The sequence below is a fragment of the Emticicia sp. 17c genome, assembly GCF_037153985.1.
In the GTDB taxonomy this organism is placed as follows: Bacteria; Bacteroidota; Bacteroidia; order Cytophagales; family Spirosomataceae; genus Emticicia.
Genome location: NZ_JBBAYI010000010.1, coordinates 1 through 57,671, shown reverse-complemented (window position 1 = coordinate 57,671; position 57,671 = coordinate 1). Strand labels below are relative to the sequence as shown.

Here is a 57,671-nt window from a genome sequence, read left to right as displayed (position 1 = left end):
AAATGAAAGCCAGCTTTTTGTGCCAGCACAGCCGCTTTTACAAAATCTTCTACCAAAGCGTCAATTTCCTCATCGGCCATGAGTGGGTAATCATCTTCCAGATGATATTTTTTGTCGAGTATCGGGTGGTGATACAGTATTTTTGCCTCAAATTTTTTATGACTGTTAGGTTTGCAGAACCTACCCGAATGTGTCAGTTGCAAGCCTACCAGCAGGTCATCTGTATTACCAAATTTTTCAGCGTGTTTGTTCATAACCAGTTGGTAGAGGTCTTCAAAAGCTGGCAAGTTTTCTTCACTAATGCACAACTGATTCGGATTTGCACGCCCATCATGCCTGACAGCAACAGCCTCACAGCCCCATAATAATTTAGCTCCGCTTACAGCAAAATTCTCCCAACGGCGTTTGGTATATTCGCTAGGTTTGCCGTCTTCGGTGCCATCCCAGCCCTCCATAGGAAGTATGCAGAACCGATTGCCAATCAGTTTACCTGATTTCAATGTTAAAGGCTCAGCAAACGGCGACTCCGCGGCATCAACCAGTTCATCGTCAAATGCCAAATCAACCTGTCCATCCTCAAGATATTTCCTTAAATCGGCGGCTGTTTTTAATTGTGCTACTCTTGTATATTTAGGTTTGGACTTGGTACTCATGAGTTAAATCGTAAATTTTAGCTGTTTAAACAGTTATAAAAAGTATAATAAGTGCCGTTATCGATTAGTCTTTGTACATACAAAGCTAGTTCGCGCGCATGGTAATCTCCCCACATACTCGATTCTCCATAGGCAATTTTACTTCCCTCTGGCACGTAGTCCCAGCCGTTAGGCTGGTGGTAAATAGAATGCAATAAAATACCCTGATGTGCCGGATTTGTACTCAGGTAAGGTTCATCAAGCAGTGTATTTAATACAGTTAAGCCTGCCTGCCAATATTTTTCACCCGCTTCGGCTTCGCCTTTGGTTGTTAAATATTTGCCTAGCCGTAACAAGCCTTGAGCAGCAATGGCCGCCGCCGAACTATCAACAGGTTCATAATCATTAAAGGGGTTAGCAGGCTGGCTAAGGTAATCGCCTAGTTTATGTAAGTTTGGCGCGCCTGTATCCCAATAAGGAATGCCATCAATAGGTGTATGCTCGATATAGAAATCAGCAGTAGCACGGGCGGCTCTTAACATATAGTTTTCAATAACTGTTCTGCCTCCATAAGGAGTTAGTTCATCATCATTTAGTATATTTAAAAACTCTAACTCTTCGGCAAAACCACAAATGGCCCACGCAAGGCCGCGAGTCCAAGTACTGAATCCGGTATAGCCTTGTTGTGAATTCGGACAACGAAAATTACCATCTTTTGTATTAAAAATACTCTCGTGTGCAGTACGCCCCCAGATGTCGTAAGAATCACGACCTTCGCCATAAAACACCGAATAGTCGGCGGTGGCTTTTATGTGCAACAAGGCCCTTTCGAGCAAACTGATTTTAGCATCGCCTTCGGCCTGAAAAATATGCCCCATTTTGTGACTGAGCATCAAAGCACGACATGAACGAATGGTATCAACAAAAAGTGAATGAGGCCCGTTAAACGAATGAATAAAGCCTCCATTCTTAATTGATGTCCAGCGGCTAGCTTGTACGGCTCCCGATATTTTGAGTGCTAACTCATAAAAATTCTTTTCCCAAGTATTAAGCTCAATTCTGCCCTCTTGCATGAGTCTAAGCAGGTTACCATAAGTGCTTACATTGTTAAAACCGTGGTCGTGTACGCCTATATGGCTAATATGTGGGGCCATTACCTCTACGGTTTTACGACGCCCCATTTCCAGAAAACGGGTATCGCCAGTGGCATCGAACTGTAAAATAGCAGAACCAAACTGAAAGCCCTGTGTCCATTCTGTCCAGCCACGGGTAGTATACTTACCAGCAGCCGTAAAAACGGGCGACCCTTTAGCTACATCATAATTTTCTTCAATAGAAATAATTTTTTCGCCCGAAAACTGCCAGAATCTTTTAAGTTTATCAGCTAAATCGGAAGGGTTAAGGTGGTAATTAATATGAATCATTAGCGATGGATTTTATTTTTTCAGACTTTTTAAATAAGCAATAGTTTGGGGCACCTGTGTGGCAATATTTGAACTTTCATCTTCAATGTAATAATGCTCAACGCCTGCTTTTCTGGCTGCCACCAGAATTGCAGGTATATTTATCTGCCCTGTTCCGAGTGCTACATCGTTTTCAGGAGAAGTACCACCCGACATATCACCCTTTACACCTTTTTTTAAATCTTTCAGGTGCATGAGCTTAAAGCGGTTTCCATATTTGTTAAGCAAAGCGGCAGGGTCTTGTCCGGGGAAGAACGTCCAGAGAATATCCATTTCAAAACTTACATACTTAGGGTCTGTATGTTGTACGATATAATCGAATAAAGTACCGTTTTCGTAGGGTTGAAATTCATAGCCGTGGTTATGGTAACAAAACGTAAGCCCGTAAGTGTCTTTAAGTATTTGACCAAAGTGGTTAAAATCCTCAACAGTTTTTTGTGCCATGGCGAGGGTGAAATCTCCTTGATGCGGAATCCAAGCTACCCGTACAAAAGAAGCACCAAGTGTTTTGGCATTCTGGGCAACTTCGGCCATTTTATTTTTTAAATCATCGTACCCTACACCATACGATGAACATTTAATACCGCGGGCATCTAACAACTGACGCATTTCCTGCGCAGTTTTTCCGAACAAGTTCGAAAACTCCATGTCTGTAATACCGTGGTTTTTAATAGTATCTAAAGTAGCAGCTGCATCTTTTGCCAGACTTTTGCGATAGGTATACGATACCATACCCGGCTTTTCGGGGAAAAGCCACTTGTTTTTTTGAGCCATTAAAGGGCTGATTGCTGCAATAAGAAGTAAGACAGAATAAAATAGTTTATTCATAACAGGATGTTTTTAGGGTTGAATTTCATAAAGCCATTTTCTGATTTGCTTACCACGATAAAGCAAAACTCATGAATGGCGCGTAATTTTATAGACCATTATCTTTTAACCAGCCTTTAAAAACGGTCAGGTCTTTTTTCATGGCCGATGTAACCAATTTAGGGTCTATACTTATGGTTTTAGCACCGTTTTCGGCCCCTCCGAGGCTATACTCAAAGTGCATGGTTATAGGCACCGAAATATTGTATTGCTTTAATAATGACAGATACTTACCATAGTTAACTACGCCTTGCCCCAATGGACAGCCTTCTTTCTGTACTTTTCCATCTTTAACCACTCTTCTGAAATCTTTGATAGCAATCGATTTTATATAAGGCTCTATAATTCTGAAACCTACTTCCCAAGAAGTCTCGCTTTCGTGTGTGGCATGGTGAACATCATACTGGCAGCCCAGTAATGGCGAATTAATTTTTTTCAGAATAGGCTGAAAATCCCATATAGTTGCTCCCAGAAACAAGCCGGCGTGGTTCTGGTATTCTCCTGAAATATTATATTTCTTATTTAGTTGTGCTACGCCTTTCATTTTCTCTTCAAAAGCAGCTACTTGTGTCAGAATATCTTTTTTCATATCGAATCCATACCATCCCATGCGGTAATGTTTGATACCTAAGCGGGAAGCCGTTCGTAAAACATGCTCGGTCAGGGGGTTAGCTTCCAGAATATTAGTTACTATCATAGGTACACCTATATTGGCTTTTTTACAGGCTTCTACTACTTTGGGCAGGTCTTCTTCTACGCGCTCAGGAATTACATGTCCATCAGGCCGGACAGTCAAGTCAATACCATCGAAACCTATTTCTGCAACGGTTTCGGCTAATTTATTGTAGTCGGGAATCCAATGAAGTGTTTTTGAAAATACGTTGATTTTGGCTTCATCGGCTGGTTTTGCAAAAACAATATTATTTTTTGCAAAAATACTACCAGTTATGGCTGTACCTATAAAATGTCGTCTGTTCATGCTTAAAATTAGTAAAATAATTCTGATAGAAGTACAATTTGCTTCTCGAAAAATTTAAAGAATTATTTTATTTTCAATCAATTAAGCAGGGCTTTAAAAACAGCATGAAGTGGGCTTCACATATAGGAGAAAAGAAGAAAAGTTTCGTTCTTTGTGCTTGTATCTTACACTACTGAATATGCCAAGCATAGATTTGAATTGTGATATGGGCGAATCGTTCGGGGTCTGGACAATCGGCAACGATATAGCTCTTATGGATTATATTTCTTCGGCTAATATTGCCTGTGGGTTCCATGCGGGTGATGCCTCCGTTATGCGTAAGACTGCTGCCCTAGCCTTACAAAAAGGAGTAGCCGTGGGTGCGCACCCCGGCCTCCCTGATTTACAGGGTTTTGGCAGACGTAATATGCAACTCAATGCAGAAGAAGTGTACGATATATGTTTGTATCAGATAGGAGCTATGTTAAATATAGTAAAGGCACTAGGAGCAAAACTACATCATGTAAAACCACATGGTGCTTTGTATAATATGGCTGCTAAAGACAAAAAACTGGCTCAGGCCATTGCACAAGCCACAAAAGACAGCCAGCCAGATTTAGTTCTGTACGGGTTATCAGGCAGTTTTCTGATTAGTGAAGCTGAAAATGCCGGATTAACTACTGCCTCAGAGGTATTTGCAGACCGAACGTATCAGAACGATGGAAGTCTTACGCCGCGTTCTGAAACCAACGCCTTGATTACAGATACTGATACAGCCGTAGCTCAGGTTATAAGAATGGTTAAAGAAAAACACGTTATTTCGACGGATCGTCGGGTAGTACCTATTAAAGCTGATACTATTTGCATACATGGTGACGGCCCCCATGCACTGGCTTTTGCACAGATACTTAGCCAAAAAATAAAAACTGAACAACTACTGGTGAAAGCTATTTGAAAAATTAACCCTGAAACCCTGAAAATATAAAGATTTATTTGCTAATTCGTCCTTAATTATTCATTGCTAAATACTTACCCTAAAGATGTTTCAAAAGAATCAGAAGAAAGTACTGAATGCCTGGTGTATGTACGATTGGGCTAACTCAGTACATAACCTTGTTATTATTACTGCTATTTTTCCCATGTATTTTACTGCAACCACCTCTGAAAAAGACGCATTGGGAAACATCACTAACGATATAGTCAATTTCTTCGGCTTTCATGTAAAAAACTCTGTTCTGTACTCCTACACTATTTCTGTGGCTACGCTATTGCTGGTATTGCTAAACCCGATTCTTACCCCTTTGGCAGACTCAAGCGGACGACGAAAGTTTTTTATGAAAATATTCTGTTATCTGGGGGCAGCCAGTTGTGCGTATTTTTATTTTTTTACGCGTGACAATATTTCATGGATAGTGGTAGCTTTTGGGCTTTCAATTATGGGCTGGGGTGGCAGTATCGTTTTTTACAACTCATTTTTGCCGGAAATTGCAACAGAAGACCGCTTCGATAACCTGAGTGCGCGTGGTTTTATGCTGGGCTATGTAGGTAGTGTTTTACTATTGATTTTCAATTTGCTTATGATAATGAAACCTGAGTTTTTCGGGTTGACCCAAGCCGATAGTGACTCGGGCTTTACGGCACGGGTATCGTTTCTGACAGTGGGCATCTGGTGGGCTTTATTTGCCCAGATTCCGTTCTATTATTTACCTAAAGACCAAGTAAAACCGCTGGCAGGAAACTGGCTGAGCAGTAGCCTTCATGAATTAGGTAAAGTATTGAAAGAGGTAAGAAATAATAAACTACTGACTAAATTCTTAACAGCATTTTTGTTTTATGACATGGGTGTAATGACTGTTATTTATGTAGCTACTATTTTTGCAGATAAAGAATTGCATATTGAAAAACAAGGCTTGATTATCACACTTCTGCTTATTCAGCTTATTGCTATTCCGGGGTCATTTCTGGCTTCTTGGCTGTCTAGTAAATTAGGTAACACCAAAGCCTTACTAATTGAAGTACTAATCTGGGCGTTTATTCCGCTAGCTGCTTATTTTACAACTACCGATAAGGAGTTTTACATAATTGCCGCTGTTGTAGGCTTGGTAATGGGTGGTATACAGTCGCTTTCGCGCTCTACTTATGCCAAATTAATTCCTGAAAACACAGAAGATACAGCCTCCTATTTTGGTTTTTATGATATTGTAGAAAAAATAGCCATTGGTTTAGGCACTTTACTTTTTGGTTTTGTAGAGCAGATAACCGGTAATATGCGTAATTCGGTATTAGTTATTCTGGTACTTTTTGTTGTGGGCTTTTTGCTACTGATGCGTATTCCGTCCAGAAAAATTTATAATTGAGCAAATTAATAAAGCATTTTGTAAAGAAGCCTCTCCCAATGAAGAGGCTTCTTTACAAAATGGGTATGAATTTAACCCAATCGCCCGCTTTCAGAAGCGTAGTATTACGTTCACCTACGCTAAATAAGGAGGTTGTTGTATGTCCGATGAGTTGCCACCCTCCCGGACTTTCGAGGGGGTAAATACCTGTTTGTTTTCCTGCAATTCCTACACTTCCGGCTGGCACTTTAACTCGTGGTGTTTGTTTTCTGGGTGTAGCTATTCGTTCATCAAGCCCCCCCAAATAAGCAAAGCCGGGCAAAAACCCCATCATATATACACGGTAAGTAGGCTGGCTGTGTATTTTTATTACATCCTCAATGCTAAGTTGATTATGCGCAGCTACAAAAGGCAGGTCTTCGCCATCGTATACAACAGGAATTTCAATAAGTGTAGGCTGAGCTTTTTCTGTTAACTCAATATTTTTTAATGCCTCACTTAAATAGTTTTCTACAATTTCGTAAGCTGTATTTGCTGATTTAAAATCCTTTTTTACTTGTATCACATCGTAGAATACAGTTAATGAAGCATAGGCAGGTACTACCTCAATAAACCCATGAAAAGGGTTTTTATTAATATAATTGCAGAGTTGTGCCACCAGTGTATTAATGTTTATATCAATCACAGCACCAAAATCAATCGTGGTGGCAGAATCGCTCAAAGCAAATATTTTGTAAGGTGGCAACAAGTGTTAATTGCTAATTTATGGGTTCATTAGTTCTAAGGCTTTGGTAATATCTGACGTTGGTAACTGGCAGGTTTTATAATAACAGACGTATATCATAGTGCTGTTGTCTTTCGCTGTACGGCCTTGTAATAACGGCAGGCTTGAAGCAACTTGCGTACCTATATATACTTTATTAGGTATATAAGTTTCATCCAGTATGGCTCTTACGTGTGTCAAGGCTTCTCCTACAATAGCCACTTCAGCCGTTGGTTTTACTAGTTGGGTAGCCAATGTGGCCCAGTTTGTTAACCATTGTACTTCTGTCAAGACCAGTTTTTTCATTTTGCTTAACATCAATTTGCTTATGTCAATGAAATCCTGACGGTCAAGAATAAGCCCTAAATTATACAAACCAGTAGCCATAATAGAATTTGAGGCAGGCACTACGTTATCAAATAATTCTTTTTTACGTGCAATCAGTTCTTCACCCTGGCTATCGGTAAAATAGAAAAACTCATCTTCGGCATCATAAAAATTAGCTATGGCATAATCGGCCAGCATTTCAGCCTCTTTTAACCATTGTTCATCAAAGGTAACCTGATACAAAGCTGTGTAAGCCTCAATTATGCTTGCGTAATCTTCCAGATAGGCTATTATGGTAGCCTTACCATTTTTATAGTTATGCCATAGCCCGCGCCCTTCTTTTCCTTCTTCTGTCATCACTTTGGAAGTCATTTTTTCTTTCAGGAAATGGGCATTTTTCAAGGCAAGTTCTAAAAACTGAGGTTCGTTTATATACTTATAGGCATCAACCAACCCTTTAAGCATAAGGCCATTCCACGAACACAGAATTTTGTCGTCGAGGCCCGGCCTTACTCGTGTATTCCGGTATTCTAATAATTGAGTAAACAGTTTATCCCATTTTTTGTTGTCTACACCCCACAGACGTTCTTCCAGATGCAAAATATTATGACCGTGTTCCCAGTTTCCCTCTTCACTTATAGCAAATATTTGATTAAATTCTTCCGACTGCTCGGCCAAGAGGTAATCAATTTCTTCTTTCGACCAAACATAATATTTACCTTCTTCTCCCTCGCTGTCTGCATCTAGTGCCGAGTAAAACCCACCTTCCTCGCTGGTCATTTCTTTGCTAAGCCAATTAATAGTTTGTGCTACACGCTCTTTATAGAGGTGGTCTTTGGTTAAAGCATACGCTTCGGCATAAAGTGAAACCAGTTGGCCGTTATCATACAGCATTTTTTCAAAATGAGGCACTTTCCAATCTTCATCTGTCGAGTAACGCGTCCATCCTCCACCTAAAACATCATAGATACCTCCCAGAGCCACGCGGTCGAGCGTTAAATTCAGTTGAGCCAACGCACGTTCATCCTTCGTAATAGCATAATAGCGCAACAGGAATTTCCAGATACTTGGCATCGGGAATTTTGGTGCGCGGTTCATGCCTCCCTTTTCATAGTCAAAGTCACGACGAAGGCGATTAAAAATAACTACCAGTTCGTCTTCACTAAATACGAGTTCGTCTTCAGCCTGCAACTGATATTTCTCCGATTCTTTAAAAAGCATATTTTGCGTGAAGCCCTGCGCCGACTCCTGCAATTTATCATAGTTTTCATCGAAAGCCCTCTTTATACTTGCCACCAGATTAGCCCAGTTTTGCGGCGGGAAATACGTACCACCATAGAAAGGCTGGGCATTAGGCATCAGGAATACATTGAGCGGCCACCCTCCACGAACACCCATAGCTTGCAACGATTCCATATAAATAGCATCAACATCGGGGCGTTCTTCGCGGTCTACCTTTATACATACCAGATTTTCATTCATTAAATCGGCTATTTGCTTATTCTCAAATGATTCACGTTCCATTACGTGGCACCAATGACAAGCCGAATAGCCAATGCTTACCAATATAGGCTTGTTTTCGGCTTTGGCTTTTTGCAAGGCTGCTTCGCCCCACGGATACCAGTCAACAGGGTTATGCGCGTGCTGCAACAGGTATGGACTCGTTTCGTGAATTAATTGATTGGGCATATATCAAGAGGATTGGTTTTGATGTTAGAAACATCGGAAACGTTGAAGTTGTTCGATTGTGGTATTAATTTGTTAGTGGTTTTCTATACTATGGCATACAACTATGCTTAAATACCTAGTTTCTGAAAACCAGAAGAATTATTTTTGGCTACTGTTTTATAAATTTCTTCGACTGATTAAGCACCTTGACAAAATAAAGGCCGCCCGGTAGATGATTGATTGACACGTTTTTAATGTTTTCTCCTTGTACCAGTGTGATGGTTTCTTTGCTTAGCAGCCTTCCCTGAGCATCAAGAATTTCGAGTTGGCTGGCTTGCGCCTTTATGCTGTTTATAGCAATCTGGAGGTTATCCTGAGATGGGTTAGGATAAATAATAAAGGAAGACACCGGCAACAACGGCTCATTGCTGAGTAGTGTCATATCAAATTTACAAAGAAAAACTTCGTACCCTTTAAGGGTGATGTTTACTTTCCAGTTGTTATAAGTGGCTTCAACTACTACCACTTCGTTTTCGTCTTTGGCATAAGGGTTATGCGCTGCAACCAGAAAATCAGTTCCTTTAGCCACTCCCCGCCAGATAGGTTTACGGCTATCGACATAACTATGAGCAGGTTGAGGAATAACTAACTGATAATCACCCGTAAACATTTCCTTGTATAAAGAAAGCCTATACAACCCATTTACGAAATACTCGTATGCGGCAAAGTTCTCATTATTGGTAAACAAAGCGGGGTCGTCCCACAACCAGAGGCCAGTTGCTCCTGAAAAAAACGGAAAAATAGCCGTGGCTTCAGCCATAAATGGCTTTACAAACTTGCGGGCGGCATCGGTTACGTAACTGTATCGAAGCCACACAAACGGTATTAGGGGTTTATCAGGCACCCATGCTTTATTTGCTTCAATCTGAAACAGCAGATAAGCCAGATAATCAGGTGCTAATGGATGTGGGTAATCATAATAATAATAAGCCGATGGGCTTAAAAAATCTTGGCGGTTAAGTACCTCTCCCCCTATTTTATTGGCTGAAAAATCATAAAACAGATAGTTGAGCAAGGTGGGGTCGGTAGTCCATTTTTGCCATGAATTACCCGGAATATTGATATAAGTATTTAGTATAGGCGTATCTGAATAACCTCCTATCCGAGACGATTTATTAGCTTTTGTAAACCCGAATGCTTCGGCGTATAAAGCCTGTAAGTCTCGCTTATATTGTGTAATAAATGTATTATTATCAAAATTGCGATATGCCAGAGGGGTAGCTGGGTGAGTTTTCAGGAGAAGAATAGAATCATTAGATTTTATTTGACGCTCAATGTCGGGCACTAGTAAATCAATTTCAGGCATGGTTGAAAGTTCGTGTTGCCATTTAGCTTTATACAAGCCTATATCGTTGTTCCATGGGCTACGCACACTCTCCCACGGTTGTCCTGTGCCTGTATAAGCCACACCATACCACACTAAGGCCCGCTGATTTTTAGGAAGACTGGCATCGGCCGCTTCAAAAGTAGCCAGATGGCTGAACCCATGCTTAAGGGGTAATCTTTGCGTATCACCAAAGCGAGGCCCACCATAAACAACCTGAAAAGGCAGGGTGAATTCTGGGAATTTCTGCCATTCGATAGTTTTGTTCTGTGCAGTAGGGTTTAGTTGAAAAGTGACAGGCCCACAAGATTGGCTATAAGACTGAAATCTTCCTCCAAAAAAGAATATAAAAAATAGCAAGCAGACCCAAATGCTACGTTGCTTTATCAACTGGCTTCCTGTTACAGCACTATCAGGTACTACTGCCAAACTGCCATAGAACTTTCTACTTATAAACTTTCTTTCTACCATCAATACAAAAAGCTGATTGCAGAAGGCTTTCGTACGTGGAAGAATTGTATCCACAAAGCTATGTAAGTATTTTAGTAGATACATAATAGGGCTGTCGGCGTGTTTGATATATAGCAACCAGAAACTATTGTTTTTTTAATTCATCAAAAACAAAACGAATAGAACTATAAGAGTTTAATAAAGATTGTTGAATTTGTTTTTCGTCCATCCAGCGTAACTCTTCAATGCCTTCTTCTAGCTGCGGCTTCATTTTCGAATCGTCGGTACATTCCATTCTATACCATTTGGTACGTTTTAATATTTTATTACCACCCATGGCATAGGTATGCCAAGTTGTACATATTTTTTCGCCTAAAGTTACAGTTATGCTACATTCTTCTTCTACTTCACGTACAGCCGTTTCCTTCGACTTCTCATCATCGTCACGCTTGCCTTTGGGTAAATCCCACTTGCCTAGCCTGTACATCATCAGTATTTTATTTTCTTTATTAAATACTACTCCTCCGGCAGCTTTTACAACTTTATAATAACTTTTTATCTGGTCTTCAATAGCAAGTTTATCTTCAACAACAAACACTACCGACTGGTATTCGAGCCCTTTAACTGTACCTATGAGGCGAAAAAACTTCTCAATAGTACTTGCCGAAGCATTCAGGACAATCACATGGCCTTTGAGTTTTTTTTCGTTCAATGGTTCCAGACGTGCATCCAGAATGGTGTCAAAATCGCCACCGTGCAGGTTATGAAATTTTTTATTACTTATTACTTTTACAGGTTTGTCGTCGATGAAGATAACCATTTTTTTTGTTCAGGCAGATTTGATTCAGGCAACAAAGTTCGTAAATTTTTTGGAAGTAAAAGAAGCCATAAAAAAATTATAATACAGATTTCGTTTAGAATATCTATAAAACATATTATTTTGCAATCTAATCACCATATGGCCCACAAAACTTTTGGGTCAAAAATTTTAAATGGAAATTCTAATTATCCTTTTTTTAGTGATACTCAATGGTATTTTCTCCATGTCGGAGATAGCCTTGGTGTCTTCCCGCAAAACAAAACTTGAAATTTTAAGCAAAAATGGCGATAAAAGAGCCCAAGCGGCCCTTGACTTAGCAAATTCACCTAATCGTTTTTTATCAACTGTTCAAATCGGAATTACCCTTATTAGTATCTTAACAGGTATTTTTTCGGGTGATAGCCTGACCAGCCACTTAAGAACCTATTTAATGGAATGGGGGCTGGCCGAACGTTATGCCGATGAAATTGCGGTTGGGTTAGTTGTATTGATTATCGGCTTTGTTCAATTGGTTTTAGGTGAGCTAGTACCTAAACGTATAGGCATGGCGAACCCCGAAGCTATTGCGAAAGTAATGGCTGCACCCATGAACATTTTATCGAAAATCACCTCGCCGTTTATCTGGTTACTTACTAAGTGCAGTGACTTGATTTTTAAGATTCTGGGTATTCAGATGACTGAAAACTCCGTAACAGAAGAAGAAATCAAATCTATGATTCAGGAAGGGGCAACCGGCGGAGCTATCGAAGAAATAGAGCAGGAAATTGTACAGAACGTATTTCATTTGGGCGACAGAAAAATTACAACCCTCATGACAAGCCGGAATGAAATTACTATGCTTGACGTTGACGACTCTGTGCAGGAAAACAAAGCAAAAGTAATGGAGTACAAGCACTCTGTGTATCCGGTTTGCAAAGATGGAGTCGATAATATCATAGGCTTACTTTATATTAAAGACCTGCTAGGAAAAGACCTAGAAATGGAGCTTCAGAATGTAGATGCCTTACTGAAAGAGCCTCTTTTTATTCCTGAAAATAACCATGCGTATCAGGCATTGGAGAAATTCCGCGAGGAACGTATTCATATAGGGATTATTATAGATGAATATGGCAGCGTATTGGGTATTATTACACTGAACGACATACTCGATGCCCTCGTAGGAGACATTTCAGTAGATAATGAATTTAGTTATGAAATTCATGAGCGTGAAGATGGAAGTTTTCTGGTTGATGCCTCTTTACCTTTCGACGATTTTCTGGCGCATTTTGACATCCAGATTAACAACAGAAAAGAATATACCGGCTTTGATACCTTAGGCGGGTTTGCCTTAAATATTCTGAAAGAAATACCCGATACTGGCGATAAATTTGAATGGGGTGACTATGAATTTGAAATCATTGATATGGATAAAAATCGTATCGATAAGATTCTGGTCATGAAAATTCCTCAGGATGAACAATAAAAGTAATTGAACTGGTAATCCCTCCCTATTGTCATGATTAGGAGGGATTACTTATAAAAATACCTACTGATTTTATTTTTTTAACACTCGCACATGAATATGAGGGTATAGCCAGTTTTAAGAAAAAATTATTTTAAACATAGCACTTAATCAATGAATACTTCCCACAAAATTGCTTCGTTTTTATTATCAACTAAAGCTGTAAAATTAAGTCCTGATAAACCTTTTAAATGGAGTTCGGGTTGGAACTCACCTATTTATTGTGACAACCGCGTAACATTATCTTACCCGGAAGCACGCACGTTTATAAAAAAATCGTTGGCGAAGGCCATCAAAAAGCATTTCCCAGAGGCTGAACTTATTGCCGGCGTAGCAACAGCGGGTATTCCACAAGGTGCTTTGGTAGCCGAAGCCTTAAACCTACCCTTTGCGTATGTACGTCCGAAACCAAAAGAACATGGCATGGGGAATCAAATAGAAGGTCGTATTGAAAAAGGACAAAAAGTTGTAGTAATAGAAGATTTAATCTCGACCGGAGGCAGTTCGTTAAAAGCTGTTGATGCACTTCGCGAAGCTGGCATTGAAGTAGTAGGCATGGTAGCGATTTTCACTTATGGTTTTAAAGTGGCCGACAAAAACTTTGCCGATAAAGGGCTAAAACTGGTAACACTAAGTAATTATAACGCCCTGATTGACGAGGCTATTAAGCAGAGTTATATTTCTGTTGAATCGTTGGAGTCTTTAAAAAAATGGAGAAGAAAACCTGAAATTTGGGGCAACTGATAAAACTCTTTCGAGTTACTATATAACACAACACACCCCAAATAGGCCAAACTTGTGTATATTTCGGGGGGTGTTTTGTTTTGTTTATACTAAAACAAAAATATATCGGACTAATTGCAAAGATTAAAACAATTAAAGACGGGTAAAAAACCCTTATATTTCTATTATGGCTGCACACATGAAAAGTTGATGAATTAGTTTATTGGGTAGGTGTTATCCTTTGAAGTTTACTCTCCCAATACCTTAATATTGCTTTCTCAGGTTTTCATCCTTGTAAATTAATAAGAATTCCTTCCTTTTCTCTTTGCCAGATATGCTTCCATCTCAGCAAGGCTTAGGGCATTAAGGGTCATATCGGCCGTTAAACCGCCTTTTCTTGCCACAGCTACACCATAGTGCATATCGTGGTAGCCTTCCATTTCGTGGGCATCAGGATTAATACTGAGCATTACTCCTTTTTCAACAGTGTACTGAATCCATCGCCAGTCTAAATCCAGACGGTATGGGCTGGCATTAATTTCTATTACAACACCGTTTTCGGCACAACAATCAATAACTGCCTTGTAGTCGACCGGATACCCTTGGCGAGACAATAGCAAACGCCCAGTCGGATGACCAAGTATGGTCGTATAAGGATTCTCAATGGCTCTTATGAGCCTTTCGGTGGCGCGTGCCTCATTCATACTCAGGTTTGAATGCACAGATGCCACAATATAATCGAAACTAGCCAGTACTTCGTCGGGGTAATCCAACGAACCATCGCCCAGAATATCTGACTCAATCCCTTTCAAAATTTTAAAGGGTTTCCCACCAGCAGCATTTAGTTTTTTATTGAGTTGTTCTATCTCGGCGTGTTGTTGTTGTACTTTGGTAATAAGCAAGCCTGAGGCGTATTGCGCTGATTGTGAGTGGTCTGCAATGCCCAGATACTCAAAACCTAGTTCCTGACAATAAGTGGCCATTTGCTCGAGCGAATGCCGCCCGTCTGAATATGTAGAATGGTTATGCAAAATTCCTTTCAGGCTTTGCCATGTTACTAAATCTTCGTTCTTATGTTTTTGAATCCAGTCAAACTCAAAATCACCTTCACGCATTTCCGGCACAATGTAAGGAATCCCGTATTTGCTATAAATCTCTTCTTCGCTACTGAGGTTTTCTGCTTTACTGATTTTAAGCAAGGTTTGCCCGTGTTCGTTTTTTCGTTTGAGATGGTTCACATCGGCCGAATAAACAAATTGCTTATGCACAAACTGGCTACTGGCTACCCATTTGAGTTCCAGAACAATTTTGTTGTCGAGGTAACGGCCCCGCCATGTAAAAGGTGATGATGTTTTTACATCTTCCACAAAACTTTCAGGCAAGTTTCTGAAAAAGCCGTCAGGCGTCGGGTCTGTATTGCTTACCAGAAATAAAAGTGAATCAACGATTTCATTTTTACGCCTTACCTGACCCGAAATCTCAACTCGTGTATAATATTTTTTGAGTTCTTCCAGAATTACCTCTGCCAATGCTTGTGCTTTGTCCATGCGTAGCTTTCCGGCCTGACTTTGTACAAAAGCAATTGATTGTAAAATTGATTCCTGTGTTTTACCCCCAAAACCTTTTACTTTAGCTATGGTGCCGTTTTCGCAGGCAATCTGTAAGTCGTTGATATTATCAATACCTAATTCTTTCCAGAGTATTTTTATTTTCTTTACACCAATGCCTTTAATTTTAAACATATCAATTACTCCCTCAGGCGTATTGGCCAGCAATTCCTGTAATTCTTTCAAGGTGCCAGTACTCACAATTTCTACTATTTTTCCTGCCATCATCTTACCTACGCCCTGAATTTGTGTAAGCTGCCCGAAATCTAAAGAAGAAAGTTCTCCCGTATATTTATCCAGATAAAAAACTGCATTGGTATAAGCTCTTATTCTAAATTCGTCTGCATCGTGCAATTCCATTAACTTTGCAGTAATTTCGAGTGTTTCTACTATATAGGAATTAGTAACCATGTGTATATGTTTATTGAAAATATGTCTGACTATTCAAATTCAAAATAAGCAATAAATTATGAGAAAGATACTGTTTTTTGTACTAATTTCTGTAACTGCAATGGCGCAGAATCCGGTGTTAAAAATTACTATCAAAGGTTTTGAGAATAACAAAGGGAACCTCATGCTAGAGGTGCTTACGCCACAAAAAAAGCCTGTTAAACGTCTGGTCTACCCTATTACCAATAAACAAGTATTGATTGAGATTAACGACTTAAATACGGGGCAGTACTCAGTAAGGGTATTTCATGATGAGAATGACAATAAAAAACTGGATACTGGTATGTTTGGAATTCCGAAAGAAGGTTGGGGGATGTCGAATAATGTAAAGGCTGTTTTAGGCCCGCCTGATTTTAATGAGAGTCTATTCTGGCTAAAGGAAGATAAGACGTTGGAAATTATTTTAAAATAAGAACCATTAACAGAATATTTCTTTTCCTGAAGGTATACTATTACTATCAGGAAAAGAAATATTGGTGCTGAAGCAATGCTTTAGACTGCAACAGGGGCTTTGATGGCCGGATATGGGTCGTAATCTTCTAACTTGAAATCTTCATATTTGAAGTCAAAAATACTTTTTATCTCGGGGTTAATCCACATTTTAGGAAGTTTACGGGGTTCTCTTGACAACTGCAATTCTACTTGTTCAAGGTGGTTCAGGTAAATGTGGGTATCGCCGCCTGTCCAGATAAACTCGTAGGGTTCAAGGCCGCATTCCTGCGCAATCATCATAGTTAATAAAGCATAAGAGGCAATGTTGAACGGAACGCCCAGAAACACATCGGCACTACGCTGGTATAACTGGCAAGATAATTTATTATCGGCTACATAGAACTGAAAAAGCGCGTGGCAAGGCATAAGTGCCATTTCAGAAAGCTCACCTACATTCCATGCAGAAACAATAATCCGGCGTGAATCAGGCGATTTCTTCAATGTATTAATTACTTCTTTGAGTTGGTCAATACTACGGCCATCGGGTGTTGCCCAACTGCGCCATTGTTTGCCATATACAGGCCCAAGATTACCCTCGGCATCAGCCCATTCGTCCCAGATTGACACATTATTTTCTTTCAGATAAGCAATGTTGGTTTCTCCTTTAATAAACCATAAAAGCTCATGAATAATAGATTTGGTGTGTACTTTCTTGGTAGTAACAAGCGGGAAGCCATCCTGAAGATTAAACCGCATCTGATAACCAAAAACGCTGATTGTTCCTGTGCCTGTGCGGTCTGTTTTTTGTGTTCCGTTTTCAAGAATATGACGTAGTAGGTCCTGATATTGTTTCATGGGAGGTTTTGCCTATTTAGGATTATTTTGCAAAGGTAGTAAATCTGTTGATAATGGTTAAAGGATATTTTGTTATTACATCCCCGCAAATTTGTAGTGACAAGATGTTATGTTGCCACCACAAATTTTATCTGGGTTTATTAAGCCTTCCAAATCTTTCAGAAAAGTTTTTACAGGAAAGCAATAGGTGCAGCCAAACATGAATCTGGAATATCAAACGATTCAACAAGTGGGACAGCGTCAGTTCTTATCTCCCAACAAAGCTGATTAACCAGTTTTCTGATAGCTTTTGTTTTTACTGGCTCCATGTAGCCTTCTTCCAAATACCAGCCTTTATTTTTTTCTATTTGAGACAAAGCAAATAATTGCTTTAGTTTACCAAGAATCACCTTCACGCTTTCGTCTTCAATAAGGTTTACAGCTGATTGAAACTGCTCAAGCATCAGTCGGTCCAGATAAGCCTGAGCTACGTCGAGCATCTGGTGTTGGGCCACATTAAAAGCATCATAAGCATCAAGCCCACCATCAATAAGTTTTTTCAGACGCTTGGCAGCCGAAGCCAGAATTACTTTCTCGCGGTACTCAAAGGCGTTTTTATGAAAAGTATCATCAAGCAGATGCGCTTCGTCGGTTTTTCGGGTTGCCATCGGGTTTTTCTGCATAATTACGGTCTTGGTTTGTTCGTAGACGTAATTTAGCATACCGAGGCTATCCATTTTTTCAAACGTTTTTCTGAATTCAGCCAGACGGCTTTTTGCTACCAACTGCATTAATACAGTATTGTCGCCTTCAAACGTAGTATAAATTTCTGTATCATTTTTGAGGGCATCAATACGGTTTTCAGACAAATACCCCTTACCTCCGCAGGCTTCGCGGCACTCCTGCAAAATATCACGCGTACTCCAAGTTACATAAGATTTCATGCCCGCAGCTAGAGCCTCAATTTCCTGCATTTCCTCTTCGGTGCGCTGCAAAAACCGATTCGTAAGGTATTGCAAACCAAAGTGCATGGCATAAGTCTTGGCCAATAACGGAATAAGTCGGCGTTGGTGCATACGGTAGTTCAAAATAGGCACCTCCGAGCCACCCTCTGGCCCGAATTGCCGACGTTGGTCGCCATAGGTAATAGCAATGGTAAGCCCCGACTTAGCCGCAGAAAGTGCCGAACGGGGTATTCCGATTCGGCCACCGACCAAAGTACCTAACATGGTAAAAAAGCGGCGGTTATCGCTCGGAATAGGACTTTCAAATTCGCCGGCTTCGTTTACAGAAGCAAAGCGGTCGAGCATATTATCCTTAGGTATCGATACGTTATTAAAAGAAATTTTGCCGTTATCTACTCCGTTAAGCCCCATTTTATGCCCACAATCGCTGATGGTAACACCATTGAGTACATTTCCATTTTTGTCTCGGATAGGCACAACAAAAGCATTTACGCCGTAGTCTTTGCCATCAATTATTAATTTGGCAAAAACCGTTGCCATTTGGCCGTGGCGGGCAGCATTTCCTATATATTCTTTCTGAGCATACAAATGTGGTGTATGAACTGTAAATGTTCTGGTATCGTGGTTATAAGTAGCCGTAGTTTCTATTCCTTTTACGTTCGACCCATGATTGGTTTCAGTCATGGCAAAGCATCCGGGTAGTTTCAACGACCCAATATCTTTCAGGTATTCTTTATAGTGTTTCTCTGTTCCTAAAAACATCACACTCATGCCCCATAACCCAAACTGCACGCCAAATTTTATTACCAGACTCAGGTCATGATAACTCAGCGTTTCCATAATAGCAAAATAATCGGCTATGTTCTCGCCACCGCCATAGGCTTTAGGATAAGCCATATTACCGAAATTTTCGTCAGCCAGTATCTTGCACCACTGATACACTTTTTCACGATAAACCTCAATTTCAGTCGATGTCTCATAGGCAAATTCAGGGCGGCTGATTACACTTTTTACCTTTTTAATGATAGGCGCGTAGGGGCCGTCCAGTATTTCGGTCAGTTTTTGTGTATCAAAACTACTGGCTGTATGATGAACCGACGTAAAGGTATTTCCAAAGGTCTTAAACTGGCTCAAGGCCTCTTCGCCAGAAAGCCCTAGTGTCAATTCAAGATTGCTAAAAACTGGTTCTAAATCAATAATGGTTTTATTGTTTTTTGACAACCACACCGAAATATCAAATATATCTTTTGCTTCTGGCAAAGCCTGTATTGCTTCTTCTATTTCGGTTTTCCATTTAGACAGTTGCTCTCTTGAAGGCGGATTGGCCACATTAATATTGGCCAGTAATTCGCTTTGTTCTTCTTCTGTAAGCCACGGTTGGTTATCTATAAATTCTCTTAAGGCTGTTAGTTCTTTGTAGGTTAGCAGGTCGTCAGACCAAACCAGATAGAAAAGAGGCAGAAATGCCTTCAGTTTTGTTTTCTCCATGAAATTAAATGCTAAGGTTGTGTTAATTGATAATGGTAAATATAGAAAATTAATTATGAAAGCAACGTTATAAGCGGCTGAATATTCTATTAACTCGATTTATTGAATCTAAAAACAAAAAGTGGTCCTCGTGTATATCGGGGACCACTTTACTAATAATAAAAACCAGAAAAAATATCTATATCAGGCAATTTTCGGGTTATATAAGCCCTATTAATGTGCTTTTTTATCACAACACGCTTTACCCTCTTTCTTGCACTCTTCTTTCATTTCTTTGGCACATTCTTTCTCCATAGCCTTATTGCAGCATTTCATTTCCTGTTTTTGTTTCTTTCGTTTGTTTTTACCCCAATCGAAGGCATTAACAGTTGAACCCACAAAAACAGCTAAAAATGCTAAAGCTAGAATACGACGAAACATTGAGGTTTTCATAAATAATGATGATGTTTATAATTAAAAACACGTTTTTACAATGTAATTACAAACACTATGCCAAATGCCTCAGGTAAAAAATGCTCCGCCTATTCAACATTTAGAGAGTATGAATGCGTGATTTCGGCCGAAGGCGACAACTGCGCCGTAGCAGAGCAATATTTTTCCATCGAAAGTTTTATTGCTCTTTCTATTCTTTCAGGGTCAATAGTGCCTTTAAAAGCAAAATGTACATTTATTTTTCTGAATGGCTTCATTTCTGTACCTTCAACCTGCACGCGCTCTCCTTCTACCGTTATTTTCAAATCTTCAATTATCTGACGTTGCTTTTTCAAAACCAGTATCACATCAATGGCTGTGCAACCGCCCAAGCCCATTAATAGTAGTTCCATGGGTCTGGCTCCAAGATTATGCCCGCCTATATCAACGTTGGCATCTATGTGATTAGCAACACCCGATGCACCTTTCGCTTCAAAATGGAAGGCATCGTCAACTCTGACTAATTCGACTTTCATATTTTTTAATTTTGTTGTAATGAACTGGCTAAATTAATTACCAATGGTTTAATAGTAAAAACCATTAAAGCAGTATTTTGTAACCAATGGCAAGTTAATTTAATTTATCAGATAACACCTAATAGTCTGCCTAAAGTTTCCAGAGTAGTCCAATCGTATTATTTAATTGCTAAAGCCATATCCGATTTTTTTGGCTACAACAAAAGGCGTTTTGGCTACACCCATGCAAATCCGTTTCCTGAATTTTGCATCATTAAAAAATCAGACAATGAAAATAGTAGTTACAGGTTCGTTAGGACACATCAGTAAGCCATTAACACAGGCGTTAGTACAAAAAGGGCATTTGGTTACTGTTATCAGTAGCAAACCCGAACGGCAAAAAGAAATTGAATTATTAGGAGCAAAAGCTGCCATCGGGCGAATGGAAGACCCTGCTTTTTTAGCAGAAACTTTTCGAGGTAATGATATTGTGTATGCAATGGAAACACTGGGGCCAAATAGTTTCTTTGACCAAAACCTTGATTTTGTTGCAGCTTTGACCCAAATTGGCAACAGTTATCGGCAAGCCTTGCAGGAATCGGGTGTAAAAAAAGTAATTCATTTGAGCAGCATTGGTGCGCATCTGGAAAGCGGGAACGGAATACTGGCTTTCCATTATGCCGTTGAAAAAAACCTGAATCAGTTGCCGGCCGATGTTTCAATCAAATTTATGCGTCCGGTTGGGTTTTATTACAATATGTATGCGTTTATACCTACCATAAAAACACAGGGGCTTATTATCTCGAACTATGGAGGTGACGAGAAAGAACCGTGGGTAGCACCAGAAGACATTGCTGAGGTAATTGCCGAAGAAATAGAGCAACCTTTCAACGGCCGTGAAATTCGTTACATAGCCAGTGATGAAGTATCACCCAACGAAGTAGCCCAAGCATTAGGCCAAGCCATTGGAAAACCAGAGTTAAAATGGATGGCTGTTTCGGACGAACAGTTTATGAATGGATTAATAGCCATTGGCATGAACCCGCAAACTGCCCGAGGTTATACCGAAATGAACGCAAGCAGGCACAGTGGATTGTATGATGATTATAAGCGAAACAAACCTTTGCTTAGAAAAATTAAATTAAAAGATTTTGCCAGACAATTTGCATTGGCGTATCAACAGGCATAAATTATTTATAAACTTTGGCAAATACAAAAACATACCGAATCAAAACCATAAGCGAATTTCACCAGTTACGGGGTTTACCTAAACCGGAGCATCCGCTTATAAGTGTACTGGATTACAGCCAGATAAAACATTTATCAACGCAGGAAAGCTACAACCTGATTCTGGATTTTTATTCTATCTCATTAAAACGAAATTCTGCTACTAAAATAAGATATGGCCAGCAGGAGTATGATTTCGACGAAGGTGTTATGTTCTTCATGGCTCCCGGTCAGGTATTTGGCATAAGCGTTGATGTCAATGTTATTTCTCAGCGGTCAGGATGGATGTTCCTCATTCATCCTGATTTCCTGTGGAATACGTCTCTGGCAAAAACCATCAAGAATTATGAATATTTTGGCTATTCGGTTCATGAGGCCCTGTTTCTTTCTGAGAAAGAAGAAGCCGTTATGAATAATCTCATCCAGAATATTCAACACGAATACCAATCTAATATCGACAAGTTTAGCCAGCAGATTATCATTTCTCAAATTGAAACCCTTCTGAATTATTCCGAAAGGTTTTATCATCGCCAGTTTATTACCCGTAAGAAAGCAAATCATCAGGTGCTTGACCGTTTGGAAAAACTCCTGAACGATTATTTTGAAAGCGAAGACTTACTAAAAAATGGTCTGCCCACGGTTCAGTTCATTTCTGATACCTTACACATATCGCCCAATTATCTGCGTAGCTTACTTAAGGTATTAACTGGCCAAAGTACTCAACAACATATTCATGACAAACTGATTGAAAAAGCCAAAGAAAAACTATCAACCACCGATTTGTCAGTAAGTGAAATAGCCTACGATTTAGGCTTTGAGCATCCGCAGTCATTCAGTAAATTATTCAAAACCAAAACGAAACTATCTCCCTTAGAATTCAGGCATTCTTTTAACTGATATTAACCAAACATCTGCTTAATTCAACGGTGTATTTTTATGAACAATACTCCGGCAGTTTTTACCAATTCTGGCGGCTAAACTGCAACAATCCAGCTACTTTTTCGTTGTCTGTTTCTCTATTCTTCTGGTTTATTAATTTCAATTTTGAAAGTTTTTTAAGAAATTGCAGTTTCAAACGGCTTTTTAAACCAGCCCTACCCCACTTAAGTGCGCTTACAGAAGCCTTCTTTTGTGGGAAACACACTAGTTTTCTAAAGAAAGAGCAAAAAAAACCACCAAAATGGCGAAATACAATTCATTAAGAGAAATTCAGGAGGCAATCAGCAAACAAGAGACATCTTGCGTAGAATTGGTAAAATACTATTTGCAACGAATTGAGGAAAATAAAAATCTTAATGTTTTTTTGGAAGTATATGCCGACGAAGCTCTGAAGAAAGCAGAAGAGGTTGATGATAAAATTAAAAATAATACTGCCGGTCGGCTGGCGGGTATGGTTATAGGCATCAAAGATGTGCTGGCTTATCAGAATCATGGCTTACAGGCAGCTAGCAAAATATTAGATAAATTCGAGTCACAGTTTACAGCTACGGCTGTGCAAAGAGTAATAGACGAAGATGTAATTATAATAGGCCGCCAGAATTGTGATGAATTTGCCATGGGTTCATCGAATGAAAATTCGGCTTTCGGGCCTGTGCGCAACTATGCCGACCCTACACGCGTACCGGGGGGGTCATCGGGTGCTTCGGCTGTGGCTGTTCAAGCCGATATGTGCTTGGCCTCGTTAGGTTCCGATACCGGTGGTTCGGTTCGCCAGCCTGCTGCTTTTTGTGGTGTTATAGGCGTAAAACCTACTTATTCGCGGGTGTCGCGGTGGGGGCTCATAGCCTACGCTTCCTCATTCGACTGTGTAGGCCCCATTACACGAGACATCGACGATGCAGCCCTGCTACTTGAAATTATTGCCGGTGCTGACGAGTACGACAGCACAGTTTCGACCCTGCCAGTACCTGAGTTTTCTAAAAATCTTGCACCAAAAACACATTATAGGGTTGCTTATATGCGTGAAGCCCTCGAAAGTGAGGGACTCGACGAAGATGTGAAACAACAAACTTTCGAGAAAATAAACTGGCTTAAAAGTCAGGGACACATAGTTGAAGCTGTTGACTACCCATTGCTGAAATATCTACTTCCTACTTATTATATACTTACAACTGCGGAGGCGAGCTCGAATCTTTCCCGTTTTGATGGCGTTCGTTATGGCCACAGAGCCAGCGGAGATAAGATAAAAAATCTTGAGAATTTGTATAAAAAAACCCGTGCTGAAGGCTTCGGTGCCGAAGTCAGAAGGCGCATTATTTTAGGCACTTTTGTATTAAGTGCAGATTATTATGATGCTTATTATACGAAAGCACAGAGGGTTCGTCGTTTAATAAAAGAATCGACAGATAAGATATTATCATCTTATGATTTTTTAATTTCGCCTACTACTCCTACACCACCTTTTAAGATTGGAGAAAAATCGGAGGATCAGTTGCAAATGTTCTTAGCTGATATTTTTACAGTGCAAGCGAACGTGATTGGAAATCCGTGTATTTCGATTCCGAATGGTCAGAGTACCGACGGTTTACCAATCGGAATACAAGTGCTTGGCAAGAATTTTGAAGAAAGTGAACTACTCGCTTTTGCAAAATTATTGCAGTAATAATAAGCCCAAAGGCTATTGAATGATTTACAGATTTGGTTCAAAATGCTTTCTTTTCTTCATTATAGGAAAAGATAAAACATCCATTTTGAAGCAAAAAAATCAAATCAAAATGCTCAAAAAGGTTTTATTATTTTTTCAGAAAAATTTGAAAATATCAAAAAAAACTTACAATTACTTGACAAACAAGAGGTTATGGTTTACTTTTGGAAAAGATTGCTTTCCTACATCCATAACAAAAGCTAAGGTTTCTTAGTAAAAGAGATTTTAATTATGACATTATTGAAGAAGTTTCTCGTCCTATCGAGCCTAATTGGTTGTGCCAGTTTTGCCTCGCAAGCCCAGTCCGTAATCCCTCAAGAAGCTATCACAGTTTCATCGGAAGACACTCTCGCTGAAAAACTTCCCGCAGTTGAAGCCTTCATTCCTTCAGCAGATATCAGCAGAGTACGCGAAGGTTTTCAGAAAATGCAAAAAACCATTCCTTTAGAGTACAATGCCACGGTACACAGTTTTGTAGATTATTTCATCTACAAAAAACCGAGCTTTACCAAGCGTATGCTTGAAAGGAAAAATTTTTATTTCCCGATTTTCGAGAAATACCTGGCCAAGTACGAAATGCCTGACGAACTAAAGTATCTATCACTAATTGAGTCAGGGCTTAATCCTAAAGCCATTTCAAGAGCAAAAGCCGTAGGTCTGTGGCAATTTATGAAACCCACCGGAAAAGAACATGGTTTACGCATCGACGAATATGTTGATGAAAGAATGGACATTGAGAAGTCTACGGATGCTGCTTGTCGGTATTTCAGACAATTATACCGCATATTTGGCGACTGGGAACTAGTTCTGGCTTCTTATAACACTGGGCCGGGTAATTTAAGAAGAGCGATTCGCCGTGCCGGAAATATTACTAACTATTGGCAGCTTCACCCTTATTTACATAAAGATACCCGTACTTACGTACCACAATTTACGGCCATCATGTATATGATGCACCATGCCGATGAATATGGAATTGCTGCGGAAGACTCATTAACACTTACTCCCAGAGAGTTCCAGACTGTAACCATCGATGGATATGTGGATGTAGAGGCTTTCTGTAATGCCAGTGGTATTAGTATTGATGATATTCAATTATTGAATCCGCAATTACTCAAAGGCTATGTGCCTGCTTGGAACCGTGGGTTAGAACTTAGAATCCCCGCCGAAAGTTTAGCTTTTTTTGAAGCAAATCGCCAGATGATTCTCGATTCGGCTGCTAAAGACCACGGGCCAGCTATGCTTGCCAGTAATGAACCGGGGGTAATTGTTATCGGAGGCAAACAGCCCTCTATCAATGATGATGGAGAGGGTGACGAGAAAGAAAGTTATGAAAAACCTGTGCGTGTTGACGACGAAGTTAAAAAAATAAGGAAAGTCAAGAAAAGAGTTTATACCGTTAGACGGGGCGATATACTTAATAAAATTGCTGATAAGTTTGATGTAGATGTGTATGACATCAAAGTCTGGAACAAAATGAAATCTTCGAAAATTATGGTTGGCCAAAAACTGGTGATACTCGATGATGACAACGAAGAAGTAGCAGAAGTAGAACGCACCATTAAAGATGAAAGAAAATCGAGGAAAGAAATTGAGCGTACAAAACCTAAATACCATGTAGTTCAGAAGGGAGATACGCTATGGAAAATATCTCAACGCTATGGTGGGATTTCTATCGAAAAACTTAAAAAAATGAATGGCTTACGCTCAAATAGCGTAAAAACAGGCCAGAAACTAAAAATTAGCTAATAATATAGGTTTACAATAATTTAAAAGAAACGGTATTGGGCGCACCCAATACCGTTTCTTTTTTTAGAGTTTTTTGTTAAAATCCGTCATGACCGCGCCTGTACTTGAAATCAAAAAAGACAACGTTGATGACAGGATAGTAGCAGAGTAAAATTACTTCATAAGGAAAGAAGCTATCACGCTTTCAATTCTACGTATCGGCACTAGAAAAGGTTTGTCAGTAATAGTTACTTCTATTTTTGACTCTGGGTCATCAGGTTTAGACAAAACCAAATAACTGCCTTTTACATCGCCAATGGGTGTATCAATACTAAAGATACCTTTTGTGCTATCTCCGTTGAATACGCCGCCTTTCTCTGTGATGGCACTTGTTGCACTAATTACAAACTGATTAGAAGTGCCCGGATAATCAATATTAAATGATGAGGCCATAGTTTGATTGGGGTTTTAGTCCACCAAAAGCAGTGGAAATTATGAATAAAAATGGCAGGCATCGCTTTACTTTATACAACTGCATAAGTGCTCCGAGCCGTTCAGAACGGAGCCAGTTTGAGTAAAGGAAAGCAAGCCTGCTTAATTTCTTATAATTACCTCTATAACAATTTTACCAAGTCATTTAATTTCAATAACGCCTCGATTGGAGACAAAGTATTGACATCAATTGCTTTTAATTTATTTTTGAGTTCCTCCAGTTTGGGGTCCTGAGGCTCGAAAAAGCTCAATTGAATATTATTTTTTGGAGCTTGCTGAATCTTTTCTTTATTGTCTTCCTTGATGTGGTCCTGTTCCAGATGATGCAGGATTTCGTTGGCTCTCAACACCACCGACTGGGGCATTCCGGCCATTTGCGCCACATGGATACCAAAGCTGTGTTCGCTCCCTCCTTCTTTTAATTTCCTTAAAAATACCATTTTTTTGTCTACTTCTTTCACAGCTACGTTAAAATTTTTAATTCGGGGGAAATCTTCAGCCAGCTGATTCAGCTCATGATAGTGTGTAGCAAAGAGTGTCCAGGGTTTATTTTTCGGATGGTTATGCAAGTATTCGGCAATACTCCAGGCAATACTAACACCGTCATAAGTACTTGTTCCACGGCCAATTTCATCCATTATTATCAGGCTTCTATCACTCAGGTTATTCAGGATACTGGCTGTTTCTGTCATTTCAACCATAAAGGTAGACTCCCCACGAGATAGGTTGTCGCTAGCACCTACTCTTGTAAATATTTTATCAACAAGCCCTAGTTCTGCACTCTGAGCGGGTACAAACGAACCTACCTGAGCCATTAATACTATGAGGGCTGTTTGGCGCAACAAGGCTGATTTTCCTGCCATGTTTGGGCCAGTAATGATAATTATCTGCTGCGACTGGTCGTCCAGAAACAAGTCATTAGGCACGTAGCTTTCGCCCAACGGTAGTTGTTGCTCTATTACCGCATGGCGGCCTTCTTTTATATTAATTACTTTATTATCAACAATCTGTGGTTTACAGTAGTTGTTTTTTCGGGCTATTGTTGCAAAAGAAGCAAGCGCATCAAGTACCGAAATGATTCTTGCATTTTGTTGAATCTGGCCTACAAACTCACCAGCGGCTAGGACCAAATCGCTGAACATTCGTTGTTCTATTTCAAAAATCTTGGTTTCAGCCGTCAGGATTTTATCCTCATAAATCTTTAATTCTTCCGTAATATACCTTTCGGCATTTACGAGAGTTTGCTTGCGAATCCAGTCGCTGGGTACTTTACTTTTGTGCGCATTTGACACCTCAAGGTAATACCCAAATACCTTATTGTAAGAGATTTTAAGCGAAGGTATTCCCGTACGTTGCGACTCGCGATTCTGGATTTCAATCAGAAAATCCTTTCCAGAAAAAGCAATCTTGTGAAGCTCGTCAAGCTCGGCATCAACGCCTGACTTTATCATGTTTCCCTGATTTATCACAACTGGCGGTTCATCCCGAAGTTCGCGCTCTATTTTATTGATCAGATAGTCACAATCTGTAAGCTGGTTTACATATTTCTGTAAAATTGGAAATTGCTTACCTCCTAGCTCGAGTAGTTTCTTGATAGGTATTATCTGGCTCAAAGCTCTTTTAAGTTGAACCATCTCGCGCGGGTTAATTCTTCTGACAGCCACCTTTGAGATAAGCCTTTCCAAATCACCGATAGGTTTGAGTAATAGCCCGAGGTTTTCGGCTATTTCATCATTTTTCACAAAGAAATCAACTGTATCGAGGCGTTCCTGAATGAGCGTTTTTTCTTTTAATGGCAAAACGAGCCATTTTCTTAGCAGGCGCGCACCCATTGGTGTAACGGTCTGGTCAAGAACCTGAATAAGCGGAACCCCACCTTCATGCTGAGCAAAAACCAACTCCAGATTACGAATCGTAAATCGGTCGAGCCATACGTATTTATCTTCATCGAGGCGTGTCAGGCGCGAAATATGCCCTACTTCTTTATGCTCGGTATCAGATAAATACCTTAATATAACCCCCGCGGCTATAATTCCTTCTGTCAGGTTTTCAACCCCGAACCCTTTCAGAGAAGCTGTTCTGAAATGAGTTGTCAGGAGTGTATAGGCAAAATCATATTTATAGGCCCAATCTTCAAAGGTAAACTCATTGAATTTGTCACCAAATAATGTATGAAATTCAGTACGATATTTTTTACAGTAAAGCACTTCTGACGGTGCAAAACTCTGGAGCAATTTATCAATATAAGCAGTATTTCCTTCGGTTGTGAGGAACTCACCAGTCGACACATCCAGAAAAGCTACTCCGAAATAATCAGGTTTGCTAAAATGAATCGAAGCCAGATAATTGTTCTGTTTGGTGTTAAGCACGTTATCGTTGAACGATACTCCGGGGGTAACCAGTTCGGTTACGCCACGTTTTACGATACCTTTAGCGGTGGCGGGGTCTTCAAGCTGGTCACAAATAGCTACGCGCTCTCCTGCTCTTACAAGTTTAGGCAAATAACTATCCAGCGAATGATGCGGGAATCCCGCTAGTTCTTCCTGCGCGCCGCCATTGTTACGGCGTGTTAATACAATACCAAGAATTTTTGAGGCACGAATGGCATCTTCGCCAAAAGTTTCATAAAAATCTCCTACCCTGAACAAAAGCATTGCTCCGGGATACTTAGCCTTAATCTGGTTATATTGGCGGTTGAGAGGAGTCTCTTTTACTTGCTTGATTAATTCTTCTTTAGACGGACGTGCCACTTTAAACGTAATTTATTTCCTAAATCACCAAAGTTACACATTTTTATTGAGGGAAGCCAAGAGAGGAACCAACAAATTAGTATTTACAAAGTAAGCGTAGTCCATTGCCTAAACCCTTCTCCTCTGTGTAAACTGCTAGTTATTAGAGGAAAAGGGATAGGAATAGGATTGATTGAAAGGATACAATTATTTAATAAATACGATTACCATGCTTATGCTCTCAAGGCATATTTATTAATTTTCTGGAATAACTCTTTCGGGTTGAAAGGTTTGGTTACGAAGCCATTCATACCAACCTGATAGACTCTATCCTGAGTATTAAGCACAGAGGCCGTAAGGGCAATAATAGGTGTTTTTTTGTCGAATTTTCTTATATTTTCAGTAGCTGTATAACCATCCATTTCGGGCATTAAAAGGTCCATTAAAACTATTTGATAATCATTTTTAGCCAGCTTTTCAACGGCTACACGGCCATTGGGGGCTGTATCGTAGTGCATACCCCATTTTTCCAGAAATCTGGTTGCAATTTTTACATTAATAGGGTAATCTTCTACAAGTAGCACCTTCGTACCTTTCAGGATGTGTTCGTCAAGCACTTCTTCAGTACCACAAACTTTGTTTTTCTGCGTTGCAGTTTTCAGTTTAATACTAAAATAGAAATTCGACCCTTTACCTATTTCGCTGTCTACATTGATTTTACTACCATGTAGTTCAAGCAGTTTTTTGGTGATGCCTAAACCTAGGCCAGTTCCACCAAAACGGCGGCTGATGTGTTTATCGGCCTGTGTAAACTTCTCAAATATCGACGAAAGGTTCTCCTTCGCAATACCAATGCCTGTGTCTTTCACAGATACATCAATGGTTACTTCTTGGTCGGTATAACTATTCAGAAACAATTCAATAGTTATGCTGCCTTCGTCGGTAAACTTCACTGCATTGTTCACAAGGTTATTCAGAATCTGACTCAACCTGAGGGGGTCACCAATCAGTTGTTCAGGAATATCCTCATCATAATTCAGATGAATTTCTATTTCTTTTGAAGCGGCATGCACCTGAATCGATTTCTTGATGTTGGTTACCAAATCTTTGATATTAAAATCAATACTTTCGAGTTCAACTTTGCCTGCTTCAATTTTATTAAAATCAAGAATATCATTAATGAGTACATAAAGATTTTCAGTAGAAAACTGTAAAATCTTGAAATTCTCAGCCATTTCGGGGCTATGATTTTCTTGTTGCATTAGGTAAGTCATGGCTACAATTCCGTTGAGAGGTGTCCTGATTTCATGGCTCATCATTGAAAGGAACTCAGTTTTGGCATTAGAAGCCCTAATAGCTTCTTCTTTTGCTTTTCTTAACTGAATTTCGATTCCCTGCTGATAAATCAGTAACTTCTTGATAAATACTGCCAGCTCGAACAGGTTGTCTTCGTCGAAGTCGGGTAACCTGTAATTTTTTGGCAAATCAAGTTTACTAATCCCCTCGATTAGCTTGTGAACAGATTCTCGTCTCTGTTCAATTTCTTCTTGCAATTTTCGGTTGATTTCTGCATATTTTCTTTCACTAGGGCGAACTAAGGCTTTTAGCTGTTCTTTTTCATTTTCAAAGGTGAAACATAGTTCATTGACCGACTTCAGGAAGCCTGACATGAATTTTTGTTTTACATAGTTAGGAGGTAAATGCTTATTAATCAACTCAGTCAGCAATTGATGGTAACTTTCGGCATCCATAACATTTTTCATACTCTTCAGTAATAAAGAATTTAAGTTATAATTACTGTAAAGAATAATAATACATACGTATCATTATTGCTTCATTGAATGAAAGCACTTTAAAGGAATGGGTTGGTCTTATAATTTACCTTAATCAAAATAGGATGGCCGTTTTATAAAATTCAATTGGAAGCAACAGAAGTAGAATATTATTGAGCTTATTACACCAGGTAATGCCTTATTAAATAATTAATGAGTCTGCATTTAAGTAAATTAAATACAGATTTGCCGGCTTTTAATAAAATACTACAAGGGTAAAATAATTTTTTACTTTTGGTAACTTCTAAATGAATGGCTGTGTGGTACTCTTTTCAGATTGGCATGGTCTTTGTCATTCTAAATCTGACGCCAGAACCGTAGTGTCAATCGGGTAATTTCATCGTGTATTAATTATACTTTGCTTAAAATTCTGTAAAAAGGCTCTTTTACAGTGTTTTTCAGCAGTTATGTTCTATTAATAGGACAAATACTATACCGTTTTTTCTGATTAAACGGTAGATTTTTTTTATTCAATCCTATTTTTATTTTTTCTTTATTTTTAGCTCTCCATTAGCAGATATATAAGCCTGTTTTTATCATAAAACCAAATTCCCGCCAACTCGGTCTACTTTCTTTTATGCTGTATTTTTGCTTGATTCATTTTCTTTTCCTGAGCATTTATCAATGGGTCTTCTACCGAAATCATCATTTGCCACTATTGAAACAATAGATTTAGAGGTGTTGCCTGTTGAGTTTTAGTAAAGCACCTTACTTTATTTATAAAATAATATCTAATTTGGTGGCATTAAACTAACAAGTATATGCTTACAAACGTTGAACATATTGGCATTGCCGTAAAGGATATAACAGCCTCTAATGAATTATTCAGTAAACTACTGAATGTAGCGCCATACAAATCGGAACAAGTAGAGAGCGAAGGAGTAACAACTTCATTTTTTAAGGTAAATGCTACCAAAATTGAATTACTTGAGGCCACTAGCCCCGATAGTGCCATTGCTCGGTTTATTGAAAAGAAAGGCGAAGGAATACATCATATTGCGTTTGAGGTAGAGGATATTTACGCAGAAATGAAACGACTGGAAAGCGAAGGGTTTATTTTGTTAAACACAGAACCCAAAATAGGGGCCGACAACAAACTCGTGTGTTTCTTGCATCCTAAAAGCAGTAACGGCGTTTTGGTTGAGCTGTGTCAGGAAAGAAAGATTTAATGAACGATACACTATGCAAAAAACAAGGAGTTTCTTCAGATTTTGCCTGATGAAACTCCTTGTACTTTTATTTGTATAAAACTATTTTCTGATAATAGCACCTAACTCTTTTTCGTAAGAGGCTATTAATCTTTGCATAGTTTTGTCGATTGTTTCGTCGGTCAGTGTTTTTTCTTTATCAAGAAGAATATAACTCACTGAATATGATTTTTTACCCTCGCCCAGCTTTTCGCCTTCATATACATCAAACACATTTACTGCCTTTAACAGGTTTCGTTCTGTACGATACGCCAAAGCCTGAATCTGTTCAAAAGTAACTGTCGAATCAATAACAACTGATAAATCGCGGCGTACTTCTGGAAATTTCGGAATCTCTACATATTCTACTTTCTCTGAGTATTGTTTCAGTAGAAAATCCCAATCAAAATCAGCATAAAAAACGGCTTGCTTTACATCGGCCAGTTTGGCTAATTGTGGTTTTACTAAGCCGAGACTTACCAAAGGCTTTTTATTAAGCACATACGTAAGCCCATACTGAAATACTTCTGCGTTGGCATCCTGCGTATCAAACTTTGACACCTTCATGGCTTTCAATACTTTTTGTACAGCAAGTGCCAAATCATAAAAAGTAACCAGCGTGCTGGCTGCCGACCATGTTTCGTTTTGCTGGTTACCCGTAAGCCACAAAGCCAGATGTTTACTTTCTTTATATTTTTTCTCTTGGCCTTGTTCTTCTTTGGTAAAGTAAGCACGGCCAAATTCAAATAATTTCAGGTCTTTCTGGCGACGGTTCACGTTGTATGCAACCGACTCCATTCCTGTTAATAAAAGGCTTTGGCGCATGACTGACAACTCTTCGCTCAATGGGTTCAGCAAAGGCACCTCCCCTCCTTTTGCAATACTCTTAAGGGCTGCATTGTAAGCCGGCTTGGTAATAGAAAGCGTCTGAATTTCGTTGAATCCGTTCGCTGCCAGCAATTCAATTAACCTCATTTGTAGTTTGTCAGCATCTTTATCAGGGAAACTCGCCAGAAAATCGGCTTGCAAGTGTTCCGAAAGCTCGATATTATCAAAACCGTATATTCTTAGAATCTCTTCAATTACATCGGCTTCTCGTGTTACATCTACTCTATACGGAGGCACACTCACTTTCATTTCATACGCATCGTCGCTTATTACTTTTATATCAAGGCTTTCGAGAATACGATGAATGAGTTCATCTTCCAGATTTTTACCAATCAGGCGATTAATATTTTTATGCTTGACAATAATTTCGGCATTCGGGATAGGCGACGGATAATTATCAATTACGCCATCCAGTATTTCTCCTCCGGCCAATTCCTGAATCAATAAAGCCGCCAGCCTGATAGCATAAGGAGGCATATTAGGGTCTGTACCGCGTTCGTATCTGAAAGAAGCATCCGTTTTTAATCCGTGGAAAGTAGCCGTACGGCGCACCCACACAGGGCTGAAATAAGCTACTTCCAGAAATACTCTCGTGGTACTGGTCTTAATGCCTGATTTCTGCCCACCAAATACGCCAGCAATTGCCATTGGTTCTTCCAGATTACAAACCATCAGGTCGTTGCCCGAAAGGGTTCTTTCTGTGCCATCAAGCGTAATAAACTTTGTACCTTTTTCAGGTACACGCACAACAATTTTTTCACCCTTGATTTCGTCGGCATCAAAGGCGTGCATAGGCTGCCCTAAAGTATGACATATATAGTTAGTAATATCAACTATATTATTGATAGGGTTCAGACCTATTGCCTGCAAGGATTTTTTTAACCAGTCGGGCGATTCCTGAACTTTTACCCCTTGTATTTCCAGACCACAGAAACGTGGGCAGGCTTCGGTGTTTTCAAGAACTACCTCAAAAGAAGTTTTTTGGGTAGAAGGAGCAAATTTCTCAACCGAAGGCAAAGTAATTTCACGCCCCAGAACAGCCTTCAGGTCTCTTGCCACACCAAAATGAGAAGCAGCGTCGGCACGGTTAGGCGTAAGCCCTATTTCAATCTGGAAATCAGGCTCCAGACTAAAATATCTGGCGGCTGGTGTGCCGTTAGGCAAGTCGGTGTCTAAAACCAGAATTCCCTCGTGTGAGGTACCTATGCCAATTTCGTCTTCGGCACAAATCATGCCTTCAGACGGATGCCCGTATACTTTACGTTTTTCGATAACAAATGATTTTCCGTCGGCAAAATAAATGGTAGTGCCCAGCGTAGCCACAACCACTTTTTGCCCAGCTCGTACATTGGAAGCACCACAAACTATGCTTGAGGGGGTTTCGGCACCAATATCAACGGTTGTCAGGCTTAATTGTTTTTCTTTTACTGTAAAGGGCTCACAAGTAAGTACCTCTCCTATCACAAATCCTTTTAACCCACCTTTTACTGATTCTATCTCTTCAATGCCTTCTACTTCCAAACCTGTGCCGGTCAGCAATTTTCCGATTTCCTCTGGCGACTCCTTAATTTCTATCAGACTCTTTAACCAATTGTACGAAATTTTCATGCAAAAAATAATTCTTAGTGAACAGACCACACTTTGGGTGGGTCTTAAAAAACTTTCGCAAAGATAGAAATTTAAGCGTAAAAAGTATTTACAGATGAATAAAATCGCCTGTATTATGGTTAGTATACATCTTACAAAGTTCTAGCTCTATTTTCTGCATTGTTTCTTTTGTATTAGCCACACAAAATTAGCCTTGTGTTTAATGATGTTTATGACCTCAGACAACCAAAGGCTCAGGGCAAAAAAACATTTTGTATCCTTTTGATAAGTTTACTTTAGGTAAAAGTACCTTGGCATTTAGTTTGTACATAGTAAATCTGTGTAATACAGCCTGCTTTTTATCTCGTGCCATTCTATTGTTAAAAACGGAAAACAGAAAAATGTATCCGTTTGGTAAGATTATTCCCTAAATGCCCTACTTGGCATAAGTTTGGCAATAGGGTATTACGTTAGTATTCAGTGAATATCCAGAGATTAAACTCAATTATACAATGGCTTTGAGAACTTATAATAAATCTGCTAGAAACCTTTTTTTAGGCTTGTCTTTATTAGCTGCACAAGTTACATTCGGACAAACTGAAAAAAAATCTCTTCCTTCTGACGTTAGTTTTACTGACTTCCAGTCTGGCCTTGTAAGAGTTGAAAAAGATAACAAAGTAGGGTTCCTTGATAAACAAGGCAAGGAAGTAGCACCCATGCAATACGAAAACGCTTATGACATGAGCGAAGATATGGCGGCTATCCGTAAGGATGGGAAATGGGGTTACATGAACAAACAAGGTAAAGAAGTTATTCCATTTCAATACGATGAAGTACAAAATTTTTCGGGTTCGGTAGCCGCTGTTAAATTAGGTGAAAAATGGGGCTTTATTGATAAAAAAGGGAAAAAGAAAGTTGACTTCGATTATGACAAAGTGTTAAGTTTCAAAGAAAACCTGGCCTTTGTGAAAAAAGATGGAAAATGGGGTTTGATTGATTTAAAAAATAACTTCATAGTAAAACCTCAGTTTGATAAAGTTGAAAGTTTTTCAGAAGGGCTTGCTTGTGTTGCAGTAGCAGGTAAATACGGTTTTATTGATACAAAAGGCAAAGAAGTGATTCCGATGGTTTATAAAGGAGCCAAGAGTTTTGTTGAGGGAAGGGCCGCTGTAAAAAATGAAGCTAAAAAATGGGGTTACATCGATGCTAATAATACGATGCAGGTAGCAGCCTTGTACGACGAAGCCGATAATTTCTCAGAAGGACTGGCCGTAGTGCGTAATAAAGACAAATGGAAAGTAATTGGCAAAACAGGCGAAGATTTGGTAGCAAATACTTATGATTTTATTCAGGGTGTTTCAGAAGGGATGATTATTGTGTATGCCAACAAAAAATTTGGTGTAATCGACAAAACAGGTAAAGAAATTGTTCCTTTGAAATATGACAATATCTGGGGATATTCAGAAGGATATGCAAGAGCTATTAATAACGGTAAATATGGGTATTTGGATAAAAACGGTCAGGAGATAATTCCACTGATTTATGACGACGCTTACAATTTCTCAGAAGGAATGGCGCGTATCAGTCTTTTTGGTAGAAATGGTTTTATCAATAAAAACGGCCGAGAAGTATTTCCTGATAACCAATTTGGAAAAGGTATATTGTCAAGTATTGATGATTAAATTGAGTTTTAGGTTTTGTTTTAGTGAGCGAAGTATTTCTTAATGCTTCGCTTTTTTGTTTCTTTGCCGTCCGGCCCCCTTCTTTACTTGTTGCTCGATTTAACTCTTTCCTGTTATACCGCTGTTCTTATCTGATTAGCAAAATAGATTTTTTTCTCTTAAAAGTCTGTTTGCTTTTTTATTTTCTTTCTTGATTAACTTAATACTCTCTTTAGTTTTTACCACTTTTGTTTCTTCTTTAGAAGCTTGTTTGTTGGTATCATCATTGGCAAAAGCAGCAGTAGTTGATAAAACTGATACAAGAGCGATTGTGATAAACTTTTTCATGAGAGTAGAATTTTTAATTCAATTATTTTTCCTTTTTGTTTGATGCTACAAAGTTATATCAGCCAGACGAATTTGAATCTGATTTTCGACGAATTGCCAGAAATAAAGTTTTTTTGGAATAATTTTATAGATAAACGGCTTAAGAAAACAGACAAGTGGTAGCTTATTACAGATAAATGGATGATTATTTTCGGTAAGTGGTAAGATATACAGGTAAAGTGGTAGATTTTATCGGTAAATGGCAGAAAAAGGGGGCTAAATGGCACCAAATTCCGGTAAGTGGTAGAAAAACGAGCTAACATGGCAGGCTATTCCGATAAGTGGTAAAAAAAACAAGTACTTTGGTAATTTATGTGCTTAACTATGCCAATATTTATCAACACTTACACGCTACTTTCTGGGAGTATATGCCTCCGTTAAATAACTTGTATTTTCATGAGGCACGCATAAGTATTGCAGCTTTACTGATTTTATAAAGCAAAAGTTTTTACTAATTTCATGGCTGATTTTCATCTCTATCTCCTTAACAAAACTATGAACCGCAGAGATTTTTTAGGTGCCTCAACAGGTAGCGGCATTATGCTTAATGCTATTCAGACAGTTGCAGAAAAAAAACAGTTTAGTCCGAAGTCAAGCGCAGCGTTAAAATTAAAGGTACTAGCTACAAACTGGGGGTTTGCCGGAAATACCGACGCATTTTGTGCTGCGGCTAAAAAAGAAGGATATGATGGCATTGAAGTATGGTGGCCTAACGAAAAAAAAGACCAACAGGAGTTATTCACAGCCTTAGATAAACATCAGTTAGAAGTTGGCTTTTTATGCGGTGGTTATCAGAAAGACGCGAAAGAACACCTTGATACTTTCAAGAAAGCTCTTCATGCTGCCATCATGTCTGCGCATAAACCTCTTTATATTAATTGCCACAGCGGGCGCGATTACTTCACTTACGACCAAAACAAACTCTTTATTGATGCAACTACCGAAGCATCACAGAAAAGCGGCATTAAAGTATTACATGAAACCCACCGCGGCCGGATGCTTTTTGCAGCCCATATTGCTCATAATTTTATTGAGAAAAACCCATCATTACGGCTAACGCTGGACATCTCACATTGGTGCAATGTGCATGAGTCTTTGTTAGAAGACCAAACAGAAGCTGTGCAGGCAGCCTTGCAAAGAGTAGACCATATTCACTCAAGAATTGGGCATCAGGAAGGGCCGCAGGTAAACGACCCACGCGCACCTGAGTGGGAAAACGTAGTAAAAGCGCATCTGGCATGGTGGGACAAAGTGGCAGAATATAAGGTAAAAAGTGGCGATACCCTTACTATATTAACCGAATTTGGCCCACCTAATTATTTGCCCACACTGCCCTATACCAAACAACCTTTGGCCGACCAGTGGGGAATAAACGTATATATGATGCAATTATTGAGGAACAGGTATCTGAAACAATAAAGTCAGGCCAGTATCATATCTGCCCCTTTCTCTGCAATCATATAGACGGGGGCATTTGTATTGCCTGAAACAATTGTTGGCATAATTGAGGCATCAATTACACGCAAACCTTCAATATTTTTGACTCTTAGTTGTGCATCTACCACAGCCATACTATCATTACCCATTTTACAGGTACCTACCGGATGATACACCGTTTCGACCTGCTTTTTTATATGAAGAATAATGGCTTCGTCTGAACTCAGGTCAGGTGGAGTCAATAACGATTTTCTGTAAGGGTCAAACGGTTCCGACTGTATTACTTCTATTGCTTTTTTGGTTGCTTTTAAAAGTGTAATCAAGTCTTGCTCTTTCGACAAAAAATTAGGTTGAATCAATGGGGCATCTGTGGGGTCAGAGCTTTTCAGGGTAACATATCCCCTACTCTCGGGGCGCAAAAGCGTAGGTAAAATAATGAATCCGTCTGTAAGCGGAAAGGTATTAATATCATACATATTCACCGAGTAGTCGTTACCAATATGCAAAGAAGCATAATGAAACTGATAATTTACTCTGTCTGGGCTATCGTCGGTCATACCAAAAGCCGTAGCCTCGAGTGGGCCAATAGTTAAAACCCCTTTCTTACTAAATAAGTACTGCCCTAACGCCTTTAACTGGTTCCATTTGGTTAAGTGATGGTTTTGCCCTTCTTGCTGGTACGACAAAGCACTTACTCCCATAAACAGGTGGTCTTGCAGATTTTTACCTACTCCGGGCAAATGTTGCTTACAGGTTATATTTAATTGCTTAAGTTCATCTTTATCGCCAATACCTGAGAGCATCAGCAATTGTGGTGACTGAAACGACCCTGCTGAGAGAATTACTTCTTTACTGGCTTTTATTTGTTGGGCCGTATTTTTACCCGTTAGTACCTCTACTCCTACGGCCTTATCTTTTTCAATTAATAGTTGCTTAACCAATGTGTGTGTCAACACTTTTAGGTTTGGTCTTTTTAAAGCTGGTTTCAAAAAAGCCGTAGCTGCGCTATGCCTTTTGGCATCTTTAATAGTAAATTGTAACAATGAAACACCCTCTTGTTGCGCTCCATTATAATCCTGATTATCGGCGAATCCGTTCTTGATGCAGGCTTTCACGAAGGCATCAGAAAAAGGTGTTTTAAAATGCTTGGCAAACGTAACATTCAGTAAACCTTTTTGACCGTGAAACTCATTATGAATCTGCTCATTATACTCTGACTTTTTGAAATAAGGTAAAATATCCTGATAAGCCCAGCCATCATTTCCTGCTTTTGCCCAATCATTATAATCTTCTTTATTACCACGAACATAGGCCATGGCGTTAGTTGAGCTACTTCCTCCTAAAGTTTTACCTCTTGGCAGGTAAATCCGCCGGTTCAGAACATGTTCTTGAGGTTCAGTAAAAAAACCCCAGTCAACCTCACTTCTGTGTAGTTTGGCGTATCCGGCCGGAATATGGATTTCCATTTTTTTATCTGGCCCGCCTGCTTCTATCAGCAATACCTGATTGGCCGGATTTTCTGATAAGCGGTTAGCAAGAACGCAGCCCGCCGAGCCAGCACCAATTATGATGTAGTCGTAAGTCATTGGGTTAAATATGTTTAGGTATTTTTTCAGGGAACAGCTAACCAAAGCAGCAATTTGTACTCCAATAAAAATCACTACTGGTGTTAGCTGTTTTCTTCCACTAATATCATCTAAATTATACTGACAAACAAACCATTTTTTACATTACAATTAATTGCAGATAATTACGGACTCAGGCGTTCTATCTTCCATGTATTGCCGTTTTTTGTAAACAGGATACGGTCATGTAAACGGCTTGGTCTTCCCTGCCAGAACTCAACTTTTTCAGGTATAAGTCTGTACCCTCCCCAGTAAGGTGGCCGAGGGATAGTTTTATCAGCATAATATTTTTCAAGCTCTTGCTGTCTGTTTTCAAGCTCGGCCTTACTAATAACACTCGACTGCCTCGAAACCCATGCTCCTATCTGGCTACCTCTTGGCCTTACCTGAAAGTATTCATCCGATTCTTCGGAAGAAGTTTTTACAATTTCCCCTTCAATTCTTACTTGCCGTTCTAAATCACCCCAGAAGAAGGTCAGAGAAGCAAAGGGGACTTCTGCTATTTGTTTGCCTTTATTACTTTCATAATTAGTATAAAAAACAAAACCATTTTCGTCAAATCCTTTCAATAATACAATTCTGCCATGTGGCTTTCCGTTAGATATAGTAGCCAGGTGCATAGCATTAGGCTCAAGAATCTGAGCCTCAAGGGCCTCGTTAAACCACTTTTCAAATTGTTTAAAAGGATTTTCTGAAACATTTTCTTCAACTAATTCGTTGAGTAAATAATTAAGCCGGAGCGATGCCAGGTCTGTTTTTTTATTCATTTTTTGCAACGTTTTAGGTCTTTTTTACGTATATTATTATATAGAACGTTATTATATTTCAAAACCTTAGTGGATTGAATGCCAAATGTATTTGTATATTTATTACATTTGCAAATCTAATGAAAACATCCACGATACGCGAACAGTAATATTGACAAATGACGAATAAAGAATTAGATTTTATTGAACCCGTTACCGATGCTGCGAAAGCGAAGGATTCGTCTGTACCTGAAGCAGAGGCTTTGGCCAATACTAAAGTAGACTCTAAAGAAATTATGAACGAACTGAATGATTCCTCGGCTGATGAAATCACACAAGATGTGAAGGATGAAGCAACTGTTACTGAAAGTAGCGTAGAAACCTCTGATGCTGCCGCATCGGAACAACCCGAAGCTGTTACGACTGAAAATGAAACTTCGAAGACTGATTCGGAGGCTCCGGTTGAGGCTGTTACCGTTAGTACAGAGCCTGTTGCGGAAGAAACGCAAGCAGTACTAGGTGCAGACGAAAGCCCACTGGAAGAAATTGTCGTGAGCTCAGACCCAACTGTTATGGTTGAAGTTTCGCCTAAGCCTATTGAAACAACTGAAGTAGCAGAGGAAGATTTACCTCAATCGTTTGACCTTATTGATGAAGACCCACACGCACCAGCAGGTGATGTTGATTATAGCAACTTCTCGAAAAAGGATTTCGTCGATTTAGGAGAAAAATTACTGGCATCTATCAAAGCTGAGGGTGTAAGTGTATCAGATGTAAAAAATGCCGATAACGTTATGCGCGAAATCAAACCTTTGTTTGATGACCTGAGAACGCGTGAAAAAGCAGAGGCACTAAAAAAATATATTGCAGAAAACGGTAATAATGAAGGTTTTGAATTCAAGAACGATAATTACGTATTACGTTTTGAATCATTGAATGCCCAAATCCGTGATGCAAAAAATAGTTTCTTCCAGAAAATAGAACGCCAGAAAGAAGATTATTTCGAGCGTAAAACTAATCTGTTACAACGCCTGCGCGAAGTGGTAGAGTCTGAAGAGCAAGGAGGTTCAAAAAACAACTGGCAGGAGTTTAAAAAAATACAGGAAGACTGGAAAGCGGCAGGGAATGTAAATTCTCCACACAACACTTCGTTGTGGTCGGCTTATAATGCTTTGGTTGACCGTTATTTCAGTATCCGTCATATCCAGAATGAACTGAAAGACCTTGACCGTAAGAAAAATCTTACTGCCAAAACCGAAATAGTAGAACGTATTGAGGCTATTGCCAAAACTTTAGAGGATAGCGCCTTAAGTAATTCGACTTTACGCCAAGCTAACGATTTACTGGAAGAATATAAACACATTGGCCCTGCTCAGCGTGAAGCACAGGAAGAACTGTGGAAACGCCTGAAAACAGCCTTTGATATTATTCATAATAAACGTCGCGAACAATCGTCACAGGCCAATCAGTTACAGGAAGAAATTTTCAACGCCAAATCTCGTTTGGTTGAGAACCTGAAACCTTATATTACATTTAATACCGATAGTATTAATGAGTGGAACGCCAAAACTAAAGAAGTTCTGGCTGTTCAGGATCAATGGAATAACATTAAAGGGGCTATGCCTAAAGATAAAGGCAAAGAAATAAGCCGCGAGTTCTGGTCTTTACTAAAAACTTTTTTCCGAAACAAAGGCGAGTTTTTCAACAAACTTGAAGCAGAAAGAGAAAGTAATTTAAAAGCTAAAACTTCTCTGTGTGAACAAGTAGAGGTTTTATTAGAATCAGGTGATTTCTCTCCGGCTAATACTGATAAAGTAGTTGAGCTACAAAAAACATGGAAAACCATTGGCCATGTTCCTGAGAAATACAAAGATAAAATCTATGACCGTTTCAAAAAGGCTTGTGATGCCTTCTTTAATGGCAAAAGAGCCAAAGGAAACGAGGTTGAGAAAGAATACGAAGCTAATCTGAAACAAAAAGTTGCTCTTTGCGAAGAAATTGAAAATGCAGCCAAAGCAGGTGAAGCAGACCTTAGTAAATTACCAAGCTTTAAGGCACGTTACAATGAAATAGGTTTTGTTCCGCGCAAAGAAATGCAATCGATACAACGCCGTTTTGTTGATGCCATTAATACGTATGTAAAAGCTAGCTCAGGTGTGAGTGGTTCAGAGAAAGAAAAAATGCTTTTACAGAATGAAGTTGATGTAACGCTGAAAAACGACAAAGGCAACTCGAAAGAATTAGATAAAAAAGAGAATGATATTCGTCGTAAGATGAAAAAACTTGAAGACGATATTAGCCTATGGCAAAACAATATTGAGTTTTTTGCTCGCTCTAAAAACGCGAACGCTGTTCGTGCTGAATATGAAATAAAGATTCAGGGTGCTGAAAAAGAATTAGCAGAGCTTAAACAAAAACTTAAAATTATTGTAGCAGCAAATTAAAAGAATAATTTCTTAACTGGTTGTTCTTCAACCAGTTAAGAAATTATTTAAAATTTTTTCAAAAAAACACTTGCGTGATATATCTGAAAACCTTAATTTTGCACCACGATTTCAGAACAACGGAACACACGAAGTTTTGAAATTAAAATAAAAGCCTCCATAGCTCAGCTGATAGAGCAACTGACTTGTAATCAGTAGGTCGCTGGTTTGATCCCGGCTGGGGGCTCTAAATTGAAAACACATTTAAGTGTATAACGTGAAAGCAAGATTCAAAATCTTGCTTTTTTGTTTTTTTAGGGCCTTTCATTCTTCTTCTACCCTAAAAAAACTATTTGATAAAATCTCTCAAATAGTAACCCATTTTTTTAGAAAGTAGCCCACTTTTTGACAGCTATTAGTTCTAACTAAAACGCTGTTATTAAAATGAAAAAAAAATGTCAATCCCTTCAATTAAATTTCGTCCTCGTACAATTTCTAATCAAAAACCTATTTTACAATGCTACATTAGTCTGTATGGGCAGAAAGCCCCAAAATTTTCAACTGGTGTAAGAATCACCGATGGCCTTCGATGGTTGCAGAAGGCACAATATATTGAACATACAAAAGAAGATTACAAAGAATTAGCACAGTCAAAAAATGCCATTCTAATTCAGATTACTACAACTATTAACAATTGTTTTACTTCACTGAATGCACTTGGAAAACTAATTACAGCCCAAACCTTAAAAGCTGAGTTTGAACGTGTATGGAATAAGGGTTTGGATAAACCAATCATACCCACTCTATTAAAGAATTTCGATTTATATGTCAAGTCTAAAATTGATGAAGACTTAGCAGTAAAGACAATAGCTAAGTACTATAAAACTAGAGACCATTTAGTGAGTTTTATTAGGACAAAATCTAGGAAAGATTTTCTGCTAAATGAAATAACTCCATATTTTGGATTTCAATTTTTTGAATTCATCAAATCTCTGGATAATGTACAGAAGAAAGATAAAAAAATAGGGGCTAGTACAGCAAAACGTTATCTGTTGTATGTAATAGGAAGTATGGAATATGCTTTTGCTAAAGGGCTTATTGATACTAATCCTTTATCAGAGGTTGACCCAAAAGTAAAAAACAATAAGTCAAACAAAACTATTGTTACGGAGAAACAACAATTAGAAATTTATCGGTTAGAGAACCTTACACTTACTGAAAGATTCGTAGCGGATATTACTACTTTTCTATTCTACACTGCATTTGATTTTTGTGATTTATATGATTTTGAGCAGAATAAACATATTATTGAAATTGATGGTGTTAAGGTTGTTCAGAAAATAAGATTCAAGATGAAGAAATCAGAAGAACCTGAAATTGTTACTATACCTATAAATAACATTTTGCATGAGATATTATTTGTAAAATATCCAAAATATTTCCCAATATACTCTTATAATACAGTATTAAGGGTCTATAAGAATCTTTGTAGTCGAATTGGAGTCAAGGATTACAAACGAATGAGTTTGAAACAGATAAGAAAATCTGGTGGGTCCTATTACATAAATAATGGTGTAGACTTAAAGATAGTTTCTTCTAAAGTTTTTGGGCACACCCAGCAAAGTATTACTGAGCTAAAATATTCAGTTATTGAAGATAGTACAATGATTAGACAATCTGAGCATTTATTGAAGCGATAATAACGAACAATTATTTTACATTTGTATCTAATTATTAATTTTAAAAACTGTGATATGAAAAAAATATTAATTTGCTTAATTGCAGCTGCTTTTACGAGTTCATGCACTAGATATATTCCATTTACAGAAGACTTAAGACAAAGTCTTCAAGAAAATGGAGTAGATATTAAAAAGATTCAATTCTATTCTGACAAAAACTTTTTGTTGAAGAGAAATGCAAAAACAAATACAAATGGATTAGAGCAAGGAAGTATTTCAAGAAATAGCACTTACATACGAGAGACTATTTCTTTCAAATCAATTGCTGGTTCAAAACTTGCCGGAATTTGCACTAGTACTGAGCAAGGTACAATAGCGATACAATTTGAGGAAGGAGATGCTGAAAAGAAAAAAATAATGTTTTACCGCCAGCATTATGGTGAATATAAATTTGAAGGTCAAATAAAAATAGTATACGATGACCACGCCTATGATATAGTTGAGGGAAAGGATGCAAGACTACTAGTTTCAGCCAATGAAACTAAGGATTATATAAAATCAAAACGTAAAGTTAGGGGTTTAAGAGTTGATTAATTAAAAAAGGGGCCTTGCCCCTTTTTTAATGTACAGCTCTCAACGCCGTAAATTGCGTGTCTGCAGTTATCCATGGCCATTAACGCCATTCTTAAAGGAATCGATTGCTTTTTACTTTCCGGAAAATAACACCATAAATGGCGTTGCTCAAGCAAAGTGTGATATTATATTTATTTTCAGTATAGGCCAATTCACTGTGAGCTAACTGGTGTGAAAAAGTCCGGGTAATTCACAACAGTTAGTTCACGAAATGCGAAAATACCGGTTACAATTATTACCGGCTATTCACAATCGGGTATTAACTGAATATCAATTTTAACTTTCCCTGATTGAAATTCAACTCTTTCTTTTACCAAGTTACCTAATGCAGCAACATAGTTGTTAGTTTTAGGAGTAATTAGCAATTCACACTCGACCTCACCATCTTTGTTGAAGATGTATGCTTTGTATTTCTTGCCTTGATGTGGCTCGGCCATCTTTTTAACAGCAAATTTTATCGTGTGTTTGCCAATTTCCTTGGCAACCTCTCTATTAAACCCTTTTATAAACTCAAAAATTGACACCTTATTTTTTCTTTATAGTTGTAGAACGATATAAAATACCTAAACGCCTTGCAATTACCTTAAAATCTGTTGTATCACCATTTAAAAGAAAGGAATAAAACTTTTTCTTTTCTTTTAAAATTTTAATTGCATCTGAAGTACTACCTAAGCCAACTCGAGTATTTAGGCCTTTACTTTGTAGATAAGCCTTTACTTCATCACCTAGCTTATTTTTAAATTTTGCATTTGATATTACTAAGAGTCGAAGGGTTTCCACTTCTTTTCTTAATTCATCCAGCTTTTGCTGTTCCGTTTTTTTAGGAGTTTTTTTGTGTTTAACCGCTAAAGGAACTACCATCTTTTTGGGAGGCCCTATTGCAGTTTTTTTAGTAGTTTTTGTAACGACTTTTTTTTCAATCCCCCCCGGCTTGTTGGCAATATTATTAATTATTTCAATGTGTCTCAACAAGACAGGCTTAACATCAAAATCAGAAGCCCATTCATCCCAATACATAAAGTTACCTGAACCATCTTTCATGGTCTGAAAAACTTCTTTCTGAATAGGTGGTAATTTATTCCAGTCAAAATTTTGAATTTGCAGCGGATAGTTTGCAATTGTGAGTTTCATAATATTGCGATTTAAAATTTAAGACTTAATAATTTCAGTTTGGCTTTTGCCATCAACATCTTGTTAGGTGTTTCAACAAATCTTTTGGTAATTTTTTCATATCTGCTTTGGCTAAATGCTGCATACCAGAGCTTGTTGAAACTACCCCATTTGAAGCCATTTTCTTTTAGAAACGTACGATCTTCCTGAGATGGAATACCGTCGAATTTTACTTCAATGCCATTCTGTTTTTCGTTCAGGGCAACTTCCACGGTCTTACTTGAAACTGGTAATTGCTTCGGTTCTTTCACTATATCACTCACAGGAGTTTTAGCAGCACTAACCTTTTCCGATTTAGAGGTTTTTGGCTTGTTTTTCGCTTCTGTTTCAGTTTTGAACCAATGTGACCAACGGCCATTAAAATGCTGAATTGTACCCTGAAACCTATTATCGAAGTACCTTTCTTTTTGATAGGGCTTACCATCCACATAAACTACGTAGATTGGTTTATTTCGCTTACCCTTGAAGTACCTTTCATTGTCTGCCTTTTCTGATTCAAGCAGTTGTTTTTCTTTTTCTTTATCGGTTATTTCCTTCAATGAGTATATATCGTATGTATTTCCAAATCTTGCTTCTCCATTAGGGGCCTTCATGATAATGCCTAATTCTTCGGTTTCTTTTCCGCCACGCCAATTGACCTTAAAAAGCACTACATCACCATATTTAAAGACAATATTCTTTACTTGTACAGCTTTGGAAACTTTGCGTTTTTCTTCATGGGTTTTGTATCGTTGTTTTCTTTCCTCTATTTCCCTAGCAGCTTCACTATCTGGTAGGTATAATACAAAATGACTATCATTATCAAAATTGGTATGACCATAGAAATTTACATCAAAATAATCTACCTGAGCATCGGAGTTATCACGGTTGTAGGATTGCAAAATACTTTCACATTCACTCTTTACAGCCTGTGCATCTGCCGTCAAATAATCATTTCTCTTAGAGAAATGATTTGAACGCCAATCATCCCAACCACCACCAGAATTAATATGCTTTTGAAACTCTTTTGTATAAGGATTAAACCCAATATCTTTAATTTCAACATCAACAGATGACCCACCCGAAAAGGTTTTACTAATTACTGATACAATCATATAGGGGTATTTTTTCTGTATCTCGGATTTTACAAGTTTTGCTATTTCTGAGGAAGACAATTTAGAATTATACTTCGCTCCTCTGAATTTATCTTCTGCCATGATTACATTTTGCGTTTAAGTCTCATTAATTGATTTTTATAAGGTTTTATTTGTGGTATTCCACTTAACCCTGATTTACTGAAATACTGCTTAATGGTTTGGAATTTATTGGCCGTATAATAGGAATACCAAAGCTGACGGGAAGCCATGTAATTAAAATCCTCTGATTCCAGAAAATCTTTGATTGATTCATCAGGAGCCGTTTTAAACTTCAACTCAATTGATTTGTTTCTGGTATTGTGCAGAATATCTACTTCAATCTTTAGATTAGTCGGATTTGCTTTAGAACCTTGCTTAGATTGATAAGTAGTTTTCTTTTCGGTTTTAGCTTTCTCTCTCTCAGCCTGAGTATAATTTTTAGGTTGGTAACTCTCTCTAAATTCTGAGGGAATAACGTAACCTTTTATCCTAGCTACTTCACGATTAAAAATAGCCCAGACGTTGGGGTCGATAAAAGTCAAATGAATAGTACCTTTTTGAAAGGCTCTGAACTCAAAGAAGCCCCATTGGTAGACGGTGTTAAACGCTAATAATTCTTTTTTATAACCATAAGATGATTGATTCAATAAGTCATGCTTGGTTCGAGCAGCAGTAAATTCTACTAGATAACCAGTTTTGGGAGAAACAAAAGTTTCGGTATTTTTAACGTATGGTGTTTGAGTAACCCTGTCGTCAAGTGAACCTATTTGGTCGTAATCGATACCTGTAAGAAAACACAATACTTTCGTAAAATCCGTTAATTTATCAAGGTTACCACTCCAATTAGTAGATACTTCGCCTTGCCATCCCTTTTTAAAAACGCTAGGAATAATCATCTTCCGGTTCAGCAAATAATTAGAATTAGTTTTCCAACCTTTCAACTGATATTGATTTTCCTTATCGTATTGGGTAAATTTATCAAATACTTCGATTATGGCCTTATCCATTCTACTTGAACGAGTACCGACCAGAATTTCTAGCATTTTGTAAATATTTCGGACTGTAAAGGGGATTTTCTGTTGTTTTTCAATAAAAGAGTTTATATCCGCTTTGGTCTGAGTAGTCAAGTACTTTTCCATTTTCATTAATGAAAAAATATACTTCCATGCAGCCTTTTGTAGTTCTATTTTAAAATCTTCTCTTTTCTTTTCCCTTTCTCCAATTTTTAGTGTAAAAACTAAGTTTGTATCATATTTCAGATAATTACTAAACTTGCTTATCAGTTTGTCCATCTGAACGCCCGTAGATAAGGCTGAATCATACAGTTTTACTGCCCCTACATATCTACTGACACAATCCTGAATTTCGTCATACCTGATAACCCCTTCATTCGGCGAGTAATCAGCATCATCGGTTAAATCAAAATATCCTTCAAATTCATCTTCGGTGTTGCCTTTGGGTTTGGTAATATTTATCAGACCGATATCTACATTAGTAATTCGTTGTGCATTTTTAAAAACACTCCCTAAGTTCTCAGAATAGCCAAATCTTTCGATGATTGATTTTAACGTTTTGCGGTAGGAAGTATAAGTATTATTTAAAGTTTGCCAATTACATAAGGCTATCAATTGACAACCTTGCGGCATAATTTCAAAAGCGTGCTGAATATGTTTCTCATCTGCCGAGAATGGCGGATTCATTACGATCAGGTCGACGGCTGAAATTTCTTCTGCTGTTACTTTCAGGAAATCAGCCTTAAGGAATGTACTTTTTGTTGATAGAAGTTTAGCAAACTCAGGTTCAATCTCACAGGTATAAATTTTCCTAGCACCATGTTGATTCAGATAATCAACAATGTTTCCATTCCCTGCCGATGGTTCAAAGCAGATTTTATTTTTTATTGCTACATTATTCAACATGTAAGCAATAATTTCTGGTGGAGTTGGATAAAAATCTTTATTGAACATTTCCGTAATCGGTTGTGAAAAATATCATTTTAATTATAGGCGACAATTCACGTCATTTATGAAGTTACTCCAGTGTTTTCAGAACTTCAAAGAGAGAAGTTTCAACTTTGCTTTAGCCTTTACAAAAGCGTAGTTACTTATTTGGCCCTTTCCTGATTGATTTAATTTAACCTGAAAGATGAGTTCTATTGCCTTATTTTTATTCAACCCGAAGCGTGCAGGAGAAACCAAGTCAGCAGGTTGGTCGGTGATGGCGTTCTGATATTTTTCAAAGTATTCTACAATTTCCCTTTGTGTCTGGGAAGTAGTAAATATTTCAACTAACCGACGTTCAAAATCAGAGAATTGTTCTTTAGGCGAACCGCCAAACATAGAAGTTTGCTTTTCCCAAGCTATTATGCGACTTGTTCCAGAGCTAAGGAAATCACGTGTTGCCAAAATAGCTTTACTGACTTCTTTTCTGATACTTTTTTCGTCCGATGCCCTGAGCAAATAAGGAGTTGCTTTCACAATTGCATTCTGTATTTTAACTGGAAGTTGTGCAAATATCTCAGGTGTATTAGTATCTGAACCTTTGAAAATGAGTGTCAAAAGAATATCACTTACGTATTGTACCCCACGAGCATTAATTACACCATTACGCTCAAACTCTTCTAACTGGTCTGTGCGAATGGCCCCTAACTTAATTAATTGAGTTAGTAAGTTTGTGCTTCTGATTATTTCGCCCAAACTATCATCCGGGTTGCTTTGAGCAAAAACATTATCTAAAACACGTGAAAGTTTTTGTTCATTAATCAGGTTCACACGGCTTTTAATTTCGTTGGTTTTGGTTGATAAAGCTTCTAAATCGGATTGTTTATACTGGCCTAATTTAATCGCTTCAATGTCGGAAACACTTATTACCCTTACTAATACAGGATCGTATATAACTATATCCTTTTGTCCGAAACTACTTGATTCAAGCAGTATCCGGTTGTGGCCTCTATTGCTGATTTTCTTCGGCAAACCAAAATTGTTTTTTTCCTCAATCAGATAATCAATGTAGCCTTTAGGGTCATTCTCAAAGTTATCCCAATAGTATTTCATTGTATAACCCCGGCCATTGCCTTGAATAGTTTCACCACGGGCATTAACAATTGGGGTACCTGTGTATGCTGTACTACCCTCGCTGATTTCAGCAGGCCGTAAGTTTTCGGCAATACGAACTGGCGTAGTGGCACCACTTTCGGAAAGACTTCGGTTTCTAGGTTGCGCTTCTGGTATAAAATGTAAAGGGTTTTCTATATTTCCTAAATGTGAAGGCTGCAATAAAGCTGCTGGAATAATGGCAAAATAACCATCCACCACCACATCAAAGCTGAATGATATTTTACAATCTTTACCTTTAATTATATCTTTTAACACTTCTTGTCTGCAATACTTATTTCCACCATCTACAAAGCATTTATTCTTACGTGCTTCTATCGGGTCAATACCTATCCGGCCTAAACCATTATTTCTATGGACACGCCACATTTCGTTATTGCACTTTTTGTATTTTGTGCATTTTGTACATTTTTCTGCCGTAGAAACTTTAAAATCTTTATGTTTCATAAAAGGTACTTCTTTGTTAAATTTCTTTGCCACAGGGTCGATAAAAATCAGTTTATTTTTATCTTTCACATAAACATAGATATGCTGCCAGTCCTGACCATAATCTACAATTCTGATATAGGGATTAAAACCTTTTTGTAGTAGAATCGTAGAAATTAATATTGCAAAATCCTCACAATCTATCCCTCTCTTTCTATCTTCCCATGATTTCATCGGACTTCTAATTAATTCTAGTCCGTTAGGATCAGGGGCATATCTAAAATTTTTACGACAGAAATTGTAAATATTTTCTGAAAGTTTTATAAGGCTCTGACCTTTTATATGCTTCAAAGCATTGTCTTGTTCAGACCATCTTGGTATTAGAAAATGTGCAATAAATTCAGCAGTTTGAGCTGTATCTTTTACAGGAATAGTAATAGATTCGCCTGTATTATACTTAGTCATATTTTAGCAGTTGACTTTGTTTCTTTCTTTTTTTTCTCTCCAAAAAGTAGATAAGCTATAAAGCCTACAAGGCCCAAACCAGCTACAACCAAAAGGCCTTGCAGGGCTTTCTGATTCGTTAATTGTTTGGTTTCTGTTTCTTTAAGCTCTATGGCTTTAGAGGCCAATGCAATTTTTTGCACATCTTTTTCTTCCTGAGCAATTGCTAGTTGTTGTTTTAGTTGCTCAGTTGTAATGTTTGCTATTTTGACATTATCTTTTGAGACAAAAATTTTCGCGATTGGGTCAGCAATGGCCCCTATTGCAGCGAGAATGCTTGATACGATTTCCATTACTTTTTCTTATTTTTTAGTTTTTTATAAATCCCAAAAGATATAAGTGAAACCACTGTTACAATGACTAATCCTAATAAAACATTTGTAGTGCTGCTTACTATTCCGGTATTTGATCCAGTTGTTTTCTTATCATTATTATTATTTACAAGGTCATCCAGATATTTCTGAAATTCCTTGTCATCAGTTGTTTTTTTATCAGCGTCTTTTTGTGTTTTTGAAATTGATTGCACATCGCCATCTTTTACATAAGCATTTGTGATAGTTTCAGTGTTTAGTTCTGGATTAAAACCTAAAAAACCATGTGTAAACCATTCATGATTCCAGTTGATATTATGGTACAATACCCCCTGAAATTCACGAGTTATTCCAGTGAAAGTTCCGAACGAAATATCTGGGTTATTGTAATCAGGCTTATCTAACCTATTTTTCACCTGATAATACTTAATCATTTCACCCTCGGTTGTGGATGCAGCTATATTATCAGAATAACCACCCATACTTATGGCACTTGCATAGAACCCACCATTTTGCACATCTTTCTGTATAGCAGGGATATAGATATTTGCATTTGCCCCTTCTTTTGGATACACAGGGTCACCTTTTTTATAATTAGCCATTTTTTTTACGTTTAACTGCCTTAGTTAAGGCCAATATTACCAATATACCCAAAACTGTATATAAAGCGACTTTTAAAATGTAGCTTCCTTCACTCGAAGTCAATGGTTGATTATCGGATAATTTTTTATACACAACCCTATTTAAACTTTTAAATCCTTGCCACCATTGCCCTGCTCTTTTAAATGAAAAATATCCACCTTCTGCAAGTTCATTAGGTTTGCTGATAACCCCCATTTGGTCATATTTACGGCCAGATATGGGCAACAAATCAGTATAATATTCAGGCCACACAAAATTAGTAACCATTATACCGTCTATTTCGTAAGCATTCGCCTGTACAGGGTCTGCAATTTCCATCAACAGGTCTTCGTTGACTACCCCATCATTATCGACATCAGTTTTTACTTGTCGGTCAATATATGGGTTTACTAGTTTCTCTATTATTTCATGGGAACAAGTTATTGTCCAGTTCGGACTATATTTTACGAGTCCGAATGGATTACCGGAAGCTGTACCAACTGCATAACCTTTTGCACCTGTTCCTACTATACTACCTGCTATATTGTCGATGAAGTGATACCCGTTTAAGCCTTGAGTATCCATTTCATCTACAATCCAAGTAAACCAAGTGCCTGAGGGGGCATCTGTTTCTAAAAAATAGTGATTAATTGTAGCTTCTACTCCATAGCGAGGGAATAAATGTAGGTTTACTTGCTTTTGAAAAGCATTAATGGCCCTTTGCATTTCTGTATAAGAAATACGACCCGTTAAATCAATTATACCTACATTTATCATTTTCGTATTTTTTTACCTGCTATATAAGCAATTACTGCAATTGCAATGCCTCCTATTAGAATCCATAATTTTGCACTATTGTCGGCTACCCATGTGATTACACCTACTTGCTGTGTAACTTCTGGCTTATCTGGATAATTATAATTAGGATTTGGTGTATAAGTCACATTGCTATAATCCCATTTAAAATATAGAGGAATGCGTTCAAAATTAATTGAGCCATCTGTATTAACAGAATCAATTGTAAGTATTTCTAAATACTGTATGCCATTGAGTTTATACATACCTCCTGTATAAAACCCTATTAAATCACCTTTAAACGCTGTATCAATTACCTTCAAACTGCCATTTTCTTGCAGTTCGTAGATTTTTGTAGTTTCCTCGGCTGTGAGAATATCACCTTTTTCAACTGTTTTAAAATATTTTATACCTTTTGCCATAGTTATTTTTTTTGCCGGAATTAACGCTGTCGGTGGCGTTGCTTCAGATAACTGGAAATCCGATTTAACTTTTGTGCGACAATGTGAAATATTGATTGTGAAAAAGCTGAGCTTCGTCACAATCGACATTTCACACCCTGGCATTAACGCCATTTATGGAGTTTTTTTCTTCGTTACTGCGAATATGATTCCACCTGTGATGATTATAACTACAACTGACCCTACCAATAGACCATTTTTTTGCAACCATGTTTGCTGTTGCTCAGGTGCTGGAGTATTATTATTGGTTGTAGTTGGGTAAGTAGAATCATTAGCAGTTGGGCCTGTATTGGTAGTTTTTGCGCCACCAAATATTGTTAGTACGCTTGACAATATATTTCCCAACTGTCCCCAAAATTTTCCACTATTACTTTCAGTAGTGTATCCAGACAAGTAATTGTAATCAGGATTTGCTTTGACGGCAATTGGAGCAGTGCTCAACACATAAAACTTTGGTCTTGAAAAATCAGGAGCTTGGCTTGTTAAAACCATATTTATTTGGACAAACTCAATATAATTTTGACTACCAATTTTAACGGTTTTTCCCGTAGCATATCCAATTCTATCACCCAGAATTGCTGTATCATAATTTTTAGTTTCGGAGTCACTTACTTTCTCGTAAATTAGGATACTTGCTTGTGCTTCGATTATATCGCCTTGTTCAAGGCTTTTTTTTGTTTTTACACCTAATGCCATATCATAAAATTTAAATTTTTTTTTTTTCTCAAGCAACACCATTCGTGTTGTTACACAGTACTTCCATTGGCATCCTTCCAACTCACACCTGACCACCAAATAGGTTTACCGAGATCTGTATCGAAGTACATGAAGCCTCTGGTCAGACCACTTAAAGAAGGGCGACTAGACGTGGGGCCAAATGAAATAGGTTGTAGAGCATACCAACCTAAATTTCCAGATGAGTTTGTCTTTAAGTATATTGTCCGGTCTAGGTTATTAATTGATGTATTTACGTAAAAATCTCCTTTGGGGGCAGTGTATAATCCATTGGGGTCACCGTCGGTACCTTCAATTTTGCGAATTGGAAAAGAAATCCGTCTGCCTGCTGGTAATGTTATAGAACGAGGTGAACTTGATTTAAAATCAACAAAATTAATATCGTCTAATAATGATACCAGTTTTATGCTTAGAGGTTTTGTTGTGCCTCCGTCAGGATTCAGTACCCGCCAAGAAATAAAATTAATGCCGGAGTAAGTTCCTGACTTCCCTGTTTCATCCTCTCCACCAATGACAAATTCGTTCACAATCTCAGTATCAAGAAGAGTTCTTCTATCAACTAATCCTTTTATGTTTATATTAGATATTTTATGTTGTGAACTTAAAGTGCGCATATAAATTGGGGTTACGCACTTTGCATTGTTTAATTGTATGTTGATGTCAATGTTCCTAATTTCTGCTGGACTATCAACGTAGTACCCACCAAAGCCTACAAGATATGATGCTCTTGGCACTGGAACGGTTATATCTGACCCATAGTCCTTCGCATTAATAGTTAGATTTTCACACCCGTACATAGTTGTGCCTATGTAATGATGAGCAACAAGGATACCTGTAATATCATAGTTTTTAAGCAGCAAATTGAAAGTACTGTTTTTGACACCAGTTGCATAGACACCTCTATGTACGCTTTCCGCACAAACATCGAAAACAGAATTATCACCGGACTTCCATAATGCTACTGGATATCCAATATCATGACCCTCAACTTTGATATTTGCCAATGTAAGATTGCCTTCATCTGCCTCAAAATTACCACTCCACACGCCGTATGCACAGCCTTGAGCTTTTATGTGAGCATTGATACTAGAGCAGCTATTTTGTAGTTTTAGCAGCACCCATCCTAAACGACTCTGAACCGCACTCATTTGCACAGTTCCTTTAAAGCTAATTTTTACATTTACATTTTTGCAATTATTTAGAGTGATTAAGCACCTTGTTATATCACCCCGTCTAACTTTTCCTGAAGAGTTTCCGCTTGGTACTCTTTGAAGCGTATATGTAAATGTATTAGGCGATGCTACTGTAATTGTTGTAGCTGCATTGTAAGCTAAATCGCTAAAATCTTTCATAGCGATTAAATCGCCTGTACTGTAACCATGTGCAATACTTGTCGTTATCGTTGCGATATTACCAGAAAAAGTTGCATCTGCCAGCAAATAATCTGTATAGTCAGTATTCAAGAATGTTGCATCATCATCCATTATAATACTGAAATTATCTTTATTGGAAATTGTACATTGTACACCTTGTCCAACTTTATATGTGCCAGATGGAAAAACAACTTTTTTCACTCCATTATTCACCATTGCCAGTGCGGTTTTCACCGGAATAGAATCATCAGAAATGCCGTCGGCTAAAGCACCAAACCATTTTGGATTGATGACACCATCAGTAAACTTGTGTTCATAGACAACTAAATCAGTTGTCACCAGTACAGTACCCCGATTATCTTCATTGGCTAGCCCGACACCTCTTTTTTTCCAATATGTACCCTCCTTTCCGTCATCGGTCAGGATATAGGCTTCGGCTTTGGGTGAATCAGCATTCAATGCCCTTAGCTCTGCTGTTGTGATTCTAGGTATAAGCGGAGTTAATTCATCAACCTCCACAATTCTTTTTAGGCCGGTATTTCTTCTAACAAACAATTGATCGCCTTGTTCTACTATTTGTTCTAATCCGAAACTCATATTGTTGCAGGTTTTTTGTAAGAGATAATAACTTCTCCAGTTACCTCAGTAAAGGCAATTGAAGCGTATGAAAGACCTTGTTGGTAAGGCTGGTCATCAAAAATACCTTCTTGATACTCTACCCCATTTACTTTTGCAGTTCCGTTGAGTATCTTCCAAGTGTACTGAATTGACCCACTCGGAATTACATACTCGTCCCCATCTTGTAGGTTTGCGTATGTTGTCGGCACATTTACAAGTACTGGATACAAATTGTTAGTTGTGTTCGTAATAGAAGTTGATGCGGTGTTCGACCCAGCAATTTGACTTGATGGTATCTCATCCTTTGTTTGTAAGAGTTTATAGATTAAATATCCTATTGACCCTATTAAGAATACGATGCCTATTTTCTTTTTCATTTTTGAGTTATTTACGGAATAAAGAAATATTTTCTACTACATTTAAGAATATTGAAACAATAGCTATTTTACGCCATCTTTTTTTGCGTTTTATTTCTTTATAGGCTATTGTTTTTAATAGCCTAGTTGAATCCTTGTACGCCTTTAACTGCACTTGCAACAAAAATCCTGATGCAAGGGCAGAATCCAGTCGCGCTTTGGTTTTGTTTGCTTTCCTGATTTCACTCATACCAATCTGGTAACTACTCTGTGCCAAAGTTCTGTTTGAACCTGCGATAAGCATCAGCATCAGGCTCATGACGGACGCTATCCATAATTTTTTCATGTGTCTCTAAGATTTGCTGGTTAATTTCTATTTTGTGTTGGTGGGTGGCTTCACAGGCGCGATGACCTCTGTGATAAAAAAACAGGCTCAGGATGGTACTGTATACCACAAAGGCCCCTAATAGCCACCATTCTTGTTTATTGTCTTTCATTTGATAGTTCTTAGTTATAGTGGCGTAAAGTAAAGTGCGGCTTCTTTTGCTCTTCGATTGGTCAATCCTGCTATGAC

General features: G+C 38.3%; 50 protein-coding genes and 1 tRNA gene (1 of these 51 running past the window's edge). 17 read left to right on the top strand and 34 right to left on the bottom strand.

Features of this window, described 5'->3' with window-relative positions; all coding sequences use genetic code 11:
- The 4 genes from WAA15_RS18300 to WAA15_RS18285 all read right to left on the bottom strand — a co-directional run.
- A protein-coding gene (locus WAA15_RS18300) for an oxidoreductase (protein WP_337044275.1) crosses the window boundary here: on the bottom strand, positions 1 to 653 show its start. The gene continues 799 nt to the left of window position 1, outside the view; the window shows 653 of its 1,452 coding nt (coding positions 1-653); its start codon is at positions 651 to 653; the stop codon falls past the left edge of the window.
- Between the two features lie 17 nt (positions 654 to 670).
- Entirely contained in the window at positions 671 to 2,056 is a 1,386-nt protein-coding gene (locus WAA15_RS18295) for a glycosyl hydrolase (RefSeq protein ID WP_337044274.1), read from the bottom strand.
- Positions 2,057 to 2,068: 12 nt separating this feature from the next.
- A complete protein-coding gene (locus WAA15_RS18290) occupies positions 2,069 to 2,923 on the bottom strand; it encodes a sugar phosphate isomerase/epimerase family protein (RefSeq protein WP_337044273.1) in 855 nt (284 codons plus the stop codon).
- An 88-nt stretch (positions 2,924 to 3,011) separates the two neighbouring features.
- Entirely contained in the window at positions 3,012 to 3,941 is a 930-nt protein-coding gene (locus WAA15_RS18285; RefSeq protein ID WP_337044272.1) for a sugar phosphate isomerase/epimerase family protein, read from the bottom strand.
- A gap of 178 nt (positions 3,942 to 4,119) precedes the next feature.
- Between WAA15_RS18285 and WAA15_RS18280 the strand changes: the two genes are divergently transcribed.
- Both WAA15_RS18280 and WAA15_RS18275 read left to right on the top strand, forming a co-directional pair.
- Positions 4,120 to 4,875, top strand: a complete 756-nt coding sequence (locus WAA15_RS18280; RefSeq protein ID WP_337044271.1) for a LamB/YcsF family protein — start codon at positions 4,120 to 4,122, stop codon at positions 4,873 to 4,875.
- An 85-nt stretch (positions 4,876 to 4,960) separates the two neighbouring features.
- Entirely contained in the window at positions 4,961 to 6,277 is a 1,317-nt protein-coding gene (locus tag WAA15_RS18275; protein WP_337044270.1) for an MFS transporter, read from the top strand.
- Positions 6,278 to 6,329: 52 nt separating this feature from the next.
- Here the strand turns inward: WAA15_RS18275 and pxpB are convergent, their stop codons facing one another.
- From pxpB to WAA15_RS18255, 4 genes are all read right to left on the bottom strand, one after another.
- The gene (pxpB, locus tag WAA15_RS18270; protein WP_337044269.1) at positions 6,330 to 6,977 is read right to left on the bottom strand and encodes a 5-oxoprolinase subunit PxpB; all 648 of its coding nucleotides are present in this window, start codon (positions 6,975 to 6,977) and stop codon (positions 6,330 to 6,332) included.
- A gap of 42 nt (positions 6,978 to 7,019) precedes the next feature.
- Positions 7,020 to 9,035: a thioredoxin domain-containing protein gene (locus WAA15_RS18265; protein ID WP_337044268.1), complete on the bottom strand. Its 2,016-nt coding sequence runs from the start codon at positions 9,033 to 9,035 to the stop codon at positions 7,020 to 7,022.
- A gap of 148 nt (positions 9,036 to 9,183) precedes the next feature.
- A complete protein-coding gene (locus WAA15_RS18260; protein ID WP_337044267.1) occupies positions 9,184 to 10,923 on the bottom strand; it encodes a T9SS type A sorting domain-containing protein in 1,740 nt (579 codons plus the stop codon).
- A 70-nt stretch (positions 10,924 to 10,993) separates the two neighbouring features.
- Positions 10,994 to 11,668, bottom strand: a complete 675-nt coding sequence (locus WAA15_RS18255) for an NUDIX hydrolase (RefSeq protein ID WP_337044266.1) — start codon at positions 11,666 to 11,668, stop codon at positions 10,994 to 10,996.
- Positions 11,669 to 11,840: 172 nt separating this feature from the next.
- Between WAA15_RS18255 and WAA15_RS18250 the strand changes: the two genes are divergently transcribed.
- Entirely contained in the window at positions 11,841 to 13,130 is a 1,290-nt protein-coding gene (locus tag WAA15_RS18250; protein ID WP_337044265.1) for a hemolysin family protein, read from the top strand.
- Positions 13,131 to 13,283: 153 nt separating this feature from the next.
- On the top strand, positions 13,284 to 13,913 hold the full coding sequence (pyrE, locus tag WAA15_RS18245; RefSeq protein WP_337044264.1) for an orotate phosphoribosyltransferase: 630 nt from the start codon (positions 13,284 to 13,286) through the stop codon (positions 13,911 to 13,913).
- A gap of 278 nt (positions 13,914 to 14,191) precedes the next feature.
- Here pyrE and WAA15_RS18240 read toward each other — a convergent pair whose 3' ends face one another.
- Positions 14,192 to 15,910: a PHP domain-containing protein gene (locus WAA15_RS18240; RefSeq protein ID WP_337044263.1), complete on the bottom strand. Its 1,719-nt coding sequence runs from the start codon at positions 15,908 to 15,910 to the stop codon at positions 14,192 to 14,194.
- 58 nt (positions 15,911 to 15,968) lie between these two features.
- Between WAA15_RS18240 and WAA15_RS18235 the strand changes: the two genes are divergently transcribed.
- On the top strand, positions 15,969 to 16,361 hold the full coding sequence (locus WAA15_RS18235; RefSeq protein WP_337044262.1) for a DUF2141 domain-containing protein: 393 nt from the start codon (positions 15,969 to 15,971) through the stop codon (positions 16,359 to 16,361).
- A gap of 80 nt (positions 16,362 to 16,441) precedes the next feature.
- Here WAA15_RS18235 and WAA15_RS18230 read toward each other — a convergent pair whose 3' ends face one another.
- The 4 genes from WAA15_RS18230 to WAA15_RS18215 all read right to left on the bottom strand — a co-directional run bounded on the left by WAA15_RS18230 (position 16,442) and on the right by WAA15_RS18215 (position 20,615).
- Positions 16,442 to 17,236, bottom strand: coding sequence for a thymidylate synthase (locus tag WAA15_RS18230; protein WP_337044261.1), 795 nt, complete (start codon positions 17,234 to 17,236; stop codon positions 16,442 to 16,444).
- A gap of 170 nt (positions 17,237 to 17,406) precedes the next feature.
- Positions 17,407 to 19,668: an acyl-CoA dehydrogenase family protein gene (locus WAA15_RS18225; protein ID WP_337044260.1), complete on the bottom strand. Its 2,262-nt coding sequence runs from the start codon at positions 19,666 to 19,668 to the stop codon at positions 17,407 to 17,409.
- A 213-nt stretch (positions 19,669 to 19,881) separates the two neighbouring features.
- Positions 19,882 to 20,100, bottom strand: coding sequence for a hypothetical protein (locus WAA15_RS18220; RefSeq protein WP_337044259.1), 219 nt, complete (start codon positions 20,098 to 20,100; stop codon positions 19,882 to 19,884).
- A gap of 89 nt (positions 20,101 to 20,189) precedes the next feature.
- Positions 20,190 to 20,615 (bottom strand): OsmC family protein, encoded by a 426-nt coding sequence (locus WAA15_RS18215; RefSeq protein ID WP_337044258.1) that lies wholly within the window; start codon positions 20,613 to 20,615, stop codon positions 20,190 to 20,192.
- 268 nt (positions 20,616 to 20,883) lie between these two features.
- On the opposite strand from WAA15_RS18215, the gene WAA15_RS18210 reads away from it, so the two are divergent.
- The 4 genes from WAA15_RS18210 (at position 20,884) to WAA15_RS18195 (ending at position 26,214) form a co-directional block, all read left to right on the top strand.
- Positions 20,884 to 21,783, top strand: a complete 900-nt coding sequence (locus WAA15_RS18210) for an NmrA family NAD(P)-binding protein (RefSeq protein WP_337044257.1) — start codon at positions 20,884 to 20,886, stop codon at positions 21,781 to 21,783.
- A gap of 14 nt (positions 21,784 to 21,797) precedes the next feature.
- On the top strand, positions 21,798 to 22,718 hold the full coding sequence (locus tag WAA15_RS18205) for a helix-turn-helix domain-containing protein (protein WP_337044256.1): 921 nt from the start codon (positions 21,798 to 21,800) through the stop codon (positions 22,716 to 22,718).
- 283 nt (positions 22,719 to 23,001) lie between these two features.
- Positions 23,002 to 24,423, top strand: coding sequence for an Asp-tRNA(Asn)/Glu-tRNA(Gln) amidotransferase subunit GatA (gene gatA / locus WAA15_RS18200; protein ID WP_337044255.1), 1,422 nt, complete (start codon positions 23,002 to 23,004; stop codon positions 24,421 to 24,423).
- Positions 24,424 to 24,705: 282 nt separating this feature from the next.
- Entirely contained in the window at positions 24,706 to 26,214 is a 1,509-nt protein-coding gene (locus tag WAA15_RS18195; protein WP_337044254.1) for a lytic transglycosylase domain-containing protein, read from the top strand.
- Between the two features lie 153 nt (positions 26,215 to 26,367).
- Here the strand turns inward: WAA15_RS18195 and WAA15_RS18190 are convergent, their stop codons facing one another.
- The 3 genes from WAA15_RS18190 to WAA15_RS18180 form a co-directional block, all read right to left on the bottom strand.
- Positions 26,368 to 26,646 (bottom strand): hypothetical protein, encoded by a 279-nt coding sequence (locus tag WAA15_RS18190; protein WP_337044253.1) that lies wholly within the window; start codon positions 26,644 to 26,646, stop codon positions 26,368 to 26,370.
- A gap of 161 nt (positions 26,647 to 26,807) precedes the next feature.
- Complete coding sequence (gene mutS, locus WAA15_RS18185; RefSeq protein WP_337044252.1) at positions 26,808 to 29,435, bottom strand: DNA mismatch repair protein MutS; 2,628 nt, start codon at positions 29,433 to 29,435, stop codon at positions 26,808 to 26,810.
- Positions 29,436 to 29,647: 212 nt separating this feature from the next.
- Entirely contained in the window at positions 29,648 to 31,177 is a 1,530-nt protein-coding gene (locus WAA15_RS18180) for a response regulator (protein ID WP_337044251.1), read from the bottom strand.
- Positions 31,178 to 32,007: 830 nt separating this feature from the next.
- Here WAA15_RS18180 and mce point away from each other — a divergent pair.
- A complete protein-coding gene (gene mce, locus WAA15_RS18175; RefSeq protein ID WP_337044250.1) occupies positions 32,008 to 32,415 on the top strand; it encodes a methylmalonyl-CoA epimerase in 408 nt (135 codons plus the stop codon).
- A gap of 81 nt (positions 32,416 to 32,496) precedes the next feature.
- Here the strand turns inward: mce and pheT are convergent, their stop codons facing one another.
- Positions 32,497 to 34,929 (bottom strand): phenylalanine--tRNA ligase subunit beta, encoded by a 2,433-nt coding sequence (gene pheT, locus WAA15_RS18170; RefSeq protein ID WP_337044249.1) that lies wholly within the window; start codon positions 34,927 to 34,929, stop codon positions 32,497 to 32,499.
- Between the two features lie 491 nt (positions 34,930 to 35,420).
- Here pheT and WAA15_RS18165 point away from each other — a divergent pair, with 491 nt between their 5' ends.
- Positions 35,421 to 36,590, top strand: a complete 1,170-nt coding sequence (locus WAA15_RS18165; protein ID WP_337044248.1) for a WG repeat-containing protein — start codon at positions 35,421 to 35,423, stop codon at positions 36,588 to 36,590.
- A 135-nt stretch (positions 36,591 to 36,725) separates the two neighbouring features.
- Here the strand turns inward: WAA15_RS18165 and WAA15_RS18160 are convergent, their stop codons facing one another.
- The gene (locus WAA15_RS18160) at positions 36,726 to 36,917 is read right to left on the bottom strand and encodes a hypothetical protein (protein ID WP_337044247.1); all 192 of its coding nucleotides are present in this window, start codon (positions 36,915 to 36,917) and stop codon (positions 36,726 to 36,728) included.
- A gap of 320 nt (positions 36,918 to 37,237) precedes the next feature.
- On the opposite strand from WAA15_RS18160, the gene WAA15_RS18155 reads away from it, so the two are divergent.
- A complete protein-coding gene (locus tag WAA15_RS18155; protein ID WP_337044246.1) occupies positions 37,238 to 37,393 on the top strand; it encodes a hypothetical protein in 156 nt (51 codons plus the stop codon).
- A 58-nt stretch (positions 37,394 to 37,451) separates the two neighbouring features.
- Positions 37,452 to 38,375, top strand: coding sequence for a sugar phosphate isomerase/epimerase family protein (locus WAA15_RS18150; RefSeq protein ID WP_337044245.1), 924 nt, complete (start codon positions 37,452 to 37,454; stop codon positions 38,373 to 38,375).
- 2 nt (positions 38,376 to 38,377) lie between these two features.
- On the opposite strand, the gene WAA15_RS18145 is transcribed toward WAA15_RS18150, so the two are convergent.
- Together WAA15_RS18145 and pdxH are read right to left on the bottom strand one after the other, a co-directional pair.
- Complete coding sequence (locus WAA15_RS18145) at positions 38,378 to 39,979, bottom strand: GMC family oxidoreductase (RefSeq protein WP_337044244.1); 1,602 nt, start codon at positions 39,977 to 39,979, stop codon at positions 38,378 to 38,380.
- Between the two features lie 164 nt (positions 39,980 to 40,143).
- Entirely contained in the window at positions 40,144 to 40,785 is a 642-nt protein-coding gene (gene pdxH / locus WAA15_RS18140; RefSeq protein ID WP_337044243.1) for a pyridoxamine 5'-phosphate oxidase, read from the bottom strand.
- Positions 40,786 to 40,943: 158 nt separating this feature from the next.
- Between pdxH and WAA15_RS18135 the strand changes: the two genes are divergently transcribed.
- The 4 genes from WAA15_RS18135 to WAA15_RS18120 all read left to right on the top strand — a co-directional run bounded on the left by WAA15_RS18135 (position 40,944) and on the right by WAA15_RS18120 (position 45,460).
- On the top strand, positions 40,944 to 43,208 hold the full coding sequence (locus WAA15_RS18135) for a DUF349 domain-containing protein (protein WP_337044242.1): 2,265 nt from the start codon (positions 40,944 to 40,946) through the stop codon (positions 43,206 to 43,208).
- A 153-nt stretch (positions 43,209 to 43,361) separates the two neighbouring features.
- Positions 43,362 to 43,434: transfer RNA gene (locus WAA15_RS18130), tRNA-Thr, on the top strand.
- Between the two features lie 208 nt (positions 43,435 to 43,642).
- The gene (locus WAA15_RS18125) at positions 43,643 to 44,887 is read left to right on the top strand and encodes a phage integrase SAM-like domain-containing protein (RefSeq protein WP_337044241.1); all 1,245 of its coding nucleotides are present in this window, start codon (positions 43,643 to 43,645) and stop codon (positions 44,885 to 44,887) included.
- A gap of 54 nt (positions 44,888 to 44,941) precedes the next feature.
- On the top strand, positions 44,942 to 45,460 hold the full coding sequence (locus WAA15_RS18120; RefSeq protein WP_337044240.1) for a hypothetical protein: 519 nt from the start codon (positions 44,942 to 44,944) through the stop codon (positions 45,458 to 45,460).
- A gap of 281 nt (positions 45,461 to 45,741) precedes the next feature.
- On the opposite strand, the gene WAA15_RS18115 is transcribed toward WAA15_RS18120, so the two are convergent.
- The 14 genes from WAA15_RS18115 to WAA15_RS18050 all read right to left on the bottom strand — a co-directional run.
- On the bottom strand, positions 45,742 to 46,023 hold the full coding sequence (locus WAA15_RS18115; RefSeq protein ID WP_337044239.1) for a hypothetical protein: 282 nt from the start codon (positions 46,021 to 46,023) through the stop codon (positions 45,742 to 45,744).
- A gap of 1 nt (position 46,024) precedes the next feature.
- Entirely contained in the window at positions 46,025 to 46,630 is a 606-nt protein-coding gene (locus WAA15_RS18110; protein ID WP_337044238.1) for a hypothetical protein, read from the bottom strand.
- 11 nt (positions 46,631 to 46,641) lie between these two features.
- Positions 46,642 to 47,865 carry a hypothetical protein gene (locus WAA15_RS18105; RefSeq protein WP_337044237.1) on the bottom strand — a complete coding sequence of 408 codons (1,224 nt, stop codon included), beginning with the start codon at positions 47,863 to 47,865 and terminating at the stop codon, positions 46,642 to 46,644.
- Positions 47,866 to 47,867: 2 nt separating this feature from the next.
- Positions 47,868 to 49,751 (bottom strand): DUF4942 domain-containing protein, encoded by a 1,884-nt coding sequence (locus tag WAA15_RS18100; RefSeq protein ID WP_337044236.1) that lies wholly within the window; start codon positions 49,749 to 49,751, stop codon positions 47,868 to 47,870.
- Between the two features lie 78 nt (positions 49,752 to 49,829).
- A complete protein-coding gene (locus WAA15_RS18095) occupies positions 49,830 to 51,788 on the bottom strand; it encodes a transglutaminase-like domain-containing protein (RefSeq protein WP_337044235.1) in 1,959 nt (652 codons plus the stop codon).
- Complete coding sequence (locus WAA15_RS18090) at positions 51,785 to 52,120, bottom strand: hypothetical protein (RefSeq protein WP_337044234.1); 336 nt, start codon at positions 52,118 to 52,120, stop codon at positions 51,785 to 51,787. Before WAA15_RS18090 ends, WAA15_RS18095 begins: the two co-directional genes overlap by 4 nt.
- Complete coding sequence (locus tag WAA15_RS18085; RefSeq protein WP_337044233.1) at positions 52,120 to 52,740, bottom strand: hypothetical protein; 621 nt, start codon at positions 52,738 to 52,740, stop codon at positions 52,120 to 52,122. The genes WAA15_RS18090 and WAA15_RS18085 overlap by 1 nt, the downstream gene beginning before the upstream one ends.
- On the bottom strand, positions 52,733 to 53,536 hold the full coding sequence (locus WAA15_RS18080; RefSeq protein WP_337044232.1) for a hypothetical protein: 804 nt from the start codon (positions 53,534 to 53,536) through the stop codon (positions 52,733 to 52,735). Before WAA15_RS18080 ends, WAA15_RS18085 begins: the two co-directional genes overlap by 8 nt.
- Complete coding sequence (locus tag WAA15_RS18075; protein ID WP_337044231.1) at positions 53,533 to 54,129, bottom strand: hypothetical protein; 597 nt, start codon at positions 54,127 to 54,129, stop codon at positions 53,533 to 53,535. Before WAA15_RS18075 ends, WAA15_RS18080 begins: the two co-directional genes overlap by 4 nt.
- Positions 54,130 to 54,753, bottom strand: coding sequence for a hypothetical protein (locus WAA15_RS18070; RefSeq protein WP_337044230.1), 624 nt, complete (start codon positions 54,751 to 54,753; stop codon positions 54,130 to 54,132).
- An 8-nt stretch (positions 54,754 to 54,761) separates the two neighbouring features.
- Entirely contained in the window at positions 54,762 to 56,720 is a 1,959-nt protein-coding gene (locus tag WAA15_RS18065) for a hypothetical protein (RefSeq protein ID WP_337044229.1), read from the bottom strand.
- Complete coding sequence (locus WAA15_RS18060) at positions 56,717 to 56,971, bottom strand: hypothetical protein (RefSeq protein ID WP_337044228.1); 255 nt, start codon at positions 56,969 to 56,971, stop codon at positions 56,717 to 56,719. The genes WAA15_RS18065 and WAA15_RS18060 overlap by 4 nt, the downstream gene beginning before the upstream one ends.
- Positions 56,972 to 57,125: 154 nt before the next feature.
- A complete protein-coding gene (locus WAA15_RS18055) occupies positions 57,126 to 57,443 on the bottom strand; it encodes a hypothetical protein (protein ID WP_337044227.1) in 318 nt (105 codons plus the stop codon).
- The coding region (locus WAA15_RS18050; RefSeq protein ID WP_337044226.1) for a hypothetical protein at positions 57,361 to 57,671 on the bottom strand (311 nt) is incomplete at its 5' end. The genes WAA15_RS18050 and WAA15_RS18055, both read right to left, overlap by 83 nt.

Bases quoted from the DNA above. Each gene is read 5' to 3' on its own strand.
- WAA15_RS18295 (WP_337044274.1), bottom strand. From the start codon at position 2,056: ATGATTCATATTAATTACCACCTTAACCCTTCCGATTTAGCTGATAAA.
- WAA15_RS18290 (WP_337044273.1), bottom strand. From the start codon at position 2,923: ATGAATAAACTATTTTATTCTGTCTTACTTCTTATTGCAGCAATCAGC.
- WAA15_RS18285 (WP_337044272.1), bottom strand. From the start codon at position 3,941: ATGAACAGACGACATTTTATAGGTACAGCCATAACTGGTAGTATTTTT.
- WAA15_RS18280 (WP_337044271.1), top strand. From the start codon at position 4,120: ATGCCAAGCATAGATTTGAATTGTGATATGGGCGAATCGTTCGGGGTC.
- WAA15_RS18275 (WP_337044270.1), top strand. From the start codon at position 4,961: ATGTTTCAAAAGAATCAGAAGAAAGTACTGAATGCCTGGTGTATGTAC.
- WAA15_RS18265 (WP_337044268.1), bottom strand. From the start codon at position 9,035: ATGCCCAATCAATTAATTCACGAAACGAGTCCATACCTGTTGCAGCAC.
- WAA15_RS18255 (WP_337044266.1), bottom strand. From the start codon at position 11,668: ATGGTTATCTTCATCGACGACAAACCTGTAAAAGTAATAAGTAATAAA.
- WAA15_RS18250 (WP_337044265.1), top strand. From the start codon at position 11,841: ATGGAAATTCTAATTATCCTTTTTTTAGTGATACTCAATGGTATTTTC.
- pyrE (WP_337044264.1), top strand. From the start codon at position 13,284: ATGAATACTTCCCACAAAATTGCTTCGTTTTTATTATCAACTAAAGCT.
- WAA15_RS18240 (WP_337044263.1), bottom strand. From the start codon at position 15,910: ATGGTTACTAATTCCTATATAGTAGAAACACTCGAAATTACTGCAAAG.
- WAA15_RS18235 (WP_337044262.1), top strand. From the start codon at position 15,969: ATGAGAAAGATACTGTTTTTTGTACTAATTTCTGTAACTGCAATGGCG.
- WAA15_RS18230 (WP_337044261.1), bottom strand. From the start codon at position 17,236: ATGAAACAATATCAGGACCTACTACGTCATATTCTTGAAAACGGAACA.
- WAA15_RS18225 (WP_337044260.1), bottom strand. From the start codon at position 19,668: ATGGAGAAAACAAAACTGAAGGCATTTCTGCCTCTTTTCTATCTGGTT.
- WAA15_RS18220 (WP_337044259.1), bottom strand. From the start codon at position 20,100: ATGAAAACCTCAATGTTTCGTCGTATTCTAGCTTTAGCATTTTTAGCT.
- WAA15_RS18215 (WP_337044258.1), bottom strand. From the start codon at position 20,615: ATGAAAGTCGAATTAGTCAGAGTTGACGATGCCTTCCATTTTGAAGCG.
- WAA15_RS18210 (WP_337044257.1), top strand. From the start codon at position 20,884: ATGAAAATAGTAGTTACAGGTTCGTTAGGACACATCAGTAAGCCATTA.
- gatA (WP_337044255.1), top strand. From the start codon at position 23,002: ATGGCGAAATACAATTCATTAAGAGAAATTCAGGAGGCAATCAGCAAA.
- WAA15_RS18190 (WP_337044253.1), bottom strand. From the start codon at position 26,646: ATGGCCTCATCATTTAATATTGATTATCCGGGCACTTCTAATCAGTTT.
- WAA15_RS18180 (WP_337044251.1), bottom strand. From the start codon at position 31,177: ATGAAAAATGTTATGGATGCCGAAAGTTACCATCAATTGCTGACTGAG.
- mce (WP_337044250.1), top strand. From the start codon at position 32,008: ATGCTTACAAACGTTGAACATATTGGCATTGCCGTAAAGGATATAACA.
- pheT (WP_337044249.1), bottom strand. From the start codon at position 34,929: ATGAAAATTTCGTACAATTGGTTAAAGAGTCTGATAGAAATTAAGGAG.
- WAA15_RS18165 (WP_337044248.1), top strand. From the start codon at position 35,421: ATGGCTTTGAGAACTTATAATAAATCTGCTAGAAACCTTTTTTTAGGC.
- WAA15_RS18160 (WP_337044247.1), bottom strand. From the start codon at position 36,917: ATGAAAAAGTTTATCACAATCGCTCTTGTATCAGTTTTATCAACTACT.
- WAA15_RS18150 (WP_337044245.1), top strand. From the start codon at position 37,452: ATGAACCGCAGAGATTTTTTAGGTGCCTCAACAGGTAGCGGCATTATG.
- WAA15_RS18145 (WP_337044244.1), bottom strand. From the start codon at position 39,979: ATGACTTACGACTACATCATAATTGGTGCTGGCTCGGCGGGCTGCGTT.
- pdxH (WP_337044243.1), bottom strand. From the start codon at position 40,785: ATGAATAAAAAAACAGACCTGGCATCGCTCCGGCTTAATTATTTACTC.
- WAA15_RS18135 (WP_337044242.1), top strand. From the start codon at position 40,944: ATGACGAATAAAGAATTAGATTTTATTGAACCCGTTACCGATGCTGCG.
- WAA15_RS18125 (WP_337044241.1), top strand. From the start codon at position 43,643: ATGTCAATCCCTTCAATTAAATTTCGTCCTCGTACAATTTCTAATCAA.
- WAA15_RS18120 (WP_337044240.1), top strand. From the start codon at position 44,942: ATGAAAAAAATATTAATTTGCTTAATTGCAGCTGCTTTTACGAGTTCA.
- WAA15_RS18110 (WP_337044238.1), bottom strand. From the start codon at position 46,630: ATGAAACTCACAATTGCAAACTATCCGCTGCAAATTCAAAATTTTGAC.
- WAA15_RS18105 (WP_337044237.1), bottom strand. From the start codon at position 47,865: ATGGCAGAAGATAAATTCAGAGGAGCGAAGTATAATTCTAAATTGTCT.
- WAA15_RS18100 (WP_337044236.1), bottom strand. From the start codon at position 49,751: ATGTTCAATAAAGATTTTTATCCAACTCCACCAGAAATTATTGCTTAC.
- WAA15_RS18095 (WP_337044235.1), bottom strand. From the start codon at position 51,788: ATGACTAAGTATAATACAGGCGAATCTATTACTATTCCTGTAAAAGAT.
- WAA15_RS18090 (WP_337044234.1), bottom strand. From the start codon at position 52,120: ATGGAAATCGTATCAAGCATTCTCGCTGCAATAGGGGCCATTGCTGAC.
- WAA15_RS18085 (WP_337044233.1), bottom strand. From the start codon at position 52,740: ATGGCTAATTATAAAAAAGGTGACCCTGTGTATCCAAAAGAAGGGGCA.
- WAA15_RS18080 (WP_337044232.1), bottom strand. From the start codon at position 53,536: ATGATAAATGTAGGTATAATTGATTTAACGGGTCGTATTTCTTATACA.
- WAA15_RS18075 (WP_337044231.1), bottom strand. From the start codon at position 54,129: ATGGCGTTAATGCCAGGGTGTGAAATGTCGATTGTGACGAAGCTCAGC.
- WAA15_RS18070 (WP_337044230.1), bottom strand. From the start codon at position 54,753: ATGGTGTTGCTTGAGAAAAAAAAAAAATTTAAATTTTATGATATGGCA.
- WAA15_RS18065 (WP_337044229.1), bottom strand. From the start codon at position 56,720: ATGAGTTTCGGATTAGAACAAATAGTAGAACAAGGCGATCAATTGTTT.
- WAA15_RS18055 (WP_337044227.1), bottom strand. From the start codon at position 57,443: ATGAAAAAATTATGGATAGCGTCCGTCATGAGCCTGATGCTGATGCTT.